This is a genomic window from Allolucifera butyrica (assembly GCF_900476375.1).
GTDB lineage: Bacteria > Bacillota > Negativicutes > Sporomusales > UPPP01 > Lucifera > Lucifera butyrica.
The window spans coordinates 115,343-173,013 of sequence record NZ_UPPP01000061.1 but is presented as its reverse complement, the minus strand read 5'-3'; the positions used below and the strand labels follow the sequence as shown (position 1 = coordinate 173,013).

Sequence of the window (57,671 nt, the reverse complement as noted above, 5' to 3'; positions counted from 1 at the left end):
AATCGCTTCTAATGGCGGCTCCTTTATAGTAACATGAAACTGTATTCTTGACTAGGTGGTGACGAAGTCGAAAAATGGTCGTAGTATTTCAACACTCATAGGTGGAATTTGTGCTTTAAGTTTAGCAATGGGAATTTCGCGATTTGGATTTACGCCAATTATTCCACTAATGCAGCGAGATATTGGTATATCGAATTGGGAAATTGCAGTCATGGCTTCGGCAAACTATTTAGGCTATTTTATTGGAGCCTATATTTCTCGAAAGCAATGGCTCGGCAGGCATATAAGAGCTTGGCTGGGGGCAGAACTAGTTACCAGTGTGATTTTGCTGGCAGCTATGCCGTTTACAGTAAATGATTACCTTTGGACTTTGCTGAGGCTGCTTTCCGGTTTTCTTAGCGCAATATTATTTGTCGTTGCCTCAAGCGTTACTTTAGGACAGGGGCGAAGTGATTGGGCTGGCTATCTTTACAGCGGAGTCGGCATTGGTATTGCGTTTACCGGCATATTTGTTCCGATGTTTGATAGCATAGGCGGCTGGACAGCCACCTGGCAGGGCTTAGCTCTAGGCGGAAGTGTACTGGGAATCGTCGCGTGGTACACTTTAGCGAAGGCGTCGCGCCATGATGTTGTGGAATTAAAACAGGTACAAAGCCGTGTTATGTTTGTGAGAAATTCTGAGTGGTATATTATTCTTGCCAGCTACGGACTGGAAGGTATTGGCTATATCATTACAGCCACATTTGTCGTGCAAATGATAAAATCAATGCCTGAGCTCAGTCATATTGCGAATCAAAGTTGGGTATTGATTGGCTTGTCGGCAGCCTTTTCAACATATCTCTGGTCACAAATAGCCCAGAAGACAGGTATAAAGACGAGCTTGATGCTGGCGTATGGGATGCAGGCCGTGGGAATTATTCTGCCGGTTATAATCCCAAATCAGATTAGTGCTTTAGCCGGAGGCGCTTTATTTGGCGGAACCTTTATGGGGATAACCAGCTTAACAATTACATTGGCTTCCCGAATGAAACCAGAATTTCAAATGCAGGCCATCGGGGAATTAACAGCAGTGTATGCCTTAGGCCAGATCATAGGACCGATTGTTGCGGCGTATCTTCAAAAAAGTTTCAATATCGTAGCGCCTAGTCTTTTTGCAGTTGTGATTTTAATCATTGCGTTGTTAGCGTTAATGGCATTGAAAACGAATAGGAAAGGTGGTGGTAATGATGCCATATGTAAACATAAGAATTACCAAAGAAGGAGCTACCCCTGAACAGAAGGCACTATTGATTCAGGGAGCAACGCAGCTTCTTGTGGATGTATTGGGAAAGAATCCTGTTACTACGGTTGTCGTAATTGACGAAGTGGATATTGATAATTGGGGTATGGGAGGAGAGACAATTACGGCTTTTAGACAAAAGTTCCTTAACAAATAGTTTTTAGCAGATAAACAAAAGGGGGAGTATTTAATGATCGATCCGAAAGTTATCGAGGCTTTTCATATGATGTGGGATAGATTCCCTGCAGCTGTTCGTTTAATACATAAGGACAGAACAGTGATAGCAGTCAATGTTGTTGCAAAGGAGATAGGATTTCAACCGGGAGTGCCATGTTATCAGGTGGGTACTCCCGAACAGCATAAAGGTTGTAGAGCGAATGAAGCATTGTCATCTAATAAGGGCGTATACCAGATTAATCCTGAAAAGAATGCCATTCGGTACTGGCTGCCTGTCAAGGATTTTCCTGATGTTTATATTCATTTTTCTCTTAAAATAAAGGAAGTTATAGGTGATTAATAAGGGGCCGCTGGATAAAAGGTAAAATTAAACTGAGTAATTGCAGAACAAGCCCCATAAAGTCGTGTTGATTTAATATTTAATATATAAAGGAATTCCGGGTTCTATTGAATGCATAGAACCCGGATAATTATGAAGAAATATGGAAAAGCTGCTTTTCGGAATTTCTGGCTTGCCAGTATACAATGGTTCTAAACGATTTAATTATCAAACTGGGATTCATTATCTGAAATCTATAGGGCTAGACGCAATGGAACTGCTTTTTGTCCGGAATGTTAACGTGACGGATCATAATAAAGATGCCATCCTCGAGGCAAAGCAAAAGGAAGACTTTTACCTTTCGGCCCACGCATCGCATTATATAAACCTAAATTCCGATGATATCATGATACAGAAGCAATCGGTAAAAAGAATCATTGATGCTGCAGAAGGGTTGACAAAGGTTGTAGGAAAGAGTTTGGTACTCCACCCAGGTTTCTACCTGAATGACTCAAAGGAAGAGACTTACGCTACTATCAAGAGTAACCTTGCGAGACTTCCCGATCTTGGGGTGGATTACAGGCTCGAGACGACTGGAAAGGGATCTCAGTTTGGAACGCTTACAGAACTGGTTTCGTTATGTAAGGAACTTTCTTTATGCAAGATTTGTATTGATTTTTCGCATATTCACGCGAGGTCAAACGGCGGTCTTAAAAATTACGATGACTTTGCCGGTATTATCAAGTATGTTCTCGATAATTTGGGCAGAGCCGCCATAGAAGATTTACACATCCATATGGGGGGAATAAAATACACTCCCAAAGGGGAAAAGAGTCATGCTCCATTGCTTGAAAGCGATTTTAACTATAGAGAATGTCTAAGGGCTATAAAGGACTTTAAAGTTCGGGGATGTATAATAGCGGAAGGACCTCTTTTGGAAAAAGACGCTTTGCTTCTAAAAGATACTTATGAAAAACTATAATGAGGAGTGCTCAGATATCTCATCCTATTTGATGGGTTGCGCACGATGAACGTCTACAAGATCGTTTGGGGAAGCCTGCTTGCGGCTGGACTGGCAATCGGAGCGAATTTCCTGTTGAGCAAAGCCGAACAGGCACTCTGCAAATCATAAACTTATAGTATTTCTGAAGGGAGAGTTTGCTGAATGAAGTCACTTGATAGAGAATTTTATAATAGAGATTCGCTGATCGTCGCAAAAGAGCTGCTAGGAAAGATTCTTGTCCATGAGATAGGAGGACAAATAATTTCCGCAAAGATCGTAGAGACTGAAGCATATATGGGTATCACAGATAAAGCCGCCCATTCCTATGGAGGGAAGCGAACACCAAGGGTGGAGGTCATGTACGGAGCTCCTGGCATTGCTTATATATTCGTTATTTACGGGATGCATTACTGCTTCAACGTAGTTACCAGAGAGGAAGGAAATCCCCAGGCTGTTCTTGTGAGAGCGGCTGAGCCGGTAGATGGGCTCGATTTGATGGCTCAAAACAGATTCAACAAATCATATGACGAGCTAAACAGGAGCCAGGCAACGGGGTTGACAAATGGACCTGGAAAGCTGTGTAAGGCATTATCAATAGATGGTAGATTGAATGGCGAAGATTTATGCAGCAGTTTTCTTTATGTCCTTGAGGGAGAAGACGAAAAGTTCGATATTGTATCGAGTAAACGCATTGGCGTCGATTACGCTGAAGAGGCAAAAGACTTTCTCTGGAGGTTCTATATAAAGAATAACAGGTTTGTGTCCAGTGTGTAATTATGCTTTTTCGATGGACAATGTCCGATTTCACCTTGCTATGTGGAGAAGGTTATGATCAAGTGACAATTTGGGGAAGCAAAATGAACATCCCTTTGCTTCTCTTTGACGGCGATAAAATGACCCTATATGGCAGTTGAAAATTGACCCCTCCCAAAAAAGGAGGGAAAAATATGGACAACCAGAAAGCGTTTCCCCATGAGCAAGGTCATGAGAGTGAAGGCTTAAAAGGTGTGAATATGGTGAAAACAACAATAACGACCACTTGGTATAGAAAGTGGTCGTTATTGTTGTTTTCCTGATAACTCTTTTAACTCAATAATCCATCTTTGGTACAGACTTTTTTAAAGCAGTTGTTAAGAAATTAATATATATCATAAGCTCTTCTGGTAAAAATACATCGTTTCGTTTTACCAAGCCCAGTTGAATCAGACTGCCTTCTTCTATGGGGATAGAAATAATATTAGGGTTCATGTAATTGTTCACGATACAGCCAGTTCCCAAATTATAGCCATCTGTATTTGCGAGGAGATTATTCATGGCACCTCGGTCTTTTAGATAGACCAGTTTCCCAATATTGTCCACATCGATAACTTCTTCAGCGAAATGAAGTAGTACATCGTCCTGCTGGTAAGTCAGATAAGGATAGTTTTCTAATTGTTCTAAAGTAATGGATTTGAGATGCGCCAGAGGATGTTCTTTTCGAAGAAAAACGTGCTGCTTCAGTGAAGTGAGGGGAGTAAATACTAGCGATTTTGAGCTGAAGTAACGCTCAAAAAAATTCTTGTTTAAATCAGTCACAGATAAAATTCCAAGAATACTTCTGCTTGCATACACGTCATCAATCACATCAGTTGTCTTTCCTTCCCGAATTGTTAGCTCATAATTCCGCTCGGCGAAATAATCCATTAGATTTGCAACAGCCTCGATAGCAAATCCGTAATGTTGAGAAGAAATAGAAAACCTTGTTAGGTCCGTTGCCTTCTGCTTATTAAAATGATAGACGACAGATTCCATTTGTTCCAGAAGCATTTTAGCGTAGAATAATAAATCCGTGCCATCTTTTGTAAAGATAACCCCTTTGTTCGTTCTATCTAAAATGGTAATTCCTAATTCACTTTCTAACTCCTGAACGGATTTGCTGATACTGGGCTGTGTCACATAAAGGGCAGAGGCAGCTTTACTAATAGAATTATGTTTGGCAATCTCTACAATATACCGAAATTGTTGAAGCGTCATGTCTACACCATTCCTCAAATCTATTCTGCTAAAAGCTTTGCCATAACTTGATTCTATAGCAAATGATTAATAAGGTCAATTTTACGTTTTGTAAGGCAGGGGTTAAAATATAGAAAAACATATTAATTGTGAAAGGAATTAAAAAAAATGATAAGGGAAGCAACTGAAAAAGATTTAATGGATATTTTAGAAATTTATAATGATGCTATATTGAACACAACCGCAGTCTATGATTATAAGGCTCATACGCTTGATGATAGAACACAATGGTATGAAAAAAAGAAGCAAGATGGGTATCCGTTGTTAGTATTTGAAAAAAGTGATAAAGTCATTGCATTTTCTACATTTGGCCCATTTAGAGCATGGCCGGCATATAAATACACAATAGAACATTCCGTATATGTTCATAAGGATTATAGGAATGAGGGTATTGCAACAAAATTAATGCAGGAAATAATAAAAATTGCTAATGCAAGAGAATATGCAACCCTTGTTGCTGGAATTGATGCAGCAAATGAAACTAGTATAAAAATGCATGAGAAAATGGGGTTTACATTTTCGGGTGTAATTAAAAAAGCAGGATATAAATTTAATGAATGGCTAGACCTTGCATTTTATCAATTGGATTTGAAAGGACCGAAGGTACCTTCGGAAGGATAGATTCATAACTTTGAAAGAGGAGATTTAATTGGATTTAATAATTAAATGTGTTATGGCTGTTATTCTTATGGGCATCGTGCATTATATATCAAAAACAGATAATTATTATATTGCTGGATTAGTATTAAGTTTTCCAGGCCTAAGTATTCTTGCTTATTATTTCATGTATATTGAACAGGGAGCTTCAAAGGTTCGTGAAACAATATACTTTGCTATAGTTTCGGCTATACCTTTTGTAATTTTTCTTTTAGTATTAAATTTTACCTTAAAAAATTATAATATATTTAAATCGATTTTAATATCAAGTGTGGTTTGGGGGTTTTTCGCATCAATCCTGATTATAACGTGGAAAAATTTCAGTTGATTTAAAAAGCAGCGTCCAGGCAGATTCCCATTGATCCTTCTAGACGCAAGAGGGATTAATCGTTGGAAAATATATCAGCTTTGAGATGATTATCGAAAAGACGAAGGAAGCGCATAATCAAAGCCGAAATTAAGGTGGAGATGTTGAAGATGAGAATTAGGCGAATGAATCTGTCAAGAGGACGGCCGACTAATATCATAAAGCTATGATGTAAAGAAAATATCAAGGTGTCTTGCTCAATAATTTATGGCTCAATTAAAGTGACAAACAATGGTAAAGATGATATTTTTTTGTTGATCTTTAACATAGTAATGCTTTATTATAAAATCATTAGAATATATAACCTTTATTGGATGTTATTGGTAAAATATTTGTTAATTGATTGAGAGTAACTATAATTAGTTGAGTGAAAGGTATATCAATTACCCGGAATTTTCAACTTCGGCTTTGATCTTTCTTTTTTTTGAAGCCGATGAGACAGCTCGAAAATTTTGAAAGTTAAAAGCTTTTTTATATTTTTACACGAAAATGGAGAATTGGAATTAGATGATATTGGGCAAACTTGCCGAAAGGCAAGGGCGCAAAGCCATGGGTCTAAGAGCCGTCAAGCTTACGATTGCCAGGTTGCGACTGAAAACCAGTCTATACCCGGTAATCGTTTTATTTTTTTATGATAAACCTTGATGGTATCTTTTATGTTGCTGTGATGAATAACAGTTTCAAGGCTTACAGGGCATTTTTGCTGTCCGAAAAAACGGTACGGCCGTTGCCGTTCTTGAATGGAACTACAGCGATTTTGTTGAGTAAAGCCCATATTTATTGAGATACCTTAGAAGGTTGGCTACATGGAAGGTAAGATGCGAGTAACAAGCTCCAACTGCGCCCCAAAGGCAGGCGCATTAAAAGAAGGGTTTTGATGGAACGATAGAGATTATAAGCAATTGGAACTTTTGTCTTATAAATTGATGGAGGGAAACAACAATGTTCTTATCGTCGTTTTTTTTTGGAAGGACTCTTCATTCGGCAATTGTTGCTTTCAACGAAGGCCGCTTTGCCGAAGCCGAAAATCTCGTAGAAGAAGCATTGGTTATTAATAACCATGATTTCGAAGCTAACTTTTTGAAGATGCGCATAGCCGTAATGCAACAAAAATATGAAAAGGCTATGGTATTGATAAATGTTTGCAAAAAGATCAAAATTGCTTCGAAACTGAATCAGTTGCTGGCACCTTGGGAGGAATACTGCTCTATTCATATTGGTCAACCACCGGAAGAGGGCTTGGATGTCATTAAATTAAATGAAAAAACAGACGAACTGCTTCGATTTTATCAACACAACCGTGAGTATAAGATTAGTGATTTGGTATGGATTACTGTATTGTTTATCGTTTTAACTTTTTCCATGAATTATTTGCTTGAAATACTTTTTCATATTAGCATGATTCGATCTAACGCAGCGTTATATATGTTTACTTTGTTATACCTTCCTATTGTTTCATACTACTATTTCCGTAAAGTCACCCTAATCCCTAATGTTTATATATTATTACGGTATGGTATTAATACACTTAGGGGGCTGTTTAAATCAAAAAGATTTATTAATTCTGTCCTGACAATTACTCTTGGATTAACGATGCTCTTCACGTCTGGACTTATAAAGCGTGATCTGCACACTAGGTTTTTAGAAATTGTTGCCATAGTATTAGCCGGCCCTATAGAAGAAGAGATATTAATAAGAGGTTTTTTATACGGATATTTGCGTAAATATGGGAAGGTTTTATCATGGAGCCTCGTGACAATCGTGTTTTGCTTGCTTCATGGCGAATCAGCCAGCAGCTGGCAAGCCATTGTATCTATCGCTTGCTTAAATGTATATGATCAAGAAAAGACTATTTTAGCTCCGATTATCATTCATATGTTAAATAATGGGGTGAATATCCTACTTGCTTTCTTATAAAATTGCAAAATCATATAATGTTTCATCTAAATTGAGATAAAAGAGAGGAGTGGCTCTTCTGCGTTGCGGTTACAGCCTGTCATATACTTTCTGGACTTGCCTGGTATTACTTTATGAGTGGTTTGGAAATGAACTGTCCAGAATGTTCGATTTTTGGTTTGTACCTTTTATCGTTATTTTGCCATTTATTGTATGGGTGGTAGTAATAATTACTTTGCTAATCAGAAATGCCCTTAACCGTAACTGGCGCAGAGTAGCTTCTATTATTGTTGCACCAATTATCGCTGTGTTCTTTTGGTGGGGGCTAGGTAAGCTGGGTGTTACGCCGGATTTGGTTTATTTAGAAATAAAAAAACCAGCATACATGAGGGAAATTTCCAGGTTTAAGGTTGACGGAGATAATCGTTTATTAAGCTGGGACTGGGGATCAACAGGCTTTGCAGTAACCGCGGACTGTGACTATACGCTATTTTATGATGAGAGTGATCAAATTATCTTATTACCGTCGGCCAGATCTGCTGACTGGAATAAAAGACTTGACAAGAATCAACGATTATTGTTAAAGGCTTATCCTAAATGGTATGCAGATCAACATCCTGCTCCACATGGAAATATAACGGTGGAGCATCTGGAAGGGCATTTTTATCTTGTTAAATATTGGACCTGGTAATAAGCAAATGATTCGATGGAAGCAAAGGGGCTTTCCTTTTGTTTCTTGCTTTAAAGAATGATTACAACCGCATATATCCGGAACCAAGAAGAGTAGATCTGCATATTAAAATGGTTTTCTGCATATTTTATAGCTGGTTAATGCAGAAAAATGTTTAAGAAACTTCAATCTCTCAAAAGGGGACGGGATTAATGACATCTGTGTGTCGACAACCCTGATCCTTGACACCGCTTATATTGTGAAACCAAACAGGCTTTTCTTTTTTACGTGAAGATTGACCTAATAAAATCAGAATATGCTATAATATTTTTAAGGTTGTTAGGGAACGGTTAGCACTCCCTTTTAAGAAAGGGGGTGATTATGATATCAACATTCGAGGCTATGTATCTTATGATAGCATTTGCAACGCTTGTTGTTTTAATCATAAAAAAGAAATAACCGCTCCCGCCTAGGTTCGGTTATTTCTTAATAACTATTCGCTTAGGCTAACCGTTCCCGGTTAGACAACCTGTGGGACTGGCGTGCTTGCAACACGTCGGTCCTTTTATTTATATTGTACTCATTTTGAAAAGAATATTCAAGTATCTACTACCTTACTGTTATTGGGGTTCCTAAAAAATCTTACAGGGACGGAGTTAATGACAACCTGAGGTGTCGGCAACCCTATTTCCAGTGTGGATAGATTAATTATTCAAACTTAAAAATATTAAATTTACATTCCAGTATGGGGTGATTAGGTTGATTAATCTTGAACATTATACCATTTTGGTAAGCGTCCTAATTATAATATGTAGTAGTAACTCTTGTTATTCTGTAACTTTTATTATACGTTGACATTTTTGCATGTCAATATTATTATTGGCATATAAACTAAAAAAAATTAATGGAGTTAATTATGAGAGGAGGTGATTATCTTGAGATTGATACTAGAACTAACTTTAACGAAGGAAGAGTTTATCTTAGATTACAGACCACTGTGTTTAAGTTATTTCAAAAATGCATTGTCAGAATATCAATCAGGTGCTTCATTTGAACGCTATTATGCTCCTTCTACAAATAAACCATTTACGTTTGCGGTTGGTTTGAATAGGGCTGCTTTTAATGGGGACAAGATAACAATATCCCATAAGCGAATTAAAATATTTTGGAGCACTGACGAGATTGAGACCGGTATAACATTTTATAATGCTCTTTTGCAGCAAAAATATAAGTGGTATCCATTGCCGATGGGGAATTCGATGAGGCTTGAGCACATTGCAATCGAAAAAGAAGTTATTATTTCAGCTAATGATATTGAAATCGCGTTTGCTTCGCCGCTTTGTGTGCGCAAGCATGATAAAGAGCGTAATTATGATCAATATTTCTCCTATGGCAAAGAAGGCTTTGATGAAATGCTGCGGCAGGTGCTGAAACGACAGTTAGTTGAGCAGGGAATTTTGCAGGATAACCTACTAAATGATTTTTCTCTTGAGGCCATTAGCTATAAGAAAACAGTAGTCAAACACCATGGGCAATACATTGAGGTAACTTTAGGAAATTTTTGGATGCATGGGGATATCAGGTTGTTAACACATTTCTACCTGGCAGGTATAGGTAGTAGACGATCTGGAGGATTTGGATACTTTAATGTCTTAAAGCAAGGAGGTGATTAATGTGGGACGGGAAGTAATAGTAACTTTAAATGATGCGCTTTATAACGCGGGAATTCTTGGTTTCTTAAGAATTTGTGAAAAAAGCGATTTGCCGATAAAACAAGCTGGGAATAGTATTAGCTTTGATAGTGATATATTGAGCGACTTCACTGCTTGCTATTTGCAAACCATGATGAATGTTTTTAGAGATGACACTATTTATACAGAAATTATGACACGCCATGCACGAATAATGGCACTGCAAATAAATAGTGAAGATGATAAGAAGCTTTTTGATGAGATTTTTAAATATATCGCTGACAAATTAAAACGGGCTTCCTATGAAGCTGGTTTTGAAATAATCAAAGTTCGCGGCGAAATATATGACTTTACGGCGGCGGTTAAGGAGATTAAAGAAGAAAAAGATTACGGTAACAAGATCAGCTTACTAAATGTTCTAATACAAAAGATGAAGCAGTATGAAGACATATTTCTTTTAAAAGATATTACATATACAAAAATTCAGCCATTTTGGACCAATGTTGCTTTTTTGAATAGTAAAAAGAATAAGGCTGAATTTAATGAGTGTTTTGAAGAGTCGTTCTCTCAACCTGCCTATAATTTTACTCCGAGAGAGGGAAAGAAGATACAGCTAACGTGTTGTCAATGCGATGTCCCTATAAGCAAGAATGATAGCTTCCCTATGGCATGGATTAATGACCTAGGAGTAGATGTGGCTAGAAAAACTTCCCATTATTGGAATTTTAAAGTAGATTCCTTTTTGTGCCCGGTCTGCAACTTGATCTATGCCTGCATTCCCCTGGGGTTCACCATGAAAGGCAGTGAGGGTGTTTTTGTTAATGATAACGAGAGTATAACCAAGTTAAAAGAAATGAATGTGGTGGCAGCAATTAAGCTAGAAGCGCATAAGGATGATCTGTTTTACCGAGTTATTGATAGGTTTATGCATATTAACCAAGACATTACAGTGCAGAAAGAGTTAAATAACATACAAATTGTGCGACGCAGCAATGGCCAATATGTCTTTAACATTCTTTCCAAGGAAAAATTACAGGTGCTTGATTACTGCAAGAGAGATTTTGAGAGTATTGTCGGTTTATCCTTTAAGATTCAGGACGAATACATCAATATTTACCGGAGGGTAATTCAGAGTGTTTTAGCGGGAGAAAACTTATATCCTTTACTTTACACATTTTTACACACTGGAATTGCTAAGTCGATGAAAATCTGGTTTGTTCGGTATTTAATCAAAATTCAAGCGGTGGCTATTTGTAAAGGAGATGAAAAAATGCGGGAAAAAGTAGTTTTTGCAGCAATGAAACGAGGGGAAGAGCTGCGGACAGTAATGCTGGGTGATAACCAGAACGAGAATAAAGTCCGCACCTTATCGTATAAGTTGTTAAATGCTTTAAAAGTACGCAACCCAAGTGAGTTTATGGATACATTGCTTAGGAACTATATTGGACTTGGCATGCAAGTGCCGGTTGGTTTCTTGGATGTTTTAAAAGAAGAAAATAAATTTTTAGATTTTGGCTATGCCTTTGTTACCGGACTTAATGGTGGCAGTAGCAAGAAAGAAGACGGGGAGGATACAAAATAATGAAAAAAGGTTTAACGCTTAGCCTGATTTTTGAAGCGCAAAGTGCAAATTATGGGGAAGGTTTCGGCAATATTACTGCTTTGAAACGCATTAGCCGTCAAGGGGGAGATGGTTATACATATATATCAAGACAGGCTTTACGTTACAATATGATTGAACAACTGGGGTGGGATAATACACCGGTGGAAGCGATGGGGTCAGGAGAAAAAAAGGTGATTCAGTATAAACCAGAAACCTCTATTGCTGATTATCCGGAAATTGACTTGTTTGGCTATATGAAAACTGATAAAGGAAGTGGAGCTAATACCCGTTCTGCAGTAGTGCGGTTAAGCAACGCCGTGTCATTGGAACCATATAATTCTGATTTGGATTTTTTGACCAATACGAGCATGGCTAAACGTATCGATGCGAGTAATTCTATTGCCCAGAGTGAAATTCATAAATCTTTTTATGCGTATACTATTACGATTGATTTGGACCGGGTGGGAATTGACAAAGATGTTCAGTGCGATAATGGGGAAAAAGTTAAGCGCGTGACAGCATTACTAAAAACCATTCAATTTTTATATCGTGATATCAAAGGCCGCCGGGAGAATTTGGCCCCAGTTTTTGCTGTTGGCGGTGTGTACGAGCGCAAGAGTCCGTTCTTTGAAAATCGCTTTAGACTCAATAAACAGGAATTATGTATTGCACCGATAAGTGAGACTATAGAAAGTATTGGAGAAAACACCTTAGTGGGATACATTAACGGTATATTTAAAAATGACGAGGAAATAAAAAAAGCTTTAAAACCTGTTGTTATATCCAATTTGTTTGATCAATTGTGCCGTGAAGTTGAGGCGGTGTATCAGTGAAGGCCATAAGATTGATGGCTTACCAGAATATGCCGTCGTACCGTAAACCAACTAGTTTTATTTTGAAAGAAAGCTATCCTCTACCGCCATATTCCAGCGTTATTGGGATGATTCATGCTGCCTGCGATTTTAAAAGTTATGTAGATATGGATGTAAGTGTTCAGGGCCGTTACTATTCTTCTACTAGTGAACTCTGTACTAAGTACGAGTTTGGTAACGGTACAAAATATGAAAGTGGCCGTCACAATGTTAAACTAAGTGCTGCAGATAAAGATTATGGCATGATTAGAGGAATGGGCAATGTAGAAGTTTTGGTAGATATGGAACTGTTAATTCATATAAAACCAAAGGACGAGGCAATGCTTGAAACAATTGCTCAGGGGTTAAGCTATCCTAATGTTTATCTGGCTCTAGGCCGGTGGGAGGATTTGATCCGGATTGATTCTGTTGATATCGTAGATATCAAGGACACCGAACTTGAGCGTAGAATCAAGTTATCTTATGATGCATATATCCCCAAGATTATAGAACAACAGTTTGATGAGTATGAAGTCAATTTTTCCGGTACTATTTATAAGTTAAACAAAAAATATGTTATTAATTCCAAAACGGGGATGCGTAAATGGGATGAACAGATTATTGCCAGATATGCTACACGGGGGTCTCAGATTAATTCAGGCGAGTATATGCTGATTGATGATGATAATTATCCGGTATTTTTGGCCTGAAAAATGTCTCTTTTAATCTATCCATAATGGAAAATAGAATTAAAGAAAGTTGGAGACAGTATGGAACACATATTTTTTGCGAAAAGTAATCCTCTGCAAACCATTGAAGAACATACTATATCTGCGTTGAATTTATATGAAAAATTAAAATTGCTATATCCTGACATTCTTAGCCAGAAGGATTGGGCGTTATTAGAGGATGCTATACTGTATCATGATTTAGGAAAAATGGATTTGAAATTTCAAAACAGGATACGTGAGGCTTTAAAAATTACAGTCCTTAGAGATGAATATCAGAATATTGAGCCAATCCCCCACAATGTATTAAGTTGTGCCTTTTTAGATAAGAGAATAATGAAGAAAAAGCATTCGAATATGGGATATGAGATATTGGTAAAGGCGATATATTATCATCATCACCGGGAGTTTTACCTGGATGAGGAAGCCGAGCGGTATATTGAAACAATTTTGCCAAAGTACAAAGAAGATTTTAAATGGAATTATGTAATCTTGCCAGACAGACTGGATACGGAGGTTTATACCCGAATACCTTTTGATAGTGGAAAGTCTTATTATAATGAAATGCTGCGTAAGTATTTTATTATTAAAGGTCTGTTAAATCGAATTGATTATGCCGCTAGTGCGGGGCTTGAGTCCATAGAGGAAAGCTGCCTGGAAGCCGGTATTGGCTTATCTGAGCGGGTGCGTGAAATGTTTAAGGCTAAGGGCCACAGCTTGCGTCCTGTTCAGCAGTATATGTTGGACAATAGGGAAAGAAATCTCGTGGTTATTGCTGCTACCGGCATAGGAAAAACTGAAGCGTCATTATTATGGCTTGGTGATTGTAAAGGTTTTTATACATTGCCCCTAAAAGTATCCATCGATGCAATTTTTAAGCGGATTCAAAAGGACATCAATTACACAAAAGTTGGCTTGTTGCATTCGGACGCAATTTCCTATCACCTGCAGGAACAAAATGATAAAGATATTGACGCTGCTCACAACGCCTATACATGCGCAAAGCTTTTGTCCAAGCCACTGACTATAACTACCATAGACCAATTATTTAAATTTGTCTTTAGATATAATGGCGGTGAGATGCCGCTGGCTACGCTTGCGTATTCCAGGCTTATTATTGATGAAATCCAGATGTATAGTCAGGATTTGGTGGCTATTATTTTAGTGGCAATTAAAGCTATCACAGACTTAGGTGGAGCTTTTGCTATTGTTACAGCGACATTTCCGCCAGTACTGTACAATTTTATGAAAAAGTTAGAAATTCCGGTTAAACCTCCGCAAAAAACATTTCATAGTGAATTTACCAAAAGGCACCGGATTAAATTGGTTATAGGAGCAGATTTCGATTATGATGAGCTACTGGAAATGGGGAGCAAGAAGAAGGTTTTGATTATTGCTAATACAGTCGCCAGAGCACAACGCATTTATCAAAATCTCAAGAATCAACAAGGCATCAGTGTAAAGTTGTTGCATAGTTCCTTTATAAAAATACATCGGAGTATATTAGAGGATGATATTATGCAATTTGCAACAAACTCAGCTGAAAAAAGGACACCTGACACCGGAATCTGGGTAAGTACACAAATTGTGGAGGCATCATTAGATATTGACTTTGATGTGTTGTTTACCGAAATGTGTTCAATTGATTCGCTGTTGCAACGGTTAGGACGGATTTATCGCAGCCGGATATATGATCTGGGTGAGGAACCGAATATTTATATCCTAGATGGGAAAAATGGGCGTGGCAAGGTTGTTGATCCTGAAATATATGATTTTTCTTTGAAGGCGGTACAAAAATATGATGGACAATTGTTGGAAGAAAGTGATGCTAACGATATTAAGCAAGAGATGATAAACATGGTTTATGATCCTGACAATAATCCTGAAATCTTAAAATCTAAATACTACCAGGGAATAGACGAAAGAATAAATATGCTAATGAATTTGCCAATGTATGAAATGGACAAGAAGGATGTACAGAAATTATTCAGAGCTATCGAAACGGTGACTGTAATTCCTGAGGCTATTTTTGACCAAATGAAGCAGCAGGGGTTAATTGCTCAGTGGCAAAGAGATTTGGAAAACAAAGAGATATCAAATAGTCAAAAACAATTAATTAAGAATGAAATCTTAAAGTATACAATTAATTTGTCGCACGTTGAACAGGATGGAGATGCTGTGAAATGGGATAATGAATTGATATACAAGAAAAGTAAAATTTATTTATACCGAGGTAAATACCTGTTTTATGAGATACAGCATACTGGGGATGGTCTCATTCGAGAACGAAGCCATAATAAATCATTGCAATTTGCTTCAGCAGAATTTCTTTAACTGGCGGGTGTGTTATGGAAAAACAGATTAATGGCACCATGATTTATTATTATATCGTCTGTAAACGTAAGCTATGGTATTTTTCTCATAGTATTTGTATGGAACAAGAAAATGAGAATGTAAAAATCGGTAAGATTTTAGATGAGGAAAGCTACCGACGCGAAGAAAAACATATTAACATTGATAACGTGATTAGTATTGATTATATCAAGCAAAAAGGTATTCTACATGAGGTGAAAAAAAGTAGAAAAATTGAAGATGCCGGCATATGGCAAGTCAAATATTACCTGTACTATTTGAAGCAGAAAGGACTAACGGATATTAAAGCTAAGATTGACTATCCGTTGCTGCGGCAGAATTTAGAGGTAGAATTATCTCTTGAGGATGAGACGGAAATACAACGCATGCTAGATGAAATAAACAATATTGTATCAGGAAAAATCCCAGCTATACCTGTAAAAATAAGTATATGTAAATCCTGCGCTTATTTCGATTTATGTTACATATAAGAGGTGTATAATGAAGAGAAGTTTTTATATTTATAGTGATGGTGACTTAAAACGCCATGATAACACGCTGCAATTCACTTCACTGGATGGTACAAAACGCGATATTCCAGTGGAAACTATAGGAGACATATACTTAATGTCGGAAATGTCCTTTAATACCAAGTTTGTTAGTTTGATAGCCCAATACGGAATCGTCATGCACTTTTTTAATTATTACAGTTTTTATACTGGTAGTTTTTATCCTAAGGAAAGTATGCCGGCTGGAGGCTTGCTGGTAAAACAAGTGCAACATTATGATGATGATGAAAAACGTATTGCTATAGCACGCCAAATTATTGAAGCCGCCGCTTATAATATTTACAGAAATTTACGTTATTATAACGAACGGGGTAAGGACCTAGATTTGCATATTAATGAAATAATGGCTTTACGTAAAAAGATACCATTCTGTAAAAATGTGACTGAGTTAATGGGTATTGAGGGTAATATACGAAAAAACTACTACCAATCTTGGAATCTGATCATTGACCAAGAAGTTAATTTTGAGCGACGTATAAAAAATCCTCCGGACAATATGATTAATACGTTGATATCATTTGCCAATAGTTTAGTGTATACAAGGGTATTGAGTGAGATATACCATACCCAGTTAAATCCAACAATAAGTTATTTACACGAGCCGGGCGTTCGGCGGTTTTCGCTAAGCCTTGATCTTGCCGAAATATTTAAGCCTCTATTAGGTGATAGGCTGATTTTTTCCTTGCTGAATAAAAAGCAAATTACAGAAAAGCATTTCACTAAGAATTTAAATTATCTGCATCTAAAAAAAGAAGCGTCGCAATTAATTGCAACTGAATTTGATAACCGCTTGAAACAGACAATTAAGCATCGAGAACTTAAAAAAGATGTTTCATATCAGTATTTAATTCGTCTTGAAGCTTATAAATTAATAAAGCATTTGCTAGGCGAGAAAGAATATGAAGGATTTAAAATATGGTGGTAGGTGAATGGTATGTATGTTATTCTGACATATGATATAAAACTTGATGAAACGGGGCCGCGGGTATTAAGGAGAGTTTTTAAATTGTGTAAAAAGTATCTAACTCATATCCAGAATTCAGTGTTTGAAGGGGAATTATCTGAATCACAGATTATGCAACTTAACAGTGAGCTTAAAAAATATATCAGAGATGATAAAGATTCAGTAATTATCTTTAAAAGTAGGCATGAGCGTTGGTTAGAAAAGGACTTTTGGGGAAAGTGTGATAATAAACTCTCTAATATATTTTGAGTATATTTTGAGCAGATAATTTTGTCGATGTGAGGTTGTGTAAAAATTACGCGACATCGACAATTCGTAGCAGTCCAGATAGTTCTCTGCTTTTTATCTTGTCGCTTAATATAAAATTAGTTTTTTTAAGATGTTTTTCTCATGGTCGACAGAATATCAACTATAAAGATTGATAAAATAAGCACATCGAGGGCTCGGGTCGAAATCTCACCATATTGGAATGTAAATAAAACTGTTTGATAAATTGTTGATGCACCGTCCTGGTCGAAATCTCACCATATTGGAATGTAAATGAGACCTAAAGCAATTCCTATCCCGATTTTGTCGGGTCGAAATCTCACCATATTGGAATGTAAATTTGGGCAAGGAACGTGCCAAGAAAGGTAAATGAAAGTCGAAATCTCACCATATTGGAATGTAAATTTCTGACCTGTTCTGACAAAAATCACTGTAAATAGTCGAAATCTCACCATATTGGAATGTAAATCTCCATCCGCTGCCCGATACGTGCCAGGCGCAGAAGTCGAAATCTCACCATATTGGAATGTAAATAACAATCCCTGATTTATCAGTGGCAAAAATGATGTCCGTCGAAATCTCACCATATTGGAATGTAAATATATTTCCCGTTCCAAGCAATATTCCCGGCTTTGCGGTCGAAATCTCACCATATTGGAATGTAAATTATCAACAGTGACGGCAGCCTGGGAAGCGCCTCAGTGTCGAAATCTCACCATATTGGAATGTAAATTCAAATCAGGCGATGAAAAACGATTTCGCCATAATGGTCGAAATCTCACCATATTGGAATGTAAATCTCGATGAGCAGCAGAAAAGTTTCTTGGAGGTTTTAGTCGAAATCTCACCATATTGGAATGTAAATCTGGATTGCAAGCTTTGTTTGGACGCTTGTCCTAGGTTGAAATCTCACCATATTGGAATGTAAATCGCTATAATCGTACCTACCGGCACACCGGAGTTACCGTTGAAATCTCACCATATTGGAATGTAAATTGAATAGGGGTTATCTCTATCTCTAGGATGTGATGGTTGAAATCTCACCATATTGGAATGTAAATATCAGTGACAGTCAGGGCCAGCGCGTGGCCGATCAGTTGAAATCTCGCCATATTGGAATGTAAAGCCAAGCCAAGAAAACGCTTATGAATGGGGAAGAAAAGGCTGAATCTTACCATATCGTAAATAACTGCCTCGCATCGTTCGCGGCTGACTGGGGCTTGCGTTGAAATCTCACCATATTGGAATGGAAGGAAGCAAAGAGACATTCTTTTTGTTTCTTTCTTCAAAGATGATAGAATAAAGGAAAACAGAAGAAATACATCCTGTTGCGGATTCAAGAGGAAAATCAAAAGCATCCCGGTGGCTTCGGCTGCCGGGATGCTTTGGGGGACCGAAAAGTATTTTTTGATTTATCTGCCAAGCCTTGCAATTCAGCTGAAATGCGCTATAATTAAAACTAGGTGGAAATTAAAAAGTCGCCGTGACCCGGAAGTGTTGGCGCACTTCCGAGGCATGAGCAGGTGTCACAGCACCTACACATAACAGTCAAGCTGTCCACGACGACATTTCTATTATACAATGCCGCCCGTTTGATTACAAGCGAGGCCCAGTGTGTAACGGGGATGTCTGCAGAGAGCAGGCTGTGCGACATACGCAGCAGAGGATGGAGCCCTATTATACAATTGTCAGCAGGAGGGCCGGCGTCGGTTACATAGTTTGAGTGCAGAACGCCTTTCTGTTGAATGCCGGATATGTTCCGGCTTATTGATAATAGGACTTAGCAGACGACGAAGCAAAGCGCATGTGTAGGGTGTAAAAACCTCGCATGCGTTTTTTAATTTCCCCCTGTAAAAAAGCTGGCGGCAGCGCTGCAGGGCTCATGCCGCAGCCTGAGTATAGGGGGTATAGGGTTTGTCCAGGGAAAAGAAAAGGAACAAATGGCGCGGAACCCCGGTTTTCAGAGCAATGACGGGCAAGGAGAACGATAGGGGGGATTGTTGTGTTGGAAAGTATTTTGAACCAGGCTTTTGAACAATACGTTTTTGACAGAGTGGACAATCTCCTCAGTATAGCCGGTGTTGCAAATGCTAAATATGCTAAAGCAATGAAAGAATCCGAATCTATACTACTACAGCTAATGGCAATTGCCCGTGAACAGGAAGCGCAGTATCCGGAACTGCTTCCCTTGGTTATGAAGTTTGAGACCGTCACTGTTTTTGAATCCAGTCTGGCGGCTGAAATTGCCTACCGGGCAGGGATACGGGATCGTTGCAGCGTACGTCAGGAGTTCGTTACTTTTATTCAGAAGAATGTTGATATAATGCAGGATTATCCTTGTTCGCCAAATTCTCATTTAGCAGCTAATAAATAAGGCGATCCCACGCCGCTTATTGAATTGGCAAAGCATGATCCTTATAACCTGGCATTTGGCTGCCAGGTTTTTTTGTTTGTCACTTTTTTGTCAAAGATTTGTTGTACTCTTTAAAAAGAAATAATTTCCATGCATCCCATATTTCGAATCCTGAACTTATAGCGACAATATTCTCCCAATTTACCAGCCGCAAAGTAAATAATGAATTTATATTTCGAATAATGTCGAATGAAAGAGGACTGCAAAAAGTGGAATACATTGAATTTTAGTCCTATAAATTGAACTTATTTTTAGGGACTTTTGTCCCATTTATTTGAAGTAAAGGAGGAATTTGGTTTATTGTGAAGTAATAGGAAGGTTGGCGGTTTGAACTTAAACTTTTATGGGAGAGTCACTTTATGAAATGGGCATCACTAGGATGGATTTTATTAGGTATTATATTAGCCGTTGCTATATGGCGGGGTTTTCCCCCGTTTCAAATTCGGAGTAACCAGTTTCCAGGAATATTGTCTAGTTCAATAACACCGGACCCGCAGCATGTAAAAATAGAAATATTTAAAGCGGAACGAAAGCTGATTTTATATCAAAACGAAAAACCGGTTGGTATTTTTAAAATTGCGCTAGGTTTCTCGCCTATTGGGGACAAAGAACGGGAAGGGGACGGAAAAACACCGGAAGGGGATTATGCCATCTGTTATGTGAATGATAAAACACCCTATTTATATTTTTATGGTCTCAATTATCCGCAAGGGAAGGATATCAAACGAGGCTTTAAACAAGGAAGAATTTCACAGCGGCAATACCAAGAATTGATAGATAACAATAAAAATAATGGGATACCTTTATGGAATACAGCGTTAGGTGGGGAAGTAGGCATTCATGGAGGTGGTAATCTATGGGATTGGACGAAAGGATGCATTGCGCTTAGCGACACGGATATATTGATTCTAAAAAAGTATCTAATGATTGGAACTCCTGTACATATTTTTCCATAGAAAAACTTTAGCAAACGAGGAAAGGAAGTGGTGTGATTGGGACAGCGAACATTAACGCTAGAGATGGGAGTTTTAACATTTCGTGATGGGGCTGGAAATGTTATCGCTACTTTTAAAGCCGCAACAGGAAAATGGGGAGCGACAGATCCTACGGTTGAAAATATAGGACCATGCCCTCCAGGTACATATACGTTATATCCTTCGGAAGTTACTGGAGGAACAGCGGTGTCCTTTGTGGAACGGAATCTTATCGCGCATGAAAATTGGGGTTTGTATAGGGCTCCACTTCATCCTAATGCCGGAACGGATACTTTTGGCAGAGATGGATTTTTCCTGCATGGAGGTTTAATGAGCCCTTTATTTTTTCATGGTTCGGCTGGCTGTATCAATGTAGGAACACCTTGGGATGCAGAATTATTTCCCTTAATCTTGCAATCTGGTGATCCCATTTTGGTTATAGTATCAAAATATCCAAATGAATGGTCCACAAAGCCGGCGTGGGACGTTTATATAGGTTAGAATCATATTAGAGTAAGAAGGTGTGTTAAAAATAGAAAAAACATTTCGATTTACCGTGATTGGTTTTATTTTCATGGCTATAGCCCAAGTAGATTTTATTAATGGGTCTTTTATTTTACGGGGTCCTTCTTCAGAAATGCGCTTTATATTCTTAACAATTGGTATTACTGTTTTATGTACGCTTGCAACACTATATTTTACCTTTAAAGAACGGCTTAAACTGTTTTTTAATTTAAGTATCGGCTTTGTAATTTTTCATACCGTGTGGTTTATGATGGGGCTAGTTGTAGAACGGCAAAACAGCATTCCAATGAAAGGTAGTATGCCTCTCTTTCACGAGGCATTTACATCATATATTAATGGTGATTTCATAATCATGCTTATAATGAATGTTATGTCACTGATATTAGCTTTTCTTTATTTTATTACAGTAATGATAGTGATTTTAATGATCAAAAAGTGCTATAAACAAATAATGACATATTGGCTTGCAAGAAAAGATTAGGCTTTATACGATTTAAAAAATGAATTTTTGGAGGTACTTATGGGATTCACACTTAGCGTTAAAGGGAAAGAAAATATTTATTTAGACGAATCTATGATTCAATCAGTACATGTGGAATTATGTACTCCAAGTGACTCAATGGCTAAATCAACGATAGTTAGTGCTACGTTATTTATAACGGGAAGATTAACTTCTGATGCAACGATGATTGAATCGGATGAACCGCTAAAACTATTTAAATGGGCGCAAATTCCAGCTCAAAGTGCAGATGCCTATAGCGATGTAACTGTTAAAGTAATTTCGGCCGGTCAAACTTTTAGAACAATTAACTTTCCAAATACTTTTGTTATTGATTATGGTGAAAGATATAATGATCACGCGGGGATTGGTGAATTTTCATTAGTGTTAAGGCAAAAAGTGGATAAGATAGATAAAATAACGGCTGATGGTGGTCAATGAGACCGGTCTGTGTCAAGGGGGCGGGTTTGCCGGCAGCAAGTTTGGCTTGTTTGCCGGTCAACCCGTCCTTATTTTTTTGCAGGGCCTTTGTCTGGACGGCAAAAGAACATCCAAATAACATTGCATAACAGAACGGCCTTGGGTAGCACAATAGGCGGTAGTAGTAATCGATTAAGCAGTATCACGACGCAGAGGAAGGATTCTGAAGATTCCGTGGCAAAGAAACAATAGTGTACTTTTGCGATGGGAGGAAGATCTTTACAACGATGGAATTGTTAGAGCAGGAGTTACAGAGGCTGATTTGCCAGGGAATCCAACAATCCAGGGAAATGAGGCGGTCTGTGCTGGTCAGTCATGTTGTGCCGGCGGGGGCCTTCAGCCCGCTTGATTCTTTTAGAAATGCTGTACGCAGGAATCAAGAAAGAATTGTTTACTGGTCCGATTCTACGTCGGGCATTACGTTAGCCGGCGCCGGCGAAGCGTATTCCATCAAGGTGGAGCATAACGGACCGGACCGTTTTGCCGAAGTCGAAGAAAAATGGCGGGCTATTGCCGCTAACAGTATGCAATCCTTCCAGCCGGAGATTCCTCAAACCGGCTTGCTATTAATGGGAGGCGGTGTCTTTGACCCCTTAAAAGCACGGTCTGAGCGATGGGAGCATTTTGCCAATGCGGAATTTCATGTTCCCCAAATACTGCTCACGCAGACTGAGGGTAAGTCCTGGCTTACCCTGAATTATTTGCTGCAAGGGAAGGAAGACTTCCGGGAAATCACTCAATATCTGATGGCTGCGTGTGAATGGTTTTTAGCGGAGCCAGGTAAGCCGCGCCCGATTGCTAAAAATTCATTTTCTGTTGAAGCGGAAAATCCCGACCGGTGGCTGCAATTGGTGGACGAGGTAGCGCAAAGGATACGCGAGGGAGAATGGAAGAAGGTTGTATTAGCCAGAGAACTTCGGCTTCACAGTGAAAATTCGATTGCGGTTGCGGAGGTTTTACAGCGCCTGCATGAGGATCAGCCGGAAAGTCATATCTTTGCTTTTGTTCACCAGGGGGATTGTTTGCTTGGCGCTTCGCCGGAGTGTCTGGTTCGCAGGGAAGAAGACTGTTTTTATTCTACCTGCCTGGCCGGTTCGATTCGACGCGGGAAAGACCAGCCGGAAGATCAGATGCTGGGTGAAGAGCTTCTCCAAGACCCTAAGAATCAGCAGGAACATCGCCTGGTGGTACAGATGATCAGCGATAAATTAAAGAAGTATTGCGAGGCATTGGAAATACCGGCGGCGCCATTCCTGGTAAAATTGAAAAATATTCAGCATTTATGTACTCCCCTTGTTGGCAAAGCCCGCCCGGGGACTTCACTTTTCCACGTTGCTGCCGATTTACATCCCACTCCCGCTTTGGGGGGATTTCCCCAGCAGGCAGCAATGAAAAAAATACGGGAGGAAGAACCGTTTGACCGGGGCTGGTATGGCGGTCCTTTGGGGTGGGCCGACGCCAGGGGCAATGGGAAGTTTATCGTCGCGATCCGCTGCGGCCTGATACGGGGAAAAGAGATTTCCTTATTTGCCGGTTGTGGTATTGTGGGAGATTCGGAACCGCTGAGTGAGTATGAAGAAACGATGCTAAAGCTTCAACCCATGCTGGCGGCTTTAGGAGGAAACTAAATGACCCAGGGAAAAGGAATTGCGAATTATATCGGCGCCTTCGTGGACGAATTAGTGCGGTGCGGCGTCAATCAGGCCGTAATCAGTCCGGGCTCGCGGTCCACGCCGCTGGCCTTATTGATGGCAGAGCATCCCGGCATGAAAGTGTGGATGCATATTGATGAGCGGTCCGCTGCCTTTTTCGCACTGGGAATGGCTAAAGCCCAAAGAAAACCGGTCGCGCTGGTCTGTTCGTCGGGTACCGCCGTGGCCAATTACCTGCCCGCGGTGGTGGAAGCGGCTCAGGCCCGGGTGCCGCTGCTGGCCTTGACGGCGGACCGGCCGCCGGAGTTAAGGGCGGTAGGAGCGCCGCAAACAATTGATCAAATTGGGATATTTGGCCATTTTGTCAAACTGTTTGTAGAGATGTCCGTGCCGGATGACTCGCCGGAATTACTGCAATATGCGCGCTCGGTAGCGGCCCGGGCTTCGGCAATGGCTCTGGCAGGCCCGAGCGGCCCGGTCCATTTAAATTTTCCCTTGCGGGAGCCGCTGTTACCGGACCTGAGTATCGATGGGATGTTCCGGGAAAGCGGCCGCGGCGGACAGGACTGTTATACCCGGATTTTGACGGGACCGCGGTACCTGGAGCCTGAGGCCGGCAAGTCGCTGGCGAAGCAATTGCAAGGTATGGAAAAAGGACTGATTATTTGCGGTCCGCATGATGACCCGGCGTTAGCCAGTGCGGTAGTTAGTCTGGCAGAACGGCTGCAATATCCGGTTTTAGCGGACCCCCTTTCCCAGGTGCGAAGCGGCGCCCACGACAAACGCTGGATTGTGGAAACCTACGATTCCTTTTTACGGGACCCGGACGTTGTGGACCGGCTTACGCCGGAAGTAGTGATCCGTTTCGGTGCTATGCCGGTATCCAAAGCCTTGCTTTTCTATTTAAAAGGACTGCCCTTATGCCGGCAAATCGTAGTTGATGAGGAACTGGGCTGGCGCGACCCCACGTTAATGGCGACGGATATGATTTATGCCGGGGTTGTCCCTTTCTGCCGGGAGCTGAATCATTGGCTGGATTCCTTGGCTGCCGGCAGCCCGCAGGAATCTTCCTGGGCGCAAAAATGGTTGGCAGTCAATGAACTTACCCGAAAAGAACTGTATAACCAGGGCAAGAGCGAAGCGTTGTTCGAGGGAAGAGTTTTTATCGAGTTGGGGGAAACCCTGCCTGCCGCCGCAACTTTATTTGTCGGCAATAGTATGCCCGTCCGCGATTTGGATACGTTCTTTTTTTGCAATGACCGGAATATCCGGATTTTGGCGAACCGCGGCGCGAATGGCATTGACGGCGTTGTTTCGACCGCTTTGGGAGTCGCCGCCAGTGACAATCCCTTAGTTCTGGTCATCGGAGATTTATCTTTTTATCATGATTTAAACGGCTTGCTGGCCGCCAAGCTGCACGGTTTGAATGCCACAGTGATTGTCATTAACAATGACGGCGGCGGAATTTTTTCTTTTTTGCCGCAGGCCCGGCTGCCGCAGCATTTTGAGAAACTGTTTGGAACACCCCTCGGCCTGGACTTCAAAGCAGTGGCCGAGATGTATCACGGAGAATTTTCGCGGGTCCGTTCCTGGGAAGAGTTCCGGCAAACTTTACAGCATTGTCTGGCCGCCAAGGGCTTAAAAATAATCGAGATCCCCACAAATCGCGCCGATAATGTGCAAAGGCACCGGGAAATTTGGCAGGCTGTTTCGCATATAGCCAGCCGGTCCTTTTCGGCTTCCTAAAGGGGGATGGCTTCTGTGCTGATGGACGTTAACGGCATCCAATTGAATGTAGAAATGGAGGGGGAAGGGCCGCCGCTCCTCTTATTGCATGGATTTACCGGCAGTATCCAAAGCTGGCGGCGGATTCTTCCCGCTTTACGCAACCGGTATAAGGTTGTTTTGGTCGACATGATCGGTCATGGCCTTTCGGAATCCCCGGTGGATTTCAGACGCTATTCCATGGAGCATGCCGTAGAGGATTTGCTGCAGCTTTTGGCTCAGTTAGGTCTGCCAAAAGTGAATCTGCTGGGTTATTCCATGGGAGGGCGGTGTGCGTTGCAATTTGCGGTGCAGGCGCCGGAACGGGTTCATACTTTAATTTTGGAAAGCAGTTCGCCGGGCATTGCCGCGGAACCGGAACGGGAAGCACGCCGGCGCTCGGATGAGGCCTTAGCCGGTTTTATTATCGAACAGGGCGTGGCAGCGTTTGTCGACCGCTGGACAAGCCTTGCACTGTTTGCGACCCAGCAGGCGCTGCCGGATTTTATAAAAAACGAAGTGCGGTGTCAGCGCCTGCAGAATCAAGCGCAAGGTCTGGCGAACAGCCTGCGTGGTATGGGCACCGGCGTTCAGCCGTCCTGGTGGGGCCGGCTGCAGGAAATTAGGGTCCCCACCCTACTGCTCGTCGGTGAGCACGATGCGAAGTTTCGGCGAATCGGACTTTCCATGGAAAAGATAATACCCGGTTCGACTTTGCAAATCATCCCTTCTGCCGGCCACACGGTTCATTTGGAGCAGCCGGCGGTCTTTACGGCTGCGGTAATGGATTTTTTGTCGCTCCATAATCCACATTCTTAAAGGAAAGGATTTGAAAAATATGATTACCTGGAAGTCGGAATACAGTTATGAGGATATTTTATATGAAACGTATGAGGGAATCGCTAAAATTACCATAAACAGGCCGGAAGTCCGCAATGCTTTCCGGCCCAAAACCGTTTTTGAATTAATTGATGCCTTTGCCCGGGCACGTGACGACGCGAAGATTGGCGTGATTATCTTAACCGGAGCGGGAGAGAAGGCGTTTTGTTCCGGCGGGGACCAGAAGGTCCGGGGGCACGGCGGATATGTCGGCGACGATCAGATTCCCCGCCTCAATGTCTTGGATTTACAGCGCTTGATCCGAGCCATTCCCAAACCGGTCATCGCGATGGTCGCCGGTTATGCCATTGGCGGCGGGCATGTTTTACATATTGTTTGTGACCTGACGATTGCGGCGGATAATGCGGTCTTTGGCCAAACCGGACCCAATGTGGGAAGCTTTGACGCCGGTTATGGCTCCGGTTATTTGGCGCGGATCGTCGGCCATAAAAAGGCCCGCGAGATTTGGTATTTGTGCCGCCAGTATAATGCGCAGCAAGCCTTGGAAATGGGCTTGGTAAATACGGTGGTTCCCCTGGAACGGCTGGAAGAAGAGACCGTAGAGTGGGCCCGGGAAATTCTGGCCAAGAGCCCCACGGCGATCCGCTTTTTAAAGGCCGCCTTCAATGCCGACACGGACGGGCTGGCCGGTATACAGCAATTGGCCGGCGATGCGACGCTGCTATTTTATACGACGGAGGAAGCCAAGGAAGGCCGCGATGCATTTAAGGAAAAACGCAACCCCGATTTTAAACAATTTCCCCGGTTTCCTTGATGGGTCAGGGGGACAAGGAACATGAATAACCGGGAAATGCCGAATTGGCTGGATAAACGGGCTTCTCTGACTCCCAAACGGGTCTGTCTGACCGACGGGGCGGTCGTTTGGACGTTTGAAGATTTGAATCAGTATGCGCAGGCGACAGCCCGTAAATTACACGGCAGGGAAATTGGCCGGGGAGACCGCGTGGCTGTTCTGCTGGGGAATAGTTTCCGGGTGCCACAAATCATTTACGCTTTGCAATATCTCGACGCCATAACGGTTTTGCTTAATAACCGTCTGGCCCCGGCCGAACTTGGCTGGCAGCTTAAGGATGCCGGCTGTAAGCTGTTGATTTATGATGATGAATTTTTGGGAACAGTAGCGGCGATAACGGCGGATATACCCCGGTTAGGCGTACTTTCTTATGCGGCGATGGAGCAGTTGCCGGGAGCGGATGTTTTACTGGAGCGAAGAATTGACCTGGATGCGGTTCATACCGTCATTTACACTTCGGGAACAACGGGACGCCCCAAGGGAGTCATGCTTACCAATGAAAATCACTGGTGGAGTGCCACCGGCTCGGTTCTCAACCTGGGGCTGCAAATGACGGATCAGTGGCTGATTTGCGTGCCTATGTTTCACATGAGCGGATTATCGATTATTTTACGAAGTGTCATTTACGGCATTCCCGTCCTGATTCAGCGGAAGTTTATACCGGCGGCGGTAAACGAAGCCATCCGCGACGAAGGCGTAACCATGGTTTCTGTTGTGAGTTCGATGTTGGCCCAAATGCTGGAAAATTTAGGACAGGACGGATACCCGGATTCTTTCCGCTGCATGCTGGTAGGCGGCGGCCCGGTTCCGGCAATTTTATTACAAGAATGTAGAAAGAAGCAAATCCCGGTATATCAGACCTATGGTCTGACGGAAACGGCTTCGCAGCTGGTTACTTTATCTCCTGAGTATATGGACAGCAAACTGGGGTCGGCCGGAAAAGCCCTGTTTCCTGCAGAAATAAAAATCGAAGGAGACGGCGGGGGGAGAAAGCCGGGGGAAGTGGGAGAAATCGTGGTGCGTGGTCCTACTGTCACACCGGGTTATTTAAATATTGCCAATGAAAAATTGGATATCTTCCGGGATGGCTGGTTTCATACGGGAGATTTGGGTTATATAGATGAAGAAGGGTTTCTTTATGTGCTGGACCGGCGCAGTGATCTTATCATCTCAGGCGGGGAAAACGTCTATCCGGCGGAAATTGAGGCGGTTTTAAACGCCCATCCTGCGATTGCTGAAGCGGGGGTTACCGGCGTCAAGCATGAGCAATGGGGACAGGTTCCGGTTGCTTTTATAAAAATAAACGAACAGTCGGCCGTGACGGAAGAAGAAGTCCGGCTGTTTTGCCGGGAAAGACTGGCGCATTACAAATGTCCCACCCGCGTTTATTTTGTGGAAAAATTGCCGCGCAATGCGGCCAACAAACTTTTGCGGCGAAAATTGGCGGAACTGATTCGGTAAGGTTCGACATTGTCTGAATCCTATTGTTACAAAGCTATTCTGCGTAAGCCAGCGGAGTGCTGTCAATAACTTGTGAAAATGTCACCCCCAAATAGGGATAATTATCGTGAGAAAATGTCACCTCGTAGTTAAGCATATTTGCATAGGAAAATGGATTCCAGCATTGCTAGAATGTCCTTGTCGGTATCTTCGAAGGAGACTTTATTAATCAAGGTATGGCCGTATTTGTAATAATGACTATCAGGCGGCCTCCATGTTGATTTTTGTTTGGACGAAGGGGCAACAGGCTCTTTTTTGACAGGCTTGATATACGGCAACACCGGATACAACTGCAGTTTCCATTCAACGGCAATGCCAATATGAGGGCTTACAAGAACACTAATTTTGGCCTTGGGTGGAAGAAGAGGTAAGCTAGGCTTCGTGAGAAAATGTCACCTCGTNGTTAAGCATATTTGCATAGGAAAATGGATTCCAGCATTGCTAGAATGTCCTTGTCGGTATCTTCGAAGGAGACTTTATTAATCAAGGTATGGCCGTATTTGTAATAATGACTATCAGGCGGCCTCCATGTTGATTTTTGTTTGGACGAAGGGGCAACAGGCTCTTTTTTGACAGGCTTGATATACGGCAACACCGGATACAACTGCAGTTTCCATTCAACGGCAATGCCAATATGAGGGCTTACAAGAACACTAATTTTGGCCTTGGGTGGAAGAAGAGGTAAGCTAGGCTTCGTGATTACCTTAAAGTGTTTATTATAAAATGAGAATACGCCGCCAGCGTCAACTGAACGAGTGAGTTTTACACAGAGCACCGTATCGATGTTAAGCTTTGAGGATACAGTGCGAAAAGCAGACACAGCATTCACAGGTTCAACGGCAAACATCTGGTTAAACAAAGGGATATACTTAAGCAGAAATTCGTTAGCCTGGTCGATGGTAGAAATACCAGCCAGCTTAAACTCAATTGGCAAACGACTCTGCAGAGTTTCCCAGAGACGCTCCACGCGGCCTTTAGCTTGGGGTGAGCGAGCAGGGATAATGGTAATGCCCAACTCATTCATAGCGCGGCCAAACTGAGTATCATTAATTACTTTGCCGGCAAGCTGATCCTCGACAGAGAGCCTGGTGGCAACCGTGGAAAGAAAAATAGCATGTCTGTCAGTATATAGGCTAACGGGAATGCCATGATTGAGGACAATCTGGCGTGTTACTTCCCAATACCCCATAAGACATTCATTTTTAGTCAGATATAACCCGACAATCTTGCCTGTTGCATCGTCAATGGCGCCATGCAGTGCATACTTATCCCCGGAGCCAAACCATTCAAAAGGAGTCGCATCCATTTGAATCAGAAGACCTTCTTGCAATTTACGTTTGCGGCGACGATGCGGCTTAAAACGGCGGCGTTTCTTAGGACTTTGAATTTTTGCCTTGGTTAAGAGTGAGTGTAGAGCAGAATAGCTAATCGTAATATTTTCGTGACGTGAAAGTAGTTCCTGAAAGTGTAGGAAGTTAGCATCCCGGTACAGCTCGGACTGTTTGAGAGAAATGATTTTAGCCGCGAGCTCGTCACCGAGTGCATGAGCAGGCTTGCAATTCGTGTTCTTGTGAATCAGAACCGCAGGCCCTTCCTGGATAAATCCTTTCTTTAATCTGATTACCTGGCGATTGCTTAAGCCTAGACTAGATGCAGCCTGTGCAAGGGTAAAATCTCCGTCAACAAGCTTTTGCAATATGGTGTACCTGTTTAGTTGTTTTTGGGACAATTGATAATGCACCTCGTTGTTCATAGTGACATTTTATCGCGATAATCTACAAGGTGACATTATCACAAGTTAAACACACGGAGGCTATGGAAGACATTGACTTTTAGGTAATGGTACTATATAATGATATTCGATAATCCTAAGATGCAGACCAGTAGGTTTGGTGCGAATTTCAGAAAACCGGCGGGGGATGCGAGCCGGTATCAAACCAAGCCGAAACTCACTGCGGAGGAGCAGTTATGACCTATTGTAATGACTGACGGTTAACCTCGTTATCGGTTGTTGAAAGTGGATGGCGTAGCCATCAATCAGGGTGGTAACGCGGGAATAACTCGTCCCTGGCCAGGTGCGCCAAGGGGCGTTTTTAATTCATATACTTTTGAGGAGGCTTATGCATACATGAACGAAAGGTATTTTCCCCGGGAAATTGAGGCCAAATGGCAAAAAGAATGGGCGGAGCAGGGGGCATTTGTTACGGAAATTGACCGTAAAATGCCCGAATATTATGTTCTGGAAATGTTTCCTTATCCTTCCGGTCATTTACATATGGGCCATGTTCGCAACTATTCGATCGGTGATGTCGTAGCACGGTTTAAAAGCATGCAAGGTTTTAATGTGCTGCATCCCATGGGGTGGGACGCTTTTGGCATGCCGGCGGAAAATGCCGCGATTAAGCATGGCATTCATCCGGCAACCTGGACCTGGGATAATATCGCGAATATGCGCCGCCAACAGCAGGAGCTGGGTTTGTCATACGACTGGAACCGGGAAGTAGCTACATGCCATCCTGATTATTACCGCTGGACGCAATGGCTGTTTCTATTGTTTTACGAGCGGGGCCTGGCATATAAAAAAAAGGCGGCGGTGAACTGGTGCAATGATTGCAATACAGTTTTAGCCAATGAACAGGTAGTTGACGGACACTGCTGGCGTTGTGATTCGGTGGTTGTAAAAAAAGAACTGGAACAGTGGTTCTTTAAAATTACCGAATATGCGGACAGGCTCTTAGCCGATTTAAATGAATTAAAGGGCTGGCCAGACCGGGTTAAAACCATGCAGGAAAATTGGATTGGGCGCAGTGAAGGAGCGGAGTTTAGTTTTTATGTTCCCGAATTGGACGAAAAGATTCCTGTCTATACAACCCGGCAGGATACTGTTTTCGGGGTAACCTATATTGTCCTGGCACCCGAGCATCCTCTGGTGGAGAAATTGACTGACCGTAAGCCGGCGGCTAAAGCCGTACGGGAATTTGTCAATCGAATTCGCAACTTGAGCGAAATCAACAGGACTTCAACAGATACGGAAAAAGAAGGGATGTTTACCGGTGCGTGCGCGGTCCATCCGTTCACGGGGGAACAAATCCCTATCTGGATAGCAAATTATGTACTTATGGAATACGGAACCGGCGCCGTAATGGGGGTTCCGGCCCATGACGAAAGGGATTGGCAATTTGCCACCAAATATAATCTCGCCAAGCGACTAGTCATTCAGCCGCCGGAGCATTCCCTGGAGATTACGGCCATGTCCGGCGCCTATGACGGACCGGGTTTTCTGATAAATTCCGGCGATTTTACCGGTATGGATAATGAGGCCGCCAAGGCGGCAATTGCCGCCTGGCTGGAAGAAAAAGAAATCGGCAAACGGCGGGTAAACTACCGTTTGCGGGATTGGCTGGTTTCCCGCCAACGGTATTGGGGAGCACCCATTCCGATTATTTATTGTCCGGTTTGCGGCACCGTGCCTGTCCCCAAAAAAGATTTGCCTGTGCTGCTGCCGGAAAAGGTAAGTTTTGAGGCGGGCGCTGTTTCTCCCCTGGCGCAGGCCGAGGAATTCGTAAAGTGCCGGTGTCCGCAATGCGGCGGAGAAGGCAGGCGGGAAACGGATACGATGGACACATTTATTTGTTCTTCGTGGTATTATTTCCGTTATACCAGTCCTCACAGCGCCAATGAGCCCTTTGATACGGTCAAGGCCAATCACTGGATGCCGGTTGACCAGTACATCGGGGGAATTGAGCACGCGATCCTGCATTTGCTTTATTCCCGTTTTTTTACCAAGGTTTTGAAAGACGCCGGGTTAATTAGTGTAAATGAACCGTTTAAAAACTTACTGACCCAGGGTATGGTTATCAAAGATGGCGCCAAAATGTCCAAATCCAAAGGAAATGTTGTATCGCCGGAGGAAATCATTGGTAAATACGGTGCCGATACGGCCCGCTTGTTCATTCTGTTTGCCGCACCGCCGGAGCGTGATCTGGAATGGAGTGACCAGGGAGTAGAGGGCGCGTACCGCTTTTTGGGCCGCCTCTGGCGAATTGTTTATTTTTATTCCGGGCTGGTTGCCGGTCAGACTGAGCAAGAGTATGATCCGGCCAGTCTTGGCAAAGAGGAAAAGGAATTACGCCGGGTTGTCCATTTGACAATTAAAAAAGTAACCGATGATATTGGCGAGCGGTTTAATTTTAATACCGCCATTAGTGCCATTATGGAATTGGTAAATGCCATATATGCATTCAGGGAACAGGTACCCCAACCCAACGGCGGTCTTATCCGGGAAGCGATAGCTGCCTTGCTGCGCTTGTTGGCGCCCTTTGCGCCTCATATCACGGAAGAGCTTTGGAGCTGTACCCTGGCTCAGGGCAGTGTGCATAAGCAGCCGTGGCCCGTTTTTGACCCGGAAGCGATTAAAACGGAAGAGGTTGAAGTCGTACTGCAAATCAACGGCAAGGTAAGGGACAAAATCGTTGTTCCTGTCGGTTTATTGCCGCAGGAACTGGAAGAAAAAGCGCTGGCGCAGGATAAAGTAAAAGCGTTAATCGCCGGTAAGCAAGTCGTTAAAGTAATTTGTGTGCCGCAAAAGCTGGTGAATATAGTTATCCGGTAAGTCCACTCTGACGGCACGTCTTCGGCCCACGGGAACATTTTTGTTTATTTCGACAAACTATATATTCCTACAAAAAATACCGGTTTGTTTTAGACAAACCGGTATTTTTCTGGAGGAAAATGGATGATGTTGCCGAAGTATTGCAAAAAGAAATATTGGGGTTGGGGTGATCGTATGGACCAAAACCGGCGAAAAGCGTATGGAATCCTGATATTGACCGGGTTGTTGCTGCTTGGTGGAAGCTTGTTCGGCTTTTGGCAAAAAAATTCAACGGAAAATTATGCAGTTACGGGACCGGCAAACCACAAGCCACCGGTTCAGACCAATACCGGGGAGGTTGTGGTTTATGTAAGCGGGGCAGTAAATAAACCGGGTGTTTTTAAGATAACAAGTGGCGCCAGAACGTTGGATGCCATTAATATGGCCGGCGGAATGGCTCCCGGAGCGGACAGCGGCAAAGTAAACATGGCTCAGCCGGTTAAGGACGGAATGCAGATTCACGTTCCGGGTGCGCTGGTCGCCCAAACAATAAATACAAATGCCGGAAATCAGAGTCGGAACGATGCAAGGATTAATATTAATACAGCGGAAAAGGCGGCATTGGATAATTTGCCGGGAATCGGCCCGTCCCTGGCGGAGCGGATTGTTAAGTACCGTCAAGCGAACGGAGCATTTGGTGAATTAACGGATTTAAAAAAAGTCCCCGGCATTGGCGACGCAAAATATAACCGGCTGAAAGATAAAATAACATTATAATATGTCGAATCCTTTGCTTGTTGTAACGGCCGCTTTTATTGCCGGTGCCGGGCTGGGACATTTTTATTATGGTCCGCTTTCTGTTATATATATGATTGACGGATTGTATCTTGTTTTTGGCATAGCATATTTTTTCCGCTGTCCGTGGCACCGGGTCCTTTACTTGTTGGCTGTTTTATTTTTTTTGGCCGGTATGACTCGTTATTTGACCGCCGGCATCATACCGGAATCCGACATTAGCCATTTCGCGGGGCAGGGGGTCACAATTGCCGGCACCGTAGCCGATGTGCCCCAAATTACGAATTTGCCTGACGGGACCCGGAGGCTGAAGTTTAAATTAACAGCGGAAACAGTCGGTAGTTACCATGGTAATCCCATGGTAAGCGGCGGAATTTTAGTGTATGTAGCACAAAAAAATAACGATTCTATGGTCGCCTACGGTCAAAAAGTCCTTGTAACCGGAATGGTGGTTCTGCCGCACGGCTATAATAATCCCGGCATGATTGATATGGTAAAATTATATCAGCGGCAGGGAATTACGGCCAGGATGGCGACATCGGCAAAACTGGTTAAAATAATTACTGTAACCGGACAATCGTCATGGCGCGACCATCTTGCAGTCTGGCATGAAAGAATAAAAAAAGAAATGCTGCAGGCAATGCCGCCGAAGGATGCCGCAATGCTTAACGGGATTCTCTTTGGAGGATACGAAGGGATTGACCGTCAGGTAGTGCGGGATTTTGCGACTACCGGCATTATTCACATTTTATCGGTTTCCGGTTCACACATTGCATTAGTTGCCGGGTTTATATACGGTCTGGGAAAACGATTTAAATGGCATAACCGCCTGATAGCTGCAGTTGCTTCCGCAGCGATCCTGTTTTATGCCATTTTTTCCGGTATGACACCGCCGGTAGTGCGGTCGGCTTTTATGGGGCTGGTATTATTGCTGGCAACGGTGCTGGGACGGGAAAAAGATGCGGCAACCGCCTTGGCTTTCAGTGCATTGGCTATGGTTGCCCGGCAACCGGGACTTATTGATGATATTAGTTTTCAGCTGTCATTTGGCTCAACAGCCGGTTTGATTTTTTTATATCCTCCAATAGCTGGGAAATTACCTAAACTGCCTGGCGGCATAACGGACATCTTGTCAGCTACCTTAGCGGCGCAGGCGGCGGTACTGCCTTTTCTGGCCTGGTATTTTAACAGCTTTTCTCTCAGTTCCTTTATTGCCAATATCCTTGTTGTACCACCGATTGAATTAATGGTATTATTAGGATTGCTGGGTATTCTGGCAGGTCTTTTGTTCAGTATGGCCGGCCATCTGGCCTTGATATGCTGCAGTTTGTTGATTGGTCTGGTTGTTCAAATCAATTCCTTCCTGGCAATGCTGCCGGCAAGCAAGATCTATATTCCGGCGCCCGGCATCCTGGCTGTCCTCGTCTACTATTTTCTTCTGGCCTGGTTATTTGGCTATCTGCCAAAGTATTTTCTGTCGCCGGCCCGGGTTTGGACGCGCTGGCCGGCGCGGGTTAGCGGTGTGGTACTTTTTTTGGCCATATCTTTTCTTTTTTACAGTTTTTATCCCCAGCCGGTGGTGGTGCACTTTATTGACGTAGGACAAGGCGACGCCACCTTGATTACAACGCCTCACGGCAGGGCGGTGCTGGTAGATACCGGCGGCAGTGCAGGCTCAGACAATGATTTTGATGTTGGCGAAAGAGTGACCCTGCCCTATCTTAAACACTATGGTATAAACTCACTCGATTATCTGGTGTTGACGCACGGACATCAGGATCATGCCGGGGGAGCCGCGTTTATTGTTAAATCGCTGCCGGTAAAAAATATTGTTTTGGCACGGGAGGACTATTCTCCCGCCGTGCAGGCAATAATGCGGCTGAAGGGCAGTAGTGCCGTAATTCCTGCTTACCGGGGCGAGCGAATTCTTCTCGACGGCGTACTGATTCAAGTTTTACATGCGGCAAGCAGTACCGGCCAGGTCCAGAGAAATGAGGTATCCAGTGTAGTACGGGTGAGTTATGGCAAGTACAGTTTTTTGCTGACCGGTGACCTGGAGAAGCAGGGAGAAGCAGCCATGCTTACAAACGGGGTCCCGCCAACAACGGTGTTGAAAGTCGGGCATCACGGTGCGAAAACGTCTACTTCCGAGGAATTTTTGCAGGCTCTCAAGCCTCAGTATGCCGTCATATCAGTGGGTTATAACAATCACTTTGGCCATCCCCACGCCGAGACGATACAAAAGCTGTTAAAGCATACTATTAAAATTTACCGTACCGACAGACAGGGAGCCGTTGTATTTTCCACCGACGGCGAAACGCTGGCGGTGAAAACTTTTACAAATTAAATGGAGGGTCCATGAACGTTACGGAAGCTTTGCTGGAAATAAAAAAAGGAAATATACAGCCGGTTTATTTTATTCACGGGGAAGAAGCCTATCTTATCCGGCAGTTGGAGCAAACGATCATCGAAACGCTTCTTTTACCGGATGAACGGGAATTAAATTTAACTGTTTTTGACCGGGACCCTTCTTCGCAGGAACTGATTGCATTAATTGAAACAGTGCCATTTTGGGGGGAGAAAAGGGTTATTGTCGTGCGTAACACGGCATTATTGAAAGCATCCAGTAAGACAATGCCGGAGGAAGAGGAAGAAAACAAACGAAACCACGAGTCTGGCGGCGATTTAATGGAAATTTTGCCGCGAATTCCGGCTTATAGTTATCTTGTATTTTCCACTTCCTCTAAAATCGACAAGCGGCGTAAACTTTATAAAGTAGTCAATCAACATGGGGCGGTTGTTAGCGCCGACCCGCTTAAAATTAAAGACGCCAGAATTTGGATCGGCCAAAAACTGCAGGAATTACAAAAAAAGATGACGCCCGAGGCAATGGAATACTTTTTGGAAATTATAAGTGTTATGCCGCAAATCTCTCTTGGTTTTTTAGAGCAGGAAATCATTAAACTGGATTTATTTACGGGAGAACGGCGGCTGATTAACCGGAGTGATTTGACAAGAGTGCTTTCGGCGATTCCCGAGGTTTCTATTTTTGCTTTAATTGAAACAATCAGCTCTAAACAAGTCGCCAAGGCAATTGAGTTATTGGCCGGACAAATCCGGATGGGTGAGCATCCGTTAAGAATAATCGCCCTGTTTTCACGCCAGATTCGGCTATTATGGCAGGCCAAACAATTAAAAGCGGCTGGATACTCTCCGGCTCAAATTGCGGAGCATTTGGCCGTACCGCCTTTTGTTGGTGAAAAGCTGGTCAGGCAAGGGAATGGATTTCAGGAGAAAAATCTTAAACAAGCCTTATGCCGTCTGGCAGCCGCGGACTGGGATATAAAGGCAGGAAAGGCCAATCCGGTCATGCTGGAAAAGATCGTGTTTGATTTATGCAATTAAAAAAAAAACCTGTCCACAAACGGGACAGGTTTTTTTTATTTTGCTAAACTGTTAATTTTGCGGGCCAGACGGGATTTTTTACGAGCCGCGGCATTTTTATGAATAACGCCCTTAGCGACGGCTTTGTCAATAACGCTGATAGTTTTGGTCAGAAGGTTTTTGGCTTCATCTGCATTTCCAGTTTCAACGGACTCAACAACTTTCCGCGTAGCGGTTTTGATTGCCGATCTAACGGGAAAATTGCGCGCACGCCGCTCAGCATCAGTTTTTACACTGCGCACTGAAGATTTAATATTTGGCAAGTGATTCACCTCCTTTGACCATATTACCTAAAATATTCTAGCATGTAAGCAGGGAAAAAGCAAGCAGCAAATATGTTACCGTATATTGCTTTTCCCCTACGGGCAAAATATAGCAAAGATAGTCAACAAATTTGAGGAGTGAAATCAATGGAGCAGTTTACCGGCAATCTTCGTACCGACCTGGCTGTTGAAGCAAAAGAAATGCTGACGCGACATGTGCGCGAGGATATTCCCGGCGTAATTATGGAAACAGCGGAAGATGAGGATATTGTCATTAACCGCGTTGATGTTACTACCCCGGAAGCAGAAAAGATGCTGGGAAAAGTTCAGGGGAAATATATCACAATTGAAGCACAGGGTTTGCGCTATAAAAATACGCCCTTGCAAAAAAAAGTTATGAACCATGTGGCGCAGGAACTTTCTTCGATGGTGCAAATTGCCCCGAATGCCACTATTTTAGTTGTTGGCTTGGGAAATTGGAATGTAACACCCGATGCATTAGGTCCGAGAACAGTCGATAAAATTGTCGTAACCCGCCATCTGCAAGAAATGCTTTCGCCGGAACTAAAAGGCGGTGTGCGTTCTGTATGTGCCATTGCACCGGGGGTATTGGGAATTACCGGTATGGAGACAGCGGAAATCATCCATGGTATTGTCGGGGTAATAAAACCTACCGTCGTAATTGCGATTGATGCCCTGGCGGCGGCATCCAGTCACCGTGTAATTACCACAGTGCAATTAGCCAATACGGGAATTCATCCGGGTTCCGGCGTGGGAAACAAACGGTTTGGATTAACGCGGGAATCATTAGGCGTTCCGGTTATTGCCATTGGAGTTCCCACGGTAGTCCATGCATCGACCATTGCTATGGATACACTTACCATATTACAGGAACGGGCTGCCTTTGCCCGCTATCTCAAGAGCATGGAAAATTTATCGGATGAGGAAAAAGGCACCATTGTCCGCCAGGTCTTGCCGGAAGCACTGGGAGACTTAATGGTAACGCCGAAAGAAGTTGACCGTTTAATCGAAGATATTGCCGGAGTGGTAGCGGGAGGAATTAATCAAGCTTTACATCCTCACATTGATTATATGAATATTCATCAATACCTGCACTAGACATAGTCATATCACTTTGTTGCCAAGCATATACATCGTATGTAAACAGAACGCGGGAGGCAGCAACGTGAGAAGAAAAAGACGATCTTATTATGCTAGACGAAAAACATCGATGCTGGTTTTTTCCCTGGTTTGTGTATTATTGATTATGATAGGGGCTCATGTTCAGCGGTCGGTATATGCAGTCACATTTGAGAAAACAAACCAAGAAGCGCCGGGAGCGTATTGGAGCCAACTGTGGCCGCACTGGCGGGATATATTGTTTTACGGGATACCGGGTTTAACGGCAGTTAAAGAAAAGGAAACATCCGTCAAAGTGTCCGGCACTAGTACCACTCAGTATTTATTGCGGGGAGCGGTACTTTTTTTTACCGGGATCGACATCCAGGACATTCATTCGTTTTTATATAGTGAATTACCACTGACTGCTGCCTTTAAATCCGGCAAGCCCACGGTAAATGTGAATAACATTCCTAATTTTCCTCAATTCGAACCGCAAACCCAAAAGTTTCTTGCTGACGGAAAACCGTTAGTGGGAATCTATCATACCCATACTTCCGAGTCGTATATTCCCAGTTCCGGTGTGGATCATGCGCCGGGTGGACAACGGGGCGACATTGTGAATGTAGGAGCGGAACTGGTTAAAGCACTGGAAGAAAACGGCATAAAGGCAGTGCAAAGCACTGCCATAAACGATTATCCCAGTTTTATGAAAGCGTATGATAAATCGGAAATTACGGCTAAAAAAATGCTGGCGGACTATCCGTCGCTGCAGATGATTTTTGATATTCACCGCGATGCGGACCAACGAAAAAATGTAATTGCCGTTGTCAACGGAATAACCGTTGCCCGGATTACAATCGTCGTTGCGACGGGTCATCAGGAACTGGTCCAGCCGCATTGGAAACAAAACTATGCTTTTGCTAAATTGATTGATGCAAAACTGAATGAAAAATTCCCCGGTTTATCACGGGGAATTCAAATGGTGGATTGGCGCTATAATCAGCATCTGCATCCACGGGCCCTGTTACTGGAAGTGGGCAGCCAGGAGACGTCTACGGAAGAAGCTTGTCAAAGCATGAAAATGCTGGCAGTGGTATTAAAAGAGATTATTACTGAAAATAAGTGAATCCGGGAAAGAGGCTTGTCTCGTAAGGTCTCTTTTCTTTTTATAATTAACGCGTTGGTGAACCATTTTTTATTCAAAGTATATAAGAGGAGCGGTTCTATGTTTCTTCACTCGGATTATTCAGAGAGTCAATTTATTTGGCGGGGAGTTATCGTCTTAATCACCATTATCTTATTGGGCGTAGTTGTTGCGGAAAAACAATTGAACGGCTTAACGCAAAGAGAGCAGGTAGTACAGTCTTTTAATCTAGCGCGGAATGAGCAAGGAACCTATACGGTTTATTTTCTTGGTTTTCATAAGAAATTAAGAGCTCTCTATGGATTTGGCAGGATAACCGGCAGCCGTCAGGCCATGTGTCTGGAAGCCGGGAATGATAAAATAACCATCCCCCTTGTGCTATATTTTGATTTAAAATTTATAACGGCGGCAGGTAACGTATGGTTTCAGCAGTTCGAGACGGAAGCCCTTAAGACGGGCAAATATTTTATGGCCTGTTTCCAGTCGCTCTACACTACGGGTATATTGTTTTATCATATGCTGGTCCATTTGGTTATCACCCCGTCATAACCGGAGTAAGCCGCGAAACACGCAGATTCCTTAATGCTTGCGGTGACGGGGCGGCAAATGATATAATTGGTAATATGATTTAGACTGATTTTCAGAGGGGAGCCCGTTATGAATATATCCCAGATTCGCAACTTTTCGATCATTGCGCACATCGACCATGGTAAATCAACGCTTGCCGACCGATTACTCGAATATACCGGTGCCCTCTCTGCCCGTGAGATGGAAGAGCAAGTCCTGGATCAAATGGACCTGGAACGGGAACGGGGAATTACTATCAAGGCTCAGGCCGTGCGCCTCGAATATAAGGCAAAAGACGGCAATACCTATATGCTCAATTTAATTGACACTCCCGGGCACGTTGATTTCACCTATGAAGTTTCCCGCAGTCTTGCGGCTTGTGAAGGAGCCCTGCTGGTTGTTGATGCAGCCCAGGGGATTGAGGCGCAAACGCTGGCCAATGTCTATCTGGCCTTGGAACATAATCTGGAAATTGTGCCGATTATTAATAAGATTGATTTGCCAAGTGCCGATCCGGAAAAGGTAAAACAAGAGATTGAAGAAGTAATCGGACTGGATGCCGCCGATGCCATTTTGGTGAGTGCCAAGACCGGCTTTGGTATTGAAGACGTCCTGGAAGCCATTGTTAGCAAAATACCGCCACCGTCCTCCGATGCGGCAAAACCGTTGCGGGCTTTGATTTTTGATTCTCATTTTGATCCCTATAAGGGAGTCATTGCCTACGTCAGAGTAATGGACGGAAAAATCACACCCGGGATGAGCATCAAAATGATGGCTACGGATAAGAATTTTGAGGTAACAGAGGTGGGTGTTTTCCGGCCTTATCTGGCAAATGTGAAGGAACTGGAACCCGGTCAGGTGGGTTTTGTTGCGGCGAGCATAAAAAATGTTAAGGATACCCGGGTGGGGGATACCATTACCGAAGCGGACCGGCCCGCCACAGAACCGTTGCCCGGTTACCGCAAGATTACCTCCATGGTGTATTGTGGTCTGTATCCCGTTGACAGTGCCGATTATGATGCCTTGCGGGATGCGCTGGATAAGCTGCAGTTAAATGATGCGTCGCTGACTTATGAACCGGAGACATCTATTGCCTTAGGATTTGGCTTCCGCTGCGGATTTTTGGGCCTTTTACACATGGATGTAATCCAGGAACGGTTGGAACGGGAATATAATCTTACCTTAATTACAACAGCACCCAATGTAATTTATAAAGTCTTCAAAACAGACAGTGAAGTTTTGTCCATTGATAATCCGTCCAAATTGCCGGCATCGCAGGAAATTGACCATATTGAAGAGCCTTACGTCAAGGCGACTGTTATTGTGCCCAATGATTATGTAGGTGCCGTTATGGAACTGTCCCAGGAAAAGCGGGGTGAGTTTAAAGATATGAAGTATCTTGACGTCACCCGGGTCATGATGACTTATCACTTGCCGCTAAGTGAAATTATTTATGATTATTTTGACCGGTTAAAATCATCTACCCGGGGATATGCGTCCCTGGATTATGCATTAATCGGTTATCAGGCGTCCGAACTGGTAAAACTGGATATTCTGTTAAACGGCGATCCGGTGGATGCGCTGTCGGTTATCGTTCATAGAGAGAAAGCATCCTACCGCGGCCGGCTCTTGGCGGAAAAACTGAAAGAAATTATACCACGGCAAATGTTTGAAATACCCATTCAGGCGGCTATCGGCAATAAGGTAATCGCCCGGGAGACCGTACGGGCAATGCGCAAGGACGTACTGGCTAAATGTTATGGCGGCGACATCACGCGCAAGCGTAAATTGCTGGAGAAACAGAAGGAAGGCAAACGCCGCATGAAACAGGTAGGCAGTGTGGAAGTTCCGCAGGAAGCGTTCATGGCTATTTTAAAAATGGATTAGGGTTCTGACTATGAAAATCGGACTCTATATCCATATTCCTTTTTGTGCGCAAAAATGCCTGTATTGTGATTTTACATCCTACGTATGTGACGAATCCGTATATGCCGATTATGTAGCCGCCTTGTGCCGGGAATGCGCTATGCAAGGCGGTCCTTTGGCAAATGCGGCGGTGGATTCTTTATACATTGGCGGCGGGACGCCGACGATTCTTCCCGGCCGGTTACTGGAGCAAACCGTAGCTTGTGTGAGAAAGAATTTTCGGCTGGATGAAGCGGCTGAGATCAGTATCGAAGCCAATCCCGGAACGGTTAATAAAGAAAAGCTGGCCCTGCTTCGCCGGCTTGGCATTAACCGCATCAGTTTCGGCGTGCAAACGTTTAATGACCGGTTGTTACAATTAGTCGGACGGATTCATTCCGCCCGGGAAGGTGAGCAGGCTGTTCTTGAAGCCCGTAAAGCCGGTTTTACTAATATCAGTATTGATTTAATGTATGGTCTGCCGGAGCAAACCGTTGCCGACCTGGAAAGCAGTATGCGGCGGGCAGCCAATATGGGCGTTCCCCATGTTTCAGTCTACGGACTGAAAGTGGAAGAGAAAACGGCAATGTCTGACGCGCTTCAGGCCGGCCGTCTGACATTGCCCGACGAAGATACGGATGACGCCATGTATGAAAAAGTTACGGGCCTTTTGCCGCAGTTAGGGTATGACTGGTATGAAATTTCCAATTTTGCGCTGCCTGGTTATGAATGCCGCCATAACTTGAAATATTGGCAATACAAACCGTATTTAGGGCTGGGGGTAGCGGCGCATTCCTTTCTTAAGGGGGTTAGAAGCGCGAATGTTGCCGGACTTGATGTCTATATGCGCCAACTAGCCCGCAACCAATTGCCGGTTCTGTTTGCCGAAACGGCAATTGAGAAAACAGCGTGGGCGGAATTTTCCTTTTTGGCGCTACGCACGCAAAGAGGACTTTATTTTGATGAATTTGCTGCTCAATTTCACATTGCGTTTATAGATTGCTTCGGTCCTGTGGTAGAGGATTTATCGCGTAAGGGGCTGATTGCGGTTACAAGCGCCGGAATCCGGCTAACTTTACTGGGACGAAAATATGGCAACGCCGTATTCCGTTCTTTTTTGCCATAGCGCAGCTACGTTAATGTGGCTGCGTAGTCTCCTAAAGCGGGGAAATGTCGTTCATCTCTTGACAGGCAAGTAAATGAGTGGTATTTTTTTATTAGATGTTAGCACTCTATCAAATAGAGTGCTAACAATGGGAGGTGGCAGAATTGGATGAGAGGAAAAAGAGAATTCTTCAGGCTATCATTGATGATTATATTTCCACCGCCGAGCCCGTTGGTTCCAGAACAATTGCCCGTAAATATGATTTAGGGGTAGGGGCCGCCACGATCCGCAATGAAATGGCAGACCTGGAACTATTGGGATATCTCGAACAGCCTCATACGTCTGCCGGTAGAATCCCTTCAGCCAGAGGGTATCGTTTTTACGTGGATGCCTTGATGGCGCCCTATCAAATCTCCGATAACGATATGACGCTGATAAAGAACTGGTATCAGTCCAAGGTGCGTAATATTGAGGAAGTGTTTCAGGAGACGGCCAAAATGTTATCCCGCATGACGCGCAATATTTCCCTGGTGCTGGCGCCTCAGGTTTCACAATGTACTACTTTCAAATATATGCAATTCTTACCTCTTGATGAAACACGCGCTATTATCGTGGTTGTGACGGACACAGGATTTGTTGAAAACAAGATCATTAACATTCCCGCAGGAACTTCCCTGAAAGATCTGCAAAAGATTGCCAATGGGATTAACAATCATTTGTCCGGTTTAACCTTCGACAGAATAAAATCCTCCGTTTTCCGGGAAATTCGCCGCGATATTATTCCGGACCGGATGATGTTTGATGCAACAATGGAAATACTAAAACAAACACTGGGCGAAAAAAATGAAAAACTTTACATGGGCGGTACGAGCCAGCTTCTAAGTCAGCCGGAATTTCAGGATGTGGATAAGATTAAAGAAATTTTAACCGTACTGGAAGAAGAACGTTTAATGTGTGACATCCTCCACATGCAGGATTCCGAAGGTGTGGTCGTAACAATCGGTCAGGAAAATAAGTACAGTGGAATTCGGGAATGCAGCGTGGTTCAGGCTATGTACCGGGTTGACGGAAAAATTGTCGGCAAGGTTGCCATTTTGGGACCGACGCGGATGGAATATGGAAAAATTATGGCGGTATTGGAATTTATGCACAGTCAGTTAGAAGAAATTTTGCAAAAATTCAAGCTGTGAATTTTGCAGACGGTTTTTGCCGTCTGCTACATATCGATACAGGAGGGCCAAATATGAATTTAAAACAAGCCGGCAGCGGCGCCGAGGTAGATGAGCGTCTGGCGGCGCTTTTGACGAATGCCAATGCCGTGCGCGCTATTACGGCCGCAGTCGAGGGAACGATCGGTCCCAAAGGCTTGGATACGATGCTGGTTGACCGTTTTGGGGAAGTAATTATTACGAATGATGGCGTCACGATATTAGATAAAATGGATGTGAATCATCCCGCCGCCAAAATGCTCATTAATATTGCGAAAGCTCAGCAGGCGGAAGTAGGTGACGGAACAACGACGGCAACGATTATGGCGGGCAGTCTGGTGGCCGAGGGAGTAAATCAAGTTTTGCGCGGCGTACCGGTAGCGCGGGTAATTGAAGGGGTCCGTTTCGGAATTGCCCGGGCTGTGGCGGCGGTTCGCGCCAGAAGCCGTAATGTGACCGATTTAGATGATTCTATTCTACGCAATGTGGCGATGATTGCCGGCCGTGAATATGAAGATATTGCGGAATTGGTGATTGCGGCAGCCCGTTTAATTGGGCTGGAGAAGTTAAATGAAAATAATTTTAAATTGTCGGAAACGGTTACTGCCGAAGAAGGCGCCGAAAACGAAGTTTTTTTGGGTGTCATCGTTGATAAGGAACGAATGAACAAAGAAATGCCGGAAACCGTTTCCCAAGCCAAAATACTGCTGATTGACGATGCGTTGGAGCCGGAGGAAATGGAAGATGAGGCATTAAGCACGGAAGCCGGTTTCAAAAAATATATTGAATTGCAGGATGAATTCAAAGAAAATGTCAATAAAATTGTTGCTATGGGCGTAAAGGTTGTGTTAGTTGACCGGGGAGTCCATGATACGGCGGAGGAAATTCTTACCGATGCCGGCGTATTCGTGGTACAACGGGTTGCGTCGAAGGAGCTGCGCCGGGTAGCCGAACATACCGGAGCCCGCATGATCAAGCGTACGGGTTTGAAAAAAAATATTGCCGACATTGAACGGTATCTTGGCTCAGCCGAAAAAGTATATGAAGACGAAAAGCTGGAACAGGTAAGAATACTCGGCGGCAAAGGAAAGCCCATGGCAACGATTCTCGTCGGGGCGGCAACGGCCGAAGTAGTCGGTGAACGGGAACGGATCGCGAAAGATGCGGCATCCAGCGTTCAGGCCGCCATCAAGGGGGGATATGTACCCGGCGGTGGTACCATTGAGATTGCTATCGCCCGTGAGGTTGCCAATGCGAGGGAAGAAATCAAGGGAATGGCGGCATACGGCGTGGACTGCGTTGCCAATGCATTAAAACAGCCCTTGTCGCAGATTGTGGAGAATGCCGGCTATAATCCGCTGGAGAAAGTGGAGGAAGTTCTCACGCTGCAGACAACCCAGGGAAGTGATTCGCTGGGAATCGATTGTGACTCCGGTGAGGTTACGGATATGCTGAGCCGGGGTGTGGTGGATCCGGCCCTGGTAAAACTTCATGCTATTAAGGCTGCCGGCGAGGTGGCTACGGCTATTCTGCGCATTGATACAATTATTAAGAAAAAAGAAGAGGGAAGTGCCGCGCCAAAGGAAAATGCCGGTAACGATGCGGGTATGCCCGATTTTTAAATTTAATGAGAGCAAGGGGTGATGAATAAAATGATAGAGAAAACGAAAGAAGCGGTACATAACAGCGCTTGTGAGGCGGAGGACAACAGCTCTGCCCCGAAGAATACGGAAGTTTGTTCCGAAGGGGACTCTGAAAAAATGGCGGCCATGCTGGCGGAAAAAGAGCAGTTGCTGGCGCAGTGTAATGAGCGGGTCCTGCGGCTGCAAGCCGATTTCGACAATTTCCGGCGTCGAACCAGGATGGAGAAAGAAGAATTGTCAGGAATTATAGCGCAGGGAGTAATTTGCGAATTGCTGCCGGTTTTGGACAATTTTGAGCGGGCCCTGGGCAGTGAAAATCAGGAAACAAGTACCCTGCGGACCGGTGTGGAAATGATTTATCGACAACTGATTGCCGCGCTGGAAAAAATGGACGTCAAAACCATTCAGGCCACGGGAGAACAATTTAACCCGCAAATGCATGAGGCGGTTATGCGCGTAGAAAATGCTGCGCAGCCTGACGGTTTGATTGTGGAAGAATTGCAAAAAGGGTATTGTTTTAAAGGAAAAGTTATAAGGGCCAGCATGGTGAAAGTGGTCTGCAACAGTTAATAATAGCTCATAAATATTCAAGGAGGAATGAGATCGATGGCAAAAGTAATTGGTATAGATCTTGGTACTACGAATTCAGTCGTAGCGGTAATGGAAGGGGGCGAACCGGTTGTTATCGCCAATGCGGAGGGCAGCCGTTTAACTCCTTCGGTAGTCGGTTTCTCAAAGACGGGTGAGCGTCTGGTCGGGCAGTTAGCCAAGCGTCAGGCTGTTTCCAATCCGGACCGGACGATTAGCTCGATCAAAAGACATATGGGTTCCGATTATAAAGTGCGTATTGATGATAAACAATATTCACCCCAGGAAATATCGGCGATGATCCTGCAAAAGCTGAAACAGGATGCAGAAAGTTATTTGGGAACGAAAGTTACCCAGGCAGTCATTACCGTGCCGGCCTATTTTACGGACAGCCAGCGTCAGGCAACAAAAGACGCCGGGACGATCGCCGGTCTGGAGGTTCTCCGGATTATTAACGAGCCTACGGCGGCTTCTTTAGCGTATGGTCTGGATAAGGGAGAAGACCATACGATCCTTGTATTTGACCTGGGTGGCGGTACGTTTGACGTTTCCATTCTGGAACTGGGTGACGGCGTTTTTGAAGTAAAAGCGACAAACGGTAATAACCGTTTAGGCGGCGATGATTTTGACGAGCGGGTTGCCCAATGGTTAATCAATGAGTTTAAACGGGAAAGCGGCATTGATTTGTCGGCCGACCGTATGGCAATGCAGCGCCTGAAAGAAGCGGCGGAAAAAGCAAAAATCGAACTGTCCGGGGTACTTACTACCAATATTAACTTGCCGTTTATTACCGCTGATGCCAGTGGTCCGAAGCATTTGGATTTGAATCTGTCACGGGCAAAATTCGAGGAATTGACGGCCGACCTTGTGGAAGCGACCATGGGACCGGCCCGCCAGGCCTTGTCTGATGCCGGATTAAGCCCCAATGATATCCATAAAGTCATTCTGGTCGGCGGTTCTACCCGCATTCCGGCCGTACAAGAGGCCATTAAGAAATTTTTGGGTAAAGAACCGTTTAAAGGCGTCAATCCGGATGAATGTGTGGCTGTAGGGGCGGCCATTCAAGCCGGTGTATTAGTTGGCGAAGTAAAAGATGTTCTGTTGTTGGATGTAACACCGTTATCCTTAGGCATTGAAACGCTGGGCGGCGTATTTACCAAAATTATCGAGCGCAATACGACCATCCCGACTGCCAAAAGTCAGGTTTTCTCTACTGCCGCCGACAATCAGCCTTCGGTGGATATTCATGTACTTCAGGGTGAACGGGAAATGGCCACTTACAACAAAACACTGGGCCGGTTTGAATTATCAGGTATTCCGCCGGCTCCCCGCGGTGTCCCCAGAATCGAGGTAACCTTTGATATTGATGCCAACGGAATTGTACATGTCTCGGCCAAGGATCTTGGTACGGGTAAAGAGCAAAAAATTACTATTACCTCTTCCGGTGGCATGAACAAAGATGATATTGACCGTCTGGTTAAAGAAGCGGAAGCCCATGCAACAGAAGACAAAAAGCGCAAAGAAGAGGTAGAAGTCAGAAATAATGCCGATTCTCTTGTCTATAATGCGGAAAAGACCCTTAAGGAGATGGGGGAAAAAGCGGATAAAGCCCTGACAGAGAAGGTGCAGCAAGGGATTGACAAGTTGAAAGAGGCTCTGAAGGGAACGGATACCGAAAAAATAAAAGCGGCTACGGAAGAATTAACCAAGCCATTGTATGAATTAACGGCGGCGGTATACAATCAAGCCGGCGGGCAGGATGCCGCCGGGGCCGGCTTTAATCCCGGCGAAGCGCAACAGCAGGCGCCGCAAGACGAAAAAGTAGTGGATGCGGAGTATAAGGTAGTGGACGATGACAAAAAATAAATAATTTGTAAAATATTGGTTTAGGATGGTGTGAAGTGAGTAAACAAGACTATTATGAAGTTCTGGGCGTACCGAAAACGGCTTCTGACGACGAACTAAAGAAGGCGTATCGCAAATTAGCCCGCAAGTACCATCCTGACGTCAACCGTGAGAATCCCAAAGAGGCAGAGGAAAAATTCAAGGAAATTAACGAAGCCTACGAAGTATTATCCAATTCTGAGCGCCGGACGCAGTATGATCAATTTGGTCATGCTGCGTTTGAAGGCGGTCAGGGAGGAAGCGCGGGAGGCTTCGGCGGTTTTAGCGGTTTCGGTGGCGGCGGCGGATTTTCTGATATTTTCGATATGTTTTTCGGCGGTCAAACCGGATTTGGCCGGCGAAATTCCGGTCCGGAAAAGGGCGCCGATTTGCGCTACGATATGGAGATAGCGTTTGAGCAGGCGGCTTTTGGCGTGGAAACGGAAATTCAAATACCACGGACCGAAGAGTGTGGTCATTGTCACGGGGCAGGGGCGGCGCCGGGAACGCATCCGGAAACCTGTCCCAAATGCCACGGCAGCGGACAAATACAGGTTACCCAAAATACTCCTTTTGGCCGGATGGTCAATGTAACAACTTGTGACCGCTGCAATGGTGAAGGCAAAATTATTCATACACCCTGTAAAGAATGTAACGGACGTGGTAAAATCAGGGTAAAACGTACAATCAAAGTTAAAATTCCCGCCGGTGTCGATAATGGTTCCCGTCTGCGGGTTGCTCACGAGGGAGAAGCAGGGTTGCGGGGCGGTCCGCCGGGTGACTTATATGTTTATATCTTTATAAAAGCCCATAAACTGTTTACACGGGAAGGCAATGACGTTATTTGCGAAGTTCCCATTAGTTTTGTTCAAGCCGCTCTGGGCGATGAAATTGAGGTGCCTACTCTGGATGGCAAAGTCAAATTCCGGGTGCCTGAGGGAACTCAGTCGGGTTCCGTTTTTCGCTTAAAAGAGAAGGGAATTCCTTTTCTGCGGAGTTCCGGGCGACGCGGCGACCAGCATGTTAAGGTCAAAGTTGTCACGCCGCAAAAATTAAATCAGCGACAAAGAGAACTTCTGGCGGAATTTGCTCAGTCGGGCGGTGAAAACATTAATCCGGAACAAAAAAATTTCTTTAAAAAAGTGAAGGATGTATTTGGAGTTTAGAATGGAAAATTCCGATCTCCGCAGATAAAAATGAAGGAGCGATTTGGGCGTGAAGTGGGCTGAAATTACTATTCAAACAAGCCATGAGGCCACCGAAGCGGTGGCCAATATTTTTCATGATTTAGGCGCAAGCGGGGTAGTGATTGAAGACCCTGAACTAATAAACTCTTATAAGCGGTCGGGCACCTGGGAATATTGTGATTTGCCGGATGAGTCGGATACGGACGTTGTTACAGTCAAGGCCTATTTACCGGTTGACGATTTACTGGATGACAAACTAAAGCGGTTTGAACAGAGGGTAGATGAATTGGCCAGTCATAACCTGGACAAGGGCCGCGGCGATATTAACTGGCGTGAAGTCAAGGAAGAGGATTGGGCTACAGCGTGGAAAGATTATTTTCATCCTGCCCTGGTGGGAGACCGGATCGTAATCAAGCCATCCTGGGAAGACTATCAACCGGGAGAGAAAGAAATTGTAATTGAGTTAGACCCGGGAATGGCATTTGGCACAGGAACACATCATACTACCCAATTGTGTATTCGTTCTTTGGAAGAATATGTCAAGCCGGGTGATGTTGTTTTTGATGTAGGGACCGGCTCGGGGATATTAGCGATTGCGGCAGCCAAACTGGGAGCAAACGAAGTATATGCTGTCGATTTCGATGCACTGGCTGTAACCGTGGCTAATGAAAACATACTGAAGAATGCGGCGCAAGACGTAGTTACGGTAGCGCAAGGCGACTTATTGAGCAAAGTTGACGGTAAGGCGGATCTAATTGTTGCCAATATTATTGCGGATATCATTATAAAAATGCTCAACGAGGTTCCGCTGCGTTTAAAACCCGGCGGCATTTTCATAGCCAGCGGCATTATTGCCGAGCGGGTAAGTGATGTAACAGCAGCTATGCTTACGCTTCACTTGGATATTGAAAAAGTAATGGAACAAGGTGGCTGGGCGGCGATTGTGGCACGACAGGGAGGCGTCTGATTTGCGCCGTTTTTTTCTTAAGCAGCCGTTAAAAAGTGAAATGGTTTTACAAGATGAAAACGTGCATTATATCAGTAATGTTCTGCGCATGCGCCAAGGGGATCCGATTCTGGTAGTCGGGATTGACGGCCAAACGGGACAGGCCGTTATCAGCCGTATTGACCGCGATTCCATCGTTCTTTCATTACGCAATATTGTAGCGGAAATGCAGGAGCCGCCGCTACAGGTCGTGTTAGCGCAAGGCCTTACTAAACATGATAAAATGGAGTACATTATTCAAAAGGCAGTGGAACTTGGCGTTCATGCCGTAATTCCCATGCTGACGGAACATTGCGTAGTCCGGTATGATGAAAAAAAAATGGCGGACCGTTGCTGCCGCTGGCAGAAAATTGCAACCGAGGCCGCCCAGCAGAGCCGTCGTTCCGGCGTTCCGGCGATTGGGCCAATCCGGTCTATGAGTGCTGTTCTAACCGAGTTTGAACGGAAAACGGAAATTTATATGCTGTATGAGGGGCGGACGCCGCAAGGAATTAAATCGGCATTACAGACCGCCGGAACCCGTTCCTTCCTTTTACTGGTTGGCCCGGAAGGCGGCTTTAGCTCCCGTGAAGTGTCCGATGCTGCTAACGCCGGTGCCCGGATCGTAACAATGGGACCGCGTATTTTACGCACGGAAACGGCGTCTTTGGCTGCTTTATCCGTTATTATGTATGAGTATGGAGATTTGGGAGGCTAAGAATGCCGAAAGTCGCGTTTTTGACATTAGGTTGTAAAGTAAATCAATATGAAACGGAAATTATGGAAGGGTTATTTAAACAGTACGGCTATCAGACGGCAGACTTTACTGAGTGCGCCGATGTATATGTAATCAACACCTGTTCCGTAACTCATTTGGGTGAACGAAAGTCCCGCCAGGCTATACGCCGGGCCGTACGCAGCAATCCGGCCGCCGTAATCGCCGTTACCGGCTGTTACGCTCAAATCTCTGCCGAACAAATTGCGGCAATTCCCGATGTAGACGTTATTATCGGTACCCGGGAACGTCAAAAGATCGTTCAGCTGGTCGAAGAGGCCCGCCGTTCCAGTCATCGCATTAATGCGGTACAAGACATTATGCAGGCCGATACATTCGAGGACATTCCCCTGTTCGACACTCCGGGAAAGACAAGAGCGTTTCTAAAAATCCAAGATGGCTGCACCAATTTCTGTACCTATTGTATTATTCCTTACGCCCGTGGACCGCTTAGGTCCCGGCCCTTGGCAAGTATTATCCGGGAAGCGGAAAAGTTGGCGGAAGCCGGTTTTCAGGAGATTGTTTTGACCGGCATTCATCTAGGTGCCTATGGACGGGATCTTGACGGCCAACTTACTTTGGCGGAAGCGGTCAAGGCGGTTTTGCGTGTTGACGGTTTGGCCAGACTGCGTCTCGGCTCGCTTGAATCGGTGGAAGTTCCTGCTGAAATTATCGATATTATGCAGCAGGATCCTCGTCTGTGTCCGCATTTACATTTACCGTTGCAAGCGGGAGACAATCGGATTTTGAAAGCGATGAACCGGCATTACTCTACCGAAGAGTACCGCCGGCTGGTCGCGGGACTACAAGAGCGGGTGCCGGATCTGGCTGTTTCCACCGATATTATTGTGGGCTTCCCCGGTGAAACGGACGAAATGTTTAACAACGCCCTGGCTTTTATTGACAATATGAATTTTTCCCGGATGCATATTTTCCCTTATTCACGGCGGACCGGCACGCCGGCAGCTGAATATCCCCTGCAAGTGCCGGAAGAAGTAAAAAAGAAGCGGGGCCGGCAAATGCAGGATTTAGCCCGGAAAAAAAAGGCTGAGTTTACCCAGCCTTTTATCGGCCGTACTATGGAAGTTTTATTTGAAACCCAGGTCAATGGGGTGATTGACGGTTTAACCCGTAATTATTTGCGGGTTTATGCAGCCAATCACAATACGGTTCAGCCAGGAATGATCCGAAATGTTCAATTGGAGAAACCATACCAGGATGGATTATGGGGAAATATTTCTTAGAAGAACAAGTGTTAGCTGCAGGATATTCCAAGAAAAAACAGAATAGTTTTCTTGGAGAGTGTACATTACTACCTCATGAGAGGAGGTGTTTTATGCCTGCCGATTGTATTTTTTGTAAAATTGCCGCGGGAGAAATCCCGGCAGAGGTGATATATCAAGACGACTATATAATGGCATTTCCCGACATTAGTCCCGTTGCCCCGGTACATATTCTCGTAATAACAAAAAAGCATATTGCCAACCTTCTGGAAACAACAGCGGCTGATCATACACTCCTTGGTCATGTCATGGCTACTCTCCCACGGATTGTTTCGTTAATGGGATTGGAAAAAGACGGATTCCGGGTCGTAGTGAACACGAAAGAACATGGAGGACAAACTGTTCCGCATCTTCATTGGCATATATTAGGCGGTCGGCCTATGAACTGGCCACCCGGCTAATATTGACAATATTTACTTTTCTCGTGTATAATAGATAGGTGTATATTAATACACTTCCCCGTAACGGTCCAAGTGGAGGGAGGGAGATCAGGTGGCAGAAATCAAAGTTGGTAAAAATGAAACATTGGATAGTGCGCTTCGCAGGTTCAAACGTTCTTGCCAAAAGGCCGGCGTCCTTTCCGAAGTCAGAAAACGTGAACATTATGATAAACCAAGTGTAAGACGTAAGAAAAAATCCGAAGCAGCCCGTAAACGGAAGTTCAATTAGTTTCGGAGGTATTCATACATGTCGCTGAAAGACAAATTGACTGAGGATATGAAACAGGCTATGAGGGACAAAGAGGCGGGCAAGTTTCGTCTTTCTGTCATCCGCATGGTTCGGGCCAGTATTAAAAATCTGGAAATTGACCGGAAAAGAGATTTAACGGAAGAGGAAGTAGTAGAAGTTTTAGCCAAAGAAGTTAAAATGCGCCGGGATGCAATGGAAGAGTTCAAAAAAGGAAATCGGCCGGACTTGGTTGATAATCTGGAACAGGAAATTGTCATTCTGATGCAATACCTTCCTCAACAAATGGATGAACCGGAGGTTCGCAGTTTAGTGGCGGAAGCAGTCAGTCAGACAAACGCCGCCGGACCAAAGGATATGGGTAAAGTAATGGCTGTATTAATGCCAAAAGTCAGGGGACGCGCCGATGGTAAATTAGTAAATGCTATTGTGCGCGAAATGTTAAATAAATAGAACGACAAAATCCGATACGGTTGTATCGGATTTTACTTTCTCCTGAGAAAGATAAGTTTGGTGAATTGTAAACGAAATATAAAAGCAGGCAGATTCCCTGCCTGCTTTTTTGTATTCTAGGAAAGTAAAAGAAAAGTACTTACTACGTATAAAGATAGAAAGATAAGCAAAAAAAAACAATTGGTTGTGAATAAATTCCGCCTGCTATAATAAAAACTAGAATGATTGCCTCAACTTTGCAGCAAAAGCAGCTTATTGACAATGAGCGAGATAGTAGGTTGATGATTACAAACATAGCTTTCCTAGAACTCTATTCAGACAATAACATACATATATCGACAAGTCAACACACTGGATTTATCCAGGCGCTAACCCGGACTGCAGCGAGAAAAGGAATTCTCCCAATAGAAACAGGAATGGTTATGATTTACAGCGAATAAAGTAATTTATGGTTGAAGATACGGAGGGGGAGGGGGAATGGTGATAATGATTCGAAAAGTAGCTACCCTGTTAGTTACTCTAGTGGTCCTTTCATTAGGACAAATGCCTTTGTCCTATGCGGCGGCCAAGGGACCGGTCATTGTCATTCACATAAACGGTGAAATTGACCAAGGTCAGGTTGCCTTGGTTAACAGGGCTTTAAGCGGGGCTAAAGAAAAAGGTGCCGGCACTGTACTGGTGGAAATTGACACGTTTGGCGGTTTAGTGGATTCTGCCGTTAAAATTCGTGATATGATCAGCGATAGTTCCTTGGATACCATATGCTATATAAAAAACCGGGCCTGGTCGGCCGGCGCCCTCATTGCCTTGGCGCACAAACATATTGCCATAGCTCCCGGCGGCAGTATTGGCGCCGCGGAACCGATCCCGGCAACGGAAAAAACAGTTGCGGCATTAAAAGCAGAATTTGCGGCAACGGCGAACAAAACGGGACGTAATCCCCTGGTAGCCGAGGCAATGGTCGATAAGTCGCTTGGTTTTCCCGGCTATGCCAAGCCGGGAGAAATTCTGGCCTTAACGGATTATCAGGCCGTTCAATTAAGTTACGCTGATCTGGTAGCCAGTGACAGGAATACGGTGCTTTCCCATTATGGATTGGATAAGACGGAACAAGTTGAATACCGGGAAGAGTTGGCCGACAAAATGGCAGGCTGGTTTTCCAATCCGGTTATTAAGACGATTCTTTTAGCGGTTATCTTCTTTACTTTTTTCGCCGAAGTCAAAACGGCAGGCACCGGTGTTGCCGCAATGGCCGGTTTAGTTGCAATGTTGATTCTTTTTGCCAGCCAATGGATGACCGGTGTTGGGGGCTGGCTGGAAATCCTATTATTTTTAGGGGGATTTTTGCTTATTTCAGTCGAACTTTTTGTTCCAGGATTTGGCTTTTTCGGGGTAGCCGGGGCGGGTTGCATACTGGTAAGTATATTTCTTATTCTCGGCGGCAATCAAGCGGCCCTGGCAATTTTGCTTGCCGGTTTTGTAATCGCTCTGATCGCTTTTTTACTTTTGTTAAAAAAACTGCCTTCCAGCCGGTTGTGGAAGAGTCTGGTACTGAAAGATTCGGAAACAACCGGCGCCGGTTTTGTCAGCGGACAAAACTATGAAGCCTATCTCGGAAAAACGGGAGTCGCTGTAACTCTTTTAAGACCGGCCGGAACAGTAGATATTGAAGGATTTTATTTTGATGCCGTATCGGAAGGAAAATATATTGAACCAGGCTCCCGGATAAAGGTGGTGAATGTTACAGGCAATAAAATTGTCGTTCGCTTGGTAGAATCGAATCAATAGGAGGAATGTAGATGACAGCTTTATTCAGTAGTTTATTTTTGTTAATCCTATTCATAGTAGGTCTTAGTATCTTTTTACACTTTGTGCCGCTGGGGCTGTGGATATCGGCCATGGCCGCCGGCGTTCACGTGGGAATTTTTACGCTGGTGGGAATGCGGCTGCGGCGTGTGCCGCCGGCCCAAATTGTTTTACCCCTGATTAAGGCCAACAAGGCGGGGCTGCAAGTCAATGTAAATCAACTGGAAGCCCATTATCTGGCCGGCGGAAACGTTGACAGGGTTGTCGATGCCTTAATTGCGGCGCACAGGGCGCAGATTCCGCTGCCTTTCGAACGTTCCGCCGCAATTGACTTAGCAGGGCGCAATGTCCTGGAAGCGGTACAAATGAGTGTCAATCCGAAAGTGATCGAGACGCCGGTTGTTCAGGCGGTTGCTAAAAACGGTATTGAATTACGGGTAAAGGCACGGGTAACGGTGAGGGCCAACATTGACCGTTTAGTGGGTGGTGCCGGTGAGGCTACGGTAATCGCCCGGGTAGGGGAAGGAATTGTAACTACGGTTGGTTCCTCTTCCGAGCATAAAGATGTTTTAGCCAATCCTGACCATATTTCCCGCACTGTACTGAGCAAAGGCCTTGATGCCGGCACTGCTTTCGAAATTCTTTCGATTGATATTGCTGATGTCGATGTGGGCCGCAATATTGGGGCGGCGCTGCTTACGGACCAGGCGGAAGCAGAAAAGCGGATCGCTCAGGCTAAGGCGGAGGAAAGACGGGCCATGGCCGTTGCCAAGGAACAGGAAATGAAGGCTTATACGCAGGAAATGCAGGCGAAGGTGGTGGAAGCGCAGGCAGAAGTGCCTCATGCCATGGCAGTGGCGCTGCAGGAGGGCCGTATGGGTGTAATGGATTATTATACGATGAATAATATATTGGCGGATACCCAAATGCGGGAAACCATTGCCAAAGTCGGTCCGGGATCCTCCACACCTAAAAATGACGAAATAAAGAATAGGTGATGCCTGATGGATTTAATATTCCTGCTGCTGTTATTGGCTTTTTTCTATTTGATTCCGGAACTGCTGCGGCGGCAAAAAAAGGGAGATTATAAATATCCTGAAATCCCGAAACCCGCTTTACCGGAGGAACCGGAAGAAAAAATAGACTTTGAGTTTCCCTGTGTAATGACTGTGCCGGTGAAAGAGGAAAAAAAGGAAGCTATGCCGCACATGGCGATTCCGGTTGACGGGGCTAGCGGGAATCCCGCGGACCAGCCGTTGCCTTTGGCTATGGACGGTCAGACTATCATGAA

The 57,671-nt window shown here is 44.2% G+C and carries 56 protein-coding genes, 1 CRISPR repeat array, 1 riboswitch and 1 other annotated feature (1 of these 59 cut by a window edge); of the genes, 53 read left to right on the top strand and 3 right to left on the bottom strand.

Annotated features, from left to right (window positions below; translation table 11 throughout):
- The first annotated feature begins 58 nt into the window (after nt 1-58).
- The 6 genes from LUCIF_RS06675 (at nt 59) to LUCIF_RS26975 (ending at nt 3,854) form a co-directional block, all read left to right on the top strand.
- On the top strand, nt 59-1,273 hold the full coding sequence (locus LUCIF_RS06675; protein ID WP_207857112.1) for a YbfB/YjiJ family MFS transporter: 1,215 nt from the start codon (nt 59-61) through the stop codon (nt 1,271-1,273).
- Entirely contained in the window at nt 1,224-1,436 is a 213-nt protein-coding gene (locus LUCIF_RS06670; RefSeq protein ID WP_243638695.1) for a 2-hydroxymuconate tautomerase family protein, read from the top strand. The genes LUCIF_RS06675 and LUCIF_RS06670 overlap by 50 nt, the downstream gene beginning before the upstream one ends.
- A gap of 33 nt (nt 1,437-1,469) precedes the next feature.
- A complete protein-coding gene (locus LUCIF_RS06665) occupies nt 1,470-1,796 on the top strand; it encodes a hypothetical protein (RefSeq protein WP_122627093.1) in 327 nt (108 codons plus the stop codon).
- Between the two features lie 142 nt (nt 1,797-1,938).
- The gene (locus tag LUCIF_RS06660) at nt 1,939-2,757 is read left to right on the top strand and encodes a TIM barrel protein (RefSeq protein ID WP_122627092.1); all 819 of its coding nucleotides are present in this window, start codon (nt 1,939-1,941) and stop codon (nt 2,755-2,757) included.
- 183 nt (nt 2,758-2,940) lie between these two features.
- Nucleotides 2,941-3,552, top strand: coding sequence for a DNA-3-methyladenine glycosylase (locus LUCIF_RS06650; protein WP_122627091.1), 612 nt, complete (start codon nt 2,941-2,943; stop codon nt 3,550-3,552).
- A gap of 173 nt (nt 3,553-3,725) precedes the next feature.
- A complete protein-coding gene (locus tag LUCIF_RS26975; RefSeq protein ID WP_279386947.1) occupies nt 3,726-3,854 on the top strand; it encodes a hypothetical protein in 129 nt (42 codons plus the stop codon).
- Between the two features lie 13 nt (nt 3,855-3,867).
- Here the strand turns inward: LUCIF_RS26975 and LUCIF_RS06645 are convergent, their stop codons facing one another.
- Nucleotides 3,868-4,791: a LysR family transcriptional regulator gene (locus LUCIF_RS06645; protein ID WP_122627090.1), complete on the bottom strand. Its 924-nt coding sequence runs from the start codon at nt 4,789-4,791 to the stop codon at nt 3,868-3,870.
- Between the two features lie 147 nt (nt 4,792-4,938).
- On the opposite strand from LUCIF_RS06645, the gene LUCIF_RS06640 reads away from it, so the two are divergent.
- The 24 genes from LUCIF_RS06640 to LUCIF_RS06530 all read left to right on the top strand — a co-directional run bounded on the left by LUCIF_RS06640 (nt 4,939) and on the right by LUCIF_RS06530 (nt 28,906).
- Entirely contained in the window at nt 4,939-5,451 is a 513-nt protein-coding gene (locus LUCIF_RS06640; protein ID WP_122627089.1) for a GNAT family N-acetyltransferase, read from the top strand.
- A gap of 52 nt (nt 5,452-5,503) precedes the next feature.
- Complete coding sequence (locus LUCIF_RS06635; protein ID WP_165865909.1) at nt 5,504-5,815, top strand: GlpM family protein; 312 nt, start codon at nt 5,504-5,506, stop codon at nt 5,813-5,815.
- Between the two features lie 545 nt (nt 5,816-6,360).
- Nucleotides 6,361-6,447: riboswitch (cyclic di-GMP riboswitch) on the top strand.
- 349 nt (nt 6,448-6,796) lie between these two features.
- Entirely contained in the window at nt 6,797-7,771 is a 975-nt protein-coding gene (locus tag LUCIF_RS06630) for a CPBP family glutamic-type intramembrane protease (protein WP_122627087.1), read from the top strand.
- Between the two features lie 142 nt (nt 7,772-7,913).
- The gene (locus LUCIF_RS06625) at nt 7,914-8,441 is read left to right on the top strand and encodes a hypothetical protein (RefSeq protein WP_165865908.1); all 528 of its coding nucleotides are present in this window, start codon (nt 7,914-7,916) and stop codon (nt 8,439-8,441) included.
- A gap of 360 nt (nt 8,442-8,801) precedes the next feature.
- Nucleotides 8,802-8,879 (top strand): putative holin-like toxin, encoded by a 78-nt coding sequence (locus tag LUCIF_RS27285; RefSeq protein WP_370744942.1) that lies wholly within the window; start codon nt 8,802-8,804, stop codon nt 8,877-8,879.
- A gap of 476 nt (nt 8,880-9,355) precedes the next feature.
- The gene (cas6, locus tag LUCIF_RS06620; protein ID WP_165865907.1) at nt 9,356-10,093 is read left to right on the top strand and encodes a CRISPR-associated endoribonuclease Cas6; all 738 of its coding nucleotides are present in this window, start codon (nt 9,356-9,358) and stop codon (nt 10,091-10,093) included.
- Between the two features lies 1 nt (nt 10,094).
- On the top strand, nt 10,095-11,693 hold the full coding sequence (gene cas8a1 / locus LUCIF_RS06615; protein WP_122627084.1) for a type I-B CRISPR-associated protein Cas8b1/Cst1: 1,599 nt from the start codon (nt 10,095-10,097) through the stop codon (nt 11,691-11,693).
- On the top strand, nt 11,693-12,547 hold the full coding sequence (gene cas7i / locus LUCIF_RS06610; RefSeq protein WP_207857110.1) for a type I-B CRISPR-associated protein Cas7/Cst2/DevR: 855 nt from the start codon (nt 11,693-11,695) through the stop codon (nt 12,545-12,547). The genes cas8a1 and cas7i overlap by 1 nt, the downstream gene beginning before the upstream one ends.
- Nucleotides 12,548-12,561: 14 nt before the next feature.
- Nucleotides 12,562-13,275, top strand: a complete 714-nt coding sequence (gene cas5, locus LUCIF_RS06605) for a CRISPR-associated protein Cas5 (protein WP_306438784.1) — start codon at nt 12,562-12,564, stop codon at nt 13,273-13,275.
- 60 nt (nt 13,276-13,335) lie between these two features.
- Nucleotides 13,336-15,627, top strand: a complete 2,292-nt coding sequence (gene cas3 / locus LUCIF_RS06600) for a CRISPR-associated helicase Cas3' (RefSeq protein WP_122627081.1) — start codon at nt 13,336-13,338, stop codon at nt 15,625-15,627.
- 14 nt (nt 15,628-15,641) lie between these two features.
- Nucleotides 15,642-16,136, top strand: a complete 495-nt coding sequence (gene cas4, locus LUCIF_RS06595; protein ID WP_122627080.1) for a CRISPR-associated protein Cas4 — start codon at nt 15,642-15,644, stop codon at nt 16,134-16,136.
- A 10-nt stretch (nt 16,137-16,146) separates the two neighbouring features.
- A complete protein-coding gene (cas1b, locus tag LUCIF_RS06590; protein WP_122627079.1) occupies nt 16,147-17,139 on the top strand; it encodes a type I-B CRISPR-associated endonuclease Cas1b in 993 nt (330 codons plus the stop codon).
- A gap of 9 nt (nt 17,140-17,148) precedes the next feature.
- Nucleotides 17,149-17,427 (top strand): CRISPR-associated endonuclease Cas2, encoded by a 279-nt coding sequence (cas2, locus tag LUCIF_RS06585; RefSeq protein ID WP_122627078.1) that lies wholly within the window; start codon nt 17,149-17,151, stop codon nt 17,425-17,427.
- Nucleotides 17,428-17,625: 198 nt separating this feature from the next.
- A CRISPR array of direct repeats spans nt 17,626-18,571; the repeat unit is 30 nt; unit sequence GTCGAAATCTCACCATATTGGAATGTAAAT.
- Between the two features lie 876 nt (nt 18,572-19,447).
- A complete protein-coding gene (locus LUCIF_RS06575; protein ID WP_122627077.1) occupies nt 19,448-19,819 on the top strand; it encodes a hypothetical protein in 372 nt (123 codons plus the stop codon).
- A gap of 398 nt (nt 19,820-20,217) precedes the next feature.
- Nucleotides 20,218-20,814, top strand: a complete 597-nt coding sequence (locus LUCIF_RS06570; RefSeq protein WP_122627076.1) for a L,D-transpeptidase family protein — start codon at nt 20,218-20,220, stop codon at nt 20,812-20,814.
- Nucleotides 20,815-20,850: 36 nt separating this feature from the next.
- On the top strand, nt 20,851-21,333 hold the full coding sequence (locus LUCIF_RS06565) for a tlde1 domain-containing protein (RefSeq protein ID WP_122627075.1): 483 nt from the start codon (nt 20,851-20,853) through the stop codon (nt 21,331-21,333).
- A 22-nt stretch (nt 21,334-21,355) separates the two neighbouring features.
- A complete protein-coding gene (locus LUCIF_RS06560) occupies nt 21,356-21,838 on the top strand; it encodes a hypothetical protein (RefSeq protein ID WP_122627074.1) in 483 nt (160 codons plus the stop codon).
- A gap of 39 nt (nt 21,839-21,877) precedes the next feature.
- Entirely contained in the window at nt 21,878-22,297 is a 420-nt protein-coding gene (locus LUCIF_RS06555) for a membrane-associated protease 1 (protein ID WP_122627073.1), read from the top strand.
- Nucleotides 22,284-22,415, top strand: a complete 132-nt coding sequence (locus LUCIF_RS26970; protein ID WP_279386946.1) for a hypothetical protein — start codon at nt 22,284-22,286, stop codon at nt 22,413-22,415. The genes LUCIF_RS06555 and LUCIF_RS26970 overlap by 14 nt, the downstream gene beginning before the upstream one ends.
- Before the next feature lie 148 nt (nt 22,416-22,563).
- Nucleotides 22,564-23,964, top strand: coding sequence for an isochorismate synthase (locus LUCIF_RS06550; RefSeq protein ID WP_122627072.1), 1,401 nt, complete (start codon nt 22,564-22,566; stop codon nt 23,962-23,964).
- The gene (menD, locus tag LUCIF_RS06545; RefSeq protein ID WP_122627071.1) at nt 23,965-25,734 is read left to right on the top strand and encodes a 2-succinyl-5-enolpyruvyl-6-hydroxy-3-cyclohexene-1-carboxylic-acid synthase; all 1,770 of its coding nucleotides are present in this window, start codon (nt 23,965-23,967) and stop codon (nt 25,732-25,734) included. It abuts the gene before it with no gap.
- Nucleotides 25,735-25,755: 21 nt separating this feature from the next.
- Nucleotides 25,756-26,571 carry a 2-succinyl-6-hydroxy-2,4-cyclohexadiene-1-carboxylate synthase gene (gene menH, locus LUCIF_RS06540; RefSeq protein ID WP_122627191.1) on the top strand — a complete coding sequence of 272 codons (816 nt, stop codon included), beginning with the start codon at nt 25,756-25,758 and terminating at the stop codon, nt 26,569-26,571.
- 19 nt (nt 26,572-26,590) lie between these two features.
- A complete protein-coding gene (gene menB / locus LUCIF_RS06535) occupies nt 26,591-27,406 on the top strand; it encodes a 1,4-dihydroxy-2-naphthoyl-CoA synthase (protein ID WP_122627070.1) in 816 nt (271 codons plus the stop codon).
- Nucleotides 27,407-27,427: 21 nt separating this feature from the next.
- Complete coding sequence (locus LUCIF_RS06530; RefSeq protein WP_122627069.1) at nt 27,428-28,906, top strand: o-succinylbenzoate--CoA ligase; 1,479 nt, start codon at nt 27,428-27,430, stop codon at nt 28,904-28,906.
- 442 nt (nt 28,907-29,348) lie between these two features.
- Here LUCIF_RS06530 and LUCIF_RS06525 read toward each other — a convergent pair whose 3' ends face one another.
- Nucleotides 29,349-30,698, bottom strand: coding sequence for an ISNCY family transposase (locus LUCIF_RS06525; protein ID WP_207857106.1), 1,350 nt, complete (start codon nt 30,696-30,698; stop codon nt 29,349-29,351).
- Nucleotides 30,699-30,806: 108 nt separating this feature from the next.
- Nucleotides 30,807-31,017: a binding site (T-box leader), on the top strand.
- A 56-nt stretch (nt 31,018-31,073) separates the two neighbouring features.
- On the opposite strand from LUCIF_RS06525, the gene leuS reads away from it, so the two are divergent.
- From leuS to holA, 4 genes are all read left to right on the top strand, one after another.
- Nucleotides 31,074-33,557, top strand: coding sequence for a leucine--tRNA ligase (gene leuS, locus LUCIF_RS06520; protein WP_122627067.1), 2,484 nt, complete (start codon nt 31,074-31,076; stop codon nt 33,555-33,557).
- 123 nt (nt 33,558-33,680) lie between these two features.
- The gene (locus tag LUCIF_RS06515) at nt 33,681-34,313 is read left to right on the top strand and encodes a ComEA family DNA-binding protein (protein WP_207857104.1); all 633 of its coding nucleotides are present in this window, start codon (nt 33,681-33,683) and stop codon (nt 34,311-34,313) included.
- Nucleotide 34,314: 1 nt separating this feature from the next.
- Nucleotides 34,315-36,678, top strand: coding sequence for a DNA internalization-related competence protein ComEC/Rec2 (locus LUCIF_RS06510; RefSeq protein WP_122627066.1), 2,364 nt, complete (start codon nt 34,315-34,317; stop codon nt 36,676-36,678).
- An 11-nt stretch (nt 36,679-36,689) separates the two neighbouring features.
- Nucleotides 36,690-37,736 (top strand): DNA polymerase III subunit delta, encoded by a 1,047-nt coding sequence (gene holA, locus LUCIF_RS06505; RefSeq protein ID WP_122627065.1) that lies wholly within the window; start codon nt 36,690-36,692, stop codon nt 37,734-37,736.
- Between the two features lie 35 nt (nt 37,737-37,771).
- Here the strand turns inward: holA and rpsT are convergent, their stop codons facing one another.
- Complete coding sequence (rpsT, locus tag LUCIF_RS06500; RefSeq protein WP_122627064.1) at nt 37,772-38,038, bottom strand: 30S ribosomal protein S20; 267 nt, start codon at nt 38,036-38,038, stop codon at nt 37,772-37,774.
- Nucleotides 38,039-38,185: 147 nt separating this feature from the next.
- Here rpsT and gpr point away from each other — a divergent pair, with 147 nt between their 5' ends.
- The 19 genes from gpr to LUCIF_RS06405 all read left to right on the top strand — a co-directional run.
- Nucleotides 38,186-39,157 carry a GPR endopeptidase gene (gpr, locus tag LUCIF_RS06495; protein ID WP_122627063.1) on the top strand — a complete coding sequence of 324 codons (972 nt, stop codon included), beginning with the start codon at nt 38,186-38,188 and terminating at the stop codon, nt 39,155-39,157.
- A gap of 67 nt (nt 39,158-39,224) precedes the next feature.
- Nucleotides 39,225-40,286: a stage II sporulation protein P gene (gene spoIIP, locus LUCIF_RS06490; RefSeq protein WP_207857102.1), complete on the top strand. Its 1,062-nt coding sequence runs from the start codon at nt 39,225-39,227 to the stop codon at nt 40,284-40,286.
- A 99-nt stretch (nt 40,287-40,385) separates the two neighbouring features.
- Nucleotides 40,386-40,853 (top strand): hypothetical protein, encoded by a 468-nt coding sequence (locus LUCIF_RS06485; protein ID WP_122627062.1) that lies wholly within the window; start codon nt 40,386-40,388, stop codon nt 40,851-40,853.
- A gap of 108 nt (nt 40,854-40,961) precedes the next feature.
- Nucleotides 40,962-42,758, top strand: coding sequence for a translation elongation factor 4 (gene lepA, locus LUCIF_RS06480; RefSeq protein ID WP_122627061.1), 1,797 nt, complete (start codon nt 40,962-40,964; stop codon nt 42,756-42,758).
- 10 nt (nt 42,759-42,768) lie between these two features.
- Entirely contained in the window at nt 42,769-43,902 is a 1,134-nt protein-coding gene (hemW, locus tag LUCIF_RS06475; protein WP_122627060.1) for a radical SAM family heme chaperone HemW, read from the top strand.
- 143 nt (nt 43,903-44,045) lie between these two features.
- The gene (gene hrcA / locus LUCIF_RS06470) at nt 44,046-45,071 is read left to right on the top strand and encodes a heat-inducible transcriptional repressor HrcA (protein WP_122627059.1); all 1,026 of its coding nucleotides are present in this window, start codon (nt 44,046-44,048) and stop codon (nt 45,069-45,071) included.
- 53 nt (nt 45,072-45,124) lie between these two features.
- Nucleotides 45,125-46,711 carry a TCP-1/cpn60 chaperonin family protein gene (locus LUCIF_RS06465; RefSeq protein ID WP_122627058.1) on the top strand — a complete coding sequence of 529 codons (1,587 nt, stop codon included), beginning with the start codon at nt 45,125-45,127 and terminating at the stop codon, nt 46,709-46,711.
- Between the two features lie 30 nt (nt 46,712-46,741).
- The gene (gene grpE / locus LUCIF_RS06460) at nt 46,742-47,302 is read left to right on the top strand and encodes a nucleotide exchange factor GrpE (protein ID WP_122627188.1); all 561 of its coding nucleotides are present in this window, start codon (nt 46,742-46,744) and stop codon (nt 47,300-47,302) included.
- A gap of 36 nt (nt 47,303-47,338) precedes the next feature.
- A complete protein-coding gene (dnaK, locus tag LUCIF_RS06455; RefSeq protein WP_122627057.1) occupies nt 47,339-49,186 on the top strand; it encodes a molecular chaperone DnaK in 1,848 nt (615 codons plus the stop codon).
- Nucleotides 49,187-49,221: 35 nt separating this feature from the next.
- On the top strand, nt 49,222-50,370 hold the full coding sequence (gene dnaJ / locus LUCIF_RS06450) for a molecular chaperone DnaJ (protein ID WP_122627056.1): 1,149 nt from the start codon (nt 49,222-49,224) through the stop codon (nt 50,368-50,370).
- 49 nt (nt 50,371-50,419) lie between these two features.
- The gene (gene prmA, locus LUCIF_RS06445; protein ID WP_122627055.1) at nt 50,420-51,358 is read left to right on the top strand and encodes a 50S ribosomal protein L11 methyltransferase; all 939 of its coding nucleotides are present in this window, start codon (nt 50,420-50,422) and stop codon (nt 51,356-51,358) included.
- Nucleotide 51,359: 1 nt separating this feature from the next.
- Nucleotides 51,360-52,094: a 16S rRNA (uracil(1498)-N(3))-methyltransferase gene (locus LUCIF_RS06440; protein ID WP_122627054.1), complete on the top strand. Its 735-nt coding sequence runs from the start codon at nt 51,360-51,362 to the stop codon at nt 52,092-52,094.
- A 2-nt stretch (nt 52,095-52,096) separates the two neighbouring features.
- Complete coding sequence (gene mtaB / locus LUCIF_RS06435) at nt 52,097-53,395, top strand: tRNA (N(6)-L-threonylcarbamoyladenosine(37)-C(2))-methylthiotransferase MtaB (RefSeq protein WP_122627053.1); 1,299 nt, start codon at nt 52,097-52,099, stop codon at nt 53,393-53,395.
- Between the two features lie 92 nt (nt 53,396-53,487).
- The gene (locus LUCIF_RS06430; protein WP_122627052.1) at nt 53,488-53,835 is read left to right on the top strand and encodes a histidine triad nucleotide-binding protein; all 348 of its coding nucleotides are present in this window, start codon (nt 53,488-53,490) and stop codon (nt 53,833-53,835) included.
- A gap of 91 nt (nt 53,836-53,926) precedes the next feature.
- A complete protein-coding gene (gene rpsU, locus LUCIF_RS06425; RefSeq protein ID WP_122627051.1) occupies nt 53,927-54,103 on the top strand; it encodes a 30S ribosomal protein S21 in 177 nt (58 codons plus the stop codon).
- An 18-nt stretch (nt 54,104-54,121) separates the two neighbouring features.
- Nucleotides 54,122-54,574 carry a GatB/YqeY domain-containing protein gene (locus LUCIF_RS06420; protein WP_122627050.1) on the top strand — a complete coding sequence of 151 codons (453 nt, stop codon included), beginning with the start codon at nt 54,122-54,124 and terminating at the stop codon, nt 54,572-54,574.
- 486 nt (nt 54,575-55,060) lie between these two features.
- Nucleotides 55,061-56,362 (top strand): NfeD family protein, encoded by a 1,302-nt coding sequence (locus tag LUCIF_RS06415; protein ID WP_122627187.1) that lies wholly within the window; start codon nt 55,061-55,063, stop codon nt 56,360-56,362.
- A gap of 11 nt (nt 56,363-56,373) precedes the next feature.
- Nucleotides 56,374-57,378 carry a flotillin-like protein FloA gene (gene floA / locus LUCIF_RS06410; protein ID WP_122627049.1) on the top strand — a complete coding sequence of 335 codons (1,005 nt, stop codon included), beginning with the start codon at nt 56,374-56,376 and terminating at the stop codon, nt 57,376-57,378.
- Nucleotides 57,379-57,384: 6 nt separating this feature from the next.
- Nucleotides 57,385-57,671: the 5' portion of a hypothetical protein gene (locus LUCIF_RS06405; protein WP_122627048.1), read on the top strand. Its footprint extends 79 nt past the window's final position; only the first 287 of its 366 coding nucleotides appear in the window; its start codon is at nt 57,385-57,387; its stop codon lies off the right edge, out of view.

Bases quoted from the DNA above. Each gene is read 5' to 3' on its own strand.
- gpr (WP_122627063.1), top strand. From the start codon at position 38,186: ATGGAGCAGTTTACCGGCAATCTTCGTACCGACCTGGCTGTTGAAGCA.
- cas1b (WP_122627079.1), top strand. From the start codon at position 16,147: ATGAAGAGAAGTTTTTATATTTATAGTGATGGTGACTTAAAACGCCAT.
- LUCIF_RS06670 (WP_243638695.1), top strand. From the start codon at position 1,224: ATGATGCCATATGTAAACATAAGAATTACCAAAGAAGGAGCTACCCCT.
- LUCIF_RS06510 (WP_122627066.1), top strand. From the start codon at position 34,315: ATGTCGAATCCTTTGCTTGTTGTAACGGCCGCTTTTATTGCCGGTGCC.
- LUCIF_RS06630 (WP_122627087.1), top strand. From the start codon at position 6,797: ATGTTCTTATCGTCGTTTTTTTTTGGAAGGACTCTTCATTCGGCAATT.
- LUCIF_RS06660 (WP_122627092.1), top strand. From the start codon at position 1,939: ATGGAAAAGCTGCTTTTCGGAATTTCTGGCTTGCCAGTATACAATGGT.
- LUCIF_RS06530 (WP_122627069.1), top strand. From the start codon at position 27,428: ATGAATAACCGGGAAATGCCGAATTGGCTGGATAAACGGGCTTCTCTG.
- lepA (WP_122627061.1), top strand. From the start codon at position 40,962: ATGAATATATCCCAGATTCGCAACTTTTCGATCATTGCGCACATCGAC.
- leuS (WP_122627067.1), top strand. From the start codon at position 31,074: ATGAACGAAAGGTATTTTCCCCGGGAAATTGAGGCCAAATGGCAAAAA.
- hemW (WP_122627060.1), top strand. From the start codon at position 42,769: ATGAAAATCGGACTCTATATCCATATTCCTTTTTGTGCGCAAAAATGC.
- LUCIF_RS27285 (WP_370744942.1), top strand. From the start codon at position 8,802: ATGATATCAACATTCGAGGCTATGTATCTTATGATAGCATTTGCAACG.
- LUCIF_RS26975 (WP_279386947.1), top strand. From the start codon at position 3,726: ATGGACAACCAGAAAGCGTTTCCCCATGAGCAAGGTCATGAGAGTGAA.
- cas3 (WP_122627081.1), top strand. From the start codon at position 13,336: ATGGAACACATATTTTTTGCGAAAAGTAATCCTCTGCAAACCATTGAA.
- mtaB (WP_122627053.1), top strand. From the start codon at position 52,097: ATGCCGAAAGTCGCGTTTTTGACATTAGGTTGTAAAGTAAATCAATAT.
- LUCIF_RS06420 (WP_122627050.1), top strand. From the start codon at position 54,122: ATGTCGCTGAAAGACAAATTGACTGAGGATATGAAACAGGCTATGAGG.
- dnaK (WP_122627057.1), top strand. From the start codon at position 47,339: ATGGCAAAAGTAATTGGTATAGATCTTGGTACTACGAATTCAGTCGTA.
- LUCIF_RS06515 (WP_207857104.1), top strand. From the start codon at position 33,681: ATGATGTTGCCGAAGTATTGCAAAAAGAAATATTGGGGTTGGGGTGAT.
- LUCIF_RS06640 (WP_122627089.1), top strand. From the start codon at position 4,939: ATGATAAGGGAAGCAACTGAAAAAGATTTAATGGATATTTTAGAAATT.
- LUCIF_RS06555 (WP_122627073.1), top strand. From the start codon at position 21,878: ATGGGATTCACACTTAGCGTTAAAGGGAAAGAAAATATTTATTTAGAC.
- LUCIF_RS06550 (WP_122627072.1), top strand. From the start codon at position 22,564: ATGGAATTGTTAGAGCAGGAGTTACAGAGGCTGATTTGCCAGGGAATC.
- LUCIF_RS06665 (WP_122627093.1), top strand. From the start codon at position 1,470: ATGATCGATCCGAAAGTTATCGAGGCTTTTCATATGATGTGGGATAGA.
- LUCIF_RS06525 (WP_207857106.1), bottom strand. From the start codon at position 30,698: ATGAACAACGAGGTGCATTATCAATTGTCCCAAAAACAACTAAACAGG.
- LUCIF_RS06645 (WP_122627090.1), bottom strand. From the start codon at position 4,791: ATGACGCTTCAACAATTTCGGTATATTGTAGAGATTGCCAAACATAAT.
- cas4 (WP_122627080.1), top strand. From the start codon at position 15,642: ATGGAAAAACAGATTAATGGCACCATGATTTATTATTATATCGTCTGT.
- holA (WP_122627065.1), top strand. From the start codon at position 36,690: ATGAACGTTACGGAAGCTTTGCTGGAAATAAAAAAAGGAAATATACAG.
- cas7i (WP_207857110.1), top strand. From the start codon at position 11,693: ATGAAAAAAGGTTTAACGCTTAGCCTGATTTTTGAAGCGCAAAGTGCA.
- cas2 (WP_122627078.1), top strand. From the start codon at position 17,149: ATGTATGTTATTCTGACATATGATATAAAACTTGATGAAACGGGGCCG.
- LUCIF_RS06635 (WP_165865909.1), top strand. From the start codon at position 5,504: ATGGCTGTTATTCTTATGGGCATCGTGCATTATATATCAAAAACAGAT.
- LUCIF_RS06415 (WP_122627187.1), top strand. From the start codon at position 55,061: ATGATTCGAAAAGTAGCTACCCTGTTAGTTACTCTAGTGGTCCTTTCA.
- LUCIF_RS06430 (WP_122627052.1), top strand. From the start codon at position 53,488: ATGCCTGCCGATTGTATTTTTTGTAAAATTGCCGCGGGAGAAATCCCG.
- menB (WP_122627070.1), top strand. From the start codon at position 26,591: ATGATTACCTGGAAGTCGGAATACAGTTATGAGGATATTTTATATGAA.
- menD (WP_122627071.1), top strand. From the start codon at position 23,965: ATGACCCAGGGAAAAGGAATTGCGAATTATATCGGCGCCTTCGTGGAC.
- LUCIF_RS06650 (WP_122627091.1), top strand. From the start codon at position 2,941: ATGAAGTCACTTGATAGAGAATTTTATAATAGAGATTCGCTGATCGTC.
- LUCIF_RS06625 (WP_165865908.1), top strand. From the start codon at position 7,914: ATGTTCGATTTTTGGTTTGTACCTTTTATCGTTATTTTGCCATTTATT.
- grpE (WP_122627188.1), top strand. From the start codon at position 46,742: ATGATAGAGAAAACGAAAGAAGCGGTACATAACAGCGCTTGTGAGGCG.
- LUCIF_RS26970 (WP_279386946.1), top strand. From the start codon at position 22,284: ATGGTGGTCAATGAGACCGGTCTGTGTCAAGGGGGCGGGTTTGCCGGC.
- menH (WP_122627191.1), top strand. From the start codon at position 25,756: ATGGACGTTAACGGCATCCAATTGAATGTAGAAATGGAGGGGGAAGGG.
- LUCIF_RS06465 (WP_122627058.1), top strand. From the start codon at position 45,125: ATGAATTTAAAACAAGCCGGCAGCGGCGCCGAGGTAGATGAGCGTCTG.
- floA (WP_122627049.1), top strand. From the start codon at position 56,374: ATGACAGCTTTATTCAGTAGTTTATTTTTGTTAATCCTATTCATAGTA.
- LUCIF_RS06570 (WP_122627076.1), top strand. From the start codon at position 20,218: ATGAAATGGGCATCACTAGGATGGATTTTATTAGGTATTATATTAGCC.
- LUCIF_RS06485 (WP_122627062.1), top strand. From the start codon at position 40,386: ATGTTTCTTCACTCGGATTATTCAGAGAGTCAATTTATTTGGCGGGGA.
- cas5 (WP_306438784.1), top strand. From the start codon at position 12,562: ATGGCTTACCAGAATATGCCGTCGTACCGTAAACCAACTAGTTTTATT.